The organism is Marinobacter sp. S0848L (assembly GCF_023016065.1).
In the GTDB taxonomy this organism is placed as follows: Bacteria; Pseudomonadota; Gammaproteobacteria; order Pseudomonadales; family Oleiphilaceae; genus Marinobacter.
In genome coordinates, this window is sequence record NZ_JALKAQ010000001.1 from 1 (window position 1) to 57,671 (window position 57,671).

General features: G+C 55.2%; 46 protein-coding genes (1 of these 46 running past the window's edge). 20 read left to right on the forward strand and 26 right to left on the reverse strand.

The features are described from left to right. Positions 1–193: 193 nt before the first annotated feature. A complete protein-coding gene (gene rsgA, locus MWU64_RS00005) occupies positions 194–1,249 on the forward strand; it encodes a small ribosomal subunit biogenesis GTPase RsgA (RefSeq protein ID WP_247058977.1) in 1,056 nt (351 codons plus the stop codon). Between the two features lie 26 nt (positions 1,250–1,275). On the opposite strand, the gene motB is transcribed toward rsgA, so the two are convergent. Next, positions 1,276–2,235 (reverse strand): flagellar motor protein MotB, encoded by a 960-nt coding sequence (gene motB / locus MWU64_RS00010; protein ID WP_247058979.1) that lies wholly within the window; start codon positions 2,233–2,235, stop codon positions 1,276–1,278. A 28-nt stretch (positions 2,236–2,263) separates the two neighbouring features. Beyond that, positions 2,264–3,115, reverse strand: a complete 852-nt coding sequence (motA, locus tag MWU64_RS00015; RefSeq protein WP_247058981.1) for a flagellar motor stator protein MotA — start codon at positions 3,113–3,115, stop codon at positions 2,264–2,266. A gap of 150 nt (positions 3,116–3,265) precedes the next feature. Between motA and asd the strand changes: the two genes are divergently transcribed. Further along, entirely contained in the window at positions 3,266–4,135 is an 870-nt protein-coding gene (gene asd / locus MWU64_RS00020; protein WP_247058983.1) for an archaetidylserine decarboxylase, read from the forward strand. A gap of 5 nt (positions 4,136–4,140) precedes the next feature. On the opposite strand, the gene epmA is transcribed toward asd, so the two are convergent. After that, entirely contained in the window at positions 4,141–5,109 is a 969-nt protein-coding gene (gene epmA, locus MWU64_RS00025; RefSeq protein WP_247058985.1) for an EF-P lysine aminoacylase EpmA, read from the reverse strand. Between the two features lie 6 nt (positions 5,110–5,115). After that, on the reverse strand, positions 5,116–5,691 hold the full coding sequence (gene efp, locus MWU64_RS00030; protein ID WP_114334174.1) for an elongation factor P: 576 nt from the start codon (positions 5,689–5,691) through the stop codon (positions 5,116–5,118). Between the two features lie 45 nt (positions 5,692–5,736). Here efp and epmB point away from each other — a divergent pair, with 45 nt between their 5' ends. From epmB to MWU64_RS00045, 3 genes are all read left to right on the forward strand, one after another. Further along, the gene (gene epmB / locus MWU64_RS00035; RefSeq protein WP_247058987.1) at positions 5,737–6,801 is read left to right on the forward strand and encodes an EF-P beta-lysylation protein EpmB; all 1,065 of its coding nucleotides are present in this window, start codon (positions 5,737–5,739) and stop codon (positions 6,799–6,801) included. 178 nt (positions 6,802–6,979) lie between these two features. Beyond that, complete coding sequence (locus tag MWU64_RS00040) at positions 6,980–8,776, forward strand: GTPase (protein ID WP_247060695.1); 1,797 nt, start codon at positions 6,980–6,982, stop codon at positions 8,774–8,776. A gap of 175 nt (positions 8,777–8,951) precedes the next feature. Beyond that, positions 8,952–11,039 (forward strand): EAL domain-containing protein, encoded by a 2,088-nt coding sequence (locus MWU64_RS00045; protein ID WP_247058989.1) that lies wholly within the window; start codon positions 8,952–8,954, stop codon positions 11,037–11,039. A gap of 77 nt (positions 11,040–11,116) precedes the next feature. On the opposite strand, the gene serB is transcribed toward MWU64_RS00045, so the two are convergent. From serB to MWU64_RS00065, 4 genes are all read right to left on the reverse strand, one after another. Then, positions 11,117–12,334, reverse strand: coding sequence for a phosphoserine phosphatase SerB (gene serB / locus MWU64_RS00050; protein WP_247058991.1), 1,218 nt, complete (start codon positions 12,332–12,334; stop codon positions 11,117–11,119). After that, positions 12,327–14,621 (reverse strand): DNA topoisomerase IV subunit A, encoded by a 2,295-nt coding sequence (gene parC, locus MWU64_RS00055; RefSeq protein WP_247058993.1) that lies wholly within the window; start codon positions 14,619–14,621, stop codon positions 12,327–12,329. Before parC ends, serB begins: the two co-directional genes overlap by 8 nt. A gap of 530 nt (positions 14,622–15,151) precedes the next feature. Continuing rightward, a complete protein-coding gene (locus MWU64_RS00060; RefSeq protein ID WP_247058994.1) occupies positions 15,152–15,733 on the reverse strand; it encodes a YceI family protein in 582 nt (193 codons plus the stop codon). A 51-nt stretch (positions 15,734–15,784) separates the two neighbouring features. Beyond that, positions 15,785–16,333: a cytochrome b gene (locus MWU64_RS00065; RefSeq protein WP_114334182.1), complete on the reverse strand. Its 549-nt coding sequence runs from the start codon at positions 16,331–16,333 to the stop codon at positions 15,785–15,787. Positions 16,334–16,910: 577 nt separating this feature from the next. On the opposite strand from MWU64_RS00065, the gene MWU64_RS00070 reads away from it, so the two are divergent. Continuing rightward, the gene (locus MWU64_RS00070; RefSeq protein WP_247058996.1) at positions 16,911–18,194 is read left to right on the forward strand and encodes an EAL domain-containing protein; all 1,284 of its coding nucleotides are present in this window, start codon (positions 16,911–16,913) and stop codon (positions 18,192–18,194) included. On the opposite strand, the gene MWU64_RS00075 is transcribed toward MWU64_RS00070, so the two are convergent. The 8 genes from MWU64_RS00075 to MWU64_RS00110 all read right to left on the reverse strand — a co-directional run bounded on the left by MWU64_RS00075 (position 18,182) and on the right by MWU64_RS00110 (position 30,362). Further along, the gene (locus tag MWU64_RS00075) at positions 18,182–19,948 is read right to left on the reverse strand and encodes an SLC13 family permease (protein WP_247058998.1); all 1,767 of its coding nucleotides are present in this window, start codon (positions 19,946–19,948) and stop codon (positions 18,182–18,184) included. The genes MWU64_RS00070 and MWU64_RS00075 overlap by 13 nt on opposite strands. 96 nt (positions 19,949–20,044) lie before the next feature. Continuing rightward, the gene (parE, locus tag MWU64_RS00080) at positions 20,045–21,940 is read right to left on the reverse strand and encodes a DNA topoisomerase IV subunit B (RefSeq protein WP_247059000.1); all 1,896 of its coding nucleotides are present in this window, start codon (positions 21,938–21,940) and stop codon (positions 20,045–20,047) included. 94 nt (positions 21,941–22,034) lie between these two features. After that, positions 22,035–22,532, reverse strand: coding sequence for a protease complex subunit PrcB family protein (locus MWU64_RS00085; protein WP_247059002.1), 498 nt, complete (start codon positions 22,530–22,532; stop codon positions 22,035–22,037). Next, complete coding sequence (locus MWU64_RS00090) at positions 22,529–25,117, reverse strand: S8 family serine peptidase (protein ID WP_247059004.1); 2,589 nt, start codon at positions 25,115–25,117, stop codon at positions 22,529–22,531. The genes MWU64_RS00085 and MWU64_RS00090 overlap by 4 nt, the downstream gene beginning before the upstream one ends. Positions 25,118–25,204: 87 nt before the next feature. After that, the gene (locus MWU64_RS00095; protein WP_247059006.1) at positions 25,205–27,259 is read right to left on the reverse strand and encodes a TRAP transporter large permease subunit; all 2,055 of its coding nucleotides are present in this window, start codon (positions 27,257–27,259) and stop codon (positions 25,205–25,207) included. Positions 27,260–27,274: 15 nt separating this feature from the next. Further along, positions 27,275–28,285 (reverse strand): putative solute-binding protein, encoded by a 1,011-nt coding sequence (locus MWU64_RS00100; protein WP_247059008.1) that lies wholly within the window; start codon positions 28,283–28,285, stop codon positions 27,275–27,277. Positions 28,286–28,351: 66 nt separating this feature from the next. Next, positions 28,352–29,416 carry a hypothetical protein gene (locus tag MWU64_RS00105; protein ID WP_247059011.1) on the reverse strand — a complete coding sequence of 355 codons (1,065 nt, stop codon included), beginning with the start codon at positions 29,414–29,416 and terminating at the stop codon, positions 28,352–28,354. Between the two features lie 277 nt (positions 29,417–29,693). Then, a complete protein-coding gene (locus MWU64_RS00110; RefSeq protein WP_247059013.1) occupies positions 29,694–30,362 on the reverse strand; it encodes a TetR/AcrR family transcriptional regulator in 669 nt (222 codons plus the stop codon). Between the two features lie 106 nt (positions 30,363–30,468). Between MWU64_RS00110 and MWU64_RS00115 the strand changes: the two genes are divergently transcribed. The 7 genes from MWU64_RS00115 to MWU64_RS00145 all read left to right on the forward strand — a co-directional run bounded on the left by MWU64_RS00115 (position 30,469) and on the right by MWU64_RS00145 (position 41,170). Beyond that, positions 30,469–32,265, forward strand: coding sequence for an acyclic terpene utilization AtuA family protein (locus MWU64_RS00115; RefSeq protein ID WP_247059015.1), 1,797 nt, complete (start codon positions 30,469–30,471; stop codon positions 32,263–32,265). A gap of 173 nt (positions 32,266–32,438) precedes the next feature. After that, on the forward strand, positions 32,439–33,305 hold the full coding sequence (locus MWU64_RS00120) for an SDR family oxidoreductase (protein WP_247059017.1): 867 nt from the start codon (positions 32,439–32,441) through the stop codon (positions 33,303–33,305). Between the two features lie 10 nt (positions 33,306–33,315). Next, complete coding sequence (locus MWU64_RS00125) at positions 33,316–34,932, forward strand: acyl-CoA carboxylase subunit beta (protein WP_247059019.1); 1,617 nt, start codon at positions 33,316–33,318, stop codon at positions 34,930–34,932. A 49-nt stretch (positions 34,933–34,981) separates the two neighbouring features. Next, a complete protein-coding gene (locus MWU64_RS00130; protein ID WP_247059021.1) occupies positions 34,982–36,142 on the forward strand; it encodes an acyl-CoA dehydrogenase family protein in 1,161 nt (386 codons plus the stop codon). A 156-nt stretch (positions 36,143–36,298) separates the two neighbouring features. Then, entirely contained in the window at positions 36,299–37,117 is an 819-nt protein-coding gene (locus MWU64_RS00135; protein WP_247059023.1) for an enoyl-CoA hydratase-related protein, read from the forward strand. 214 nt (positions 37,118–37,331) lie between these two features. Next, positions 37,332–39,281, forward strand: a complete 1,950-nt coding sequence (locus tag MWU64_RS00140; protein WP_247059025.1) for an acetyl/propionyl/methylcrotonyl-CoA carboxylase subunit alpha — start codon at positions 37,332–37,334, stop codon at positions 39,279–39,281. A gap of 59 nt (positions 39,282–39,340) precedes the next feature. After that, positions 39,341–41,170, forward strand: coding sequence for a long-chain-acyl-CoA synthetase (locus tag MWU64_RS00145; protein ID WP_247059027.1), 1,830 nt, complete (start codon positions 39,341–39,343; stop codon positions 41,168–41,170). 386 nt (positions 41,171–41,556) lie between these two features. Here the strand turns inward: MWU64_RS00145 and MWU64_RS00150 are convergent, their stop codons facing one another. After that, positions 41,557–42,537, reverse strand: a complete 981-nt coding sequence (locus MWU64_RS00150) for an NADPH:quinone oxidoreductase family protein (protein ID WP_247059028.1) — start codon at positions 42,535–42,537, stop codon at positions 41,557–41,559. A gap of 236 nt (positions 42,538–42,773) precedes the next feature. Here MWU64_RS00150 and MWU64_RS00155 point away from each other — a divergent pair, with 236 nt between their 5' ends. The 5 genes from MWU64_RS00155 (at position 42,774) to MWU64_RS00175 (ending at position 47,435) form a co-directional block, all read left to right on the forward strand. After that, positions 42,774–43,391, forward strand: a complete 618-nt coding sequence (locus tag MWU64_RS00155) for a trimeric intracellular cation channel family protein (RefSeq protein ID WP_247059030.1) — start codon at positions 42,774–42,776, stop codon at positions 43,389–43,391. Positions 43,392–43,526: 135 nt separating this feature from the next. Beyond that, positions 43,527–44,825 carry an NCS2 family permease gene (locus MWU64_RS00160; protein ID WP_247059032.1) on the forward strand — a complete coding sequence of 433 codons (1,299 nt, stop codon included), beginning with the start codon at positions 43,527–43,529 and terminating at the stop codon, positions 44,823–44,825. Between the two features lie 23 nt (positions 44,826–44,848). Continuing rightward, on the forward strand, positions 44,849–45,391 hold the full coding sequence (locus MWU64_RS00165; protein WP_247059034.1) for an adenine phosphoribosyltransferase: 543 nt from the start codon (positions 44,849–44,851) through the stop codon (positions 45,389–45,391). Positions 45,392–45,411: 20 nt separating this feature from the next. Next, complete coding sequence (locus tag MWU64_RS00170) at positions 45,412–46,074, forward strand: fumarylacetoacetate hydrolase family protein (RefSeq protein WP_247059036.1); 663 nt, start codon at positions 45,412–45,414, stop codon at positions 46,072–46,074. Positions 46,075–46,130: 56 nt separating this feature from the next. Then, positions 46,131–47,435 carry an AarF/ABC1/UbiB kinase family protein gene (locus tag MWU64_RS00175; RefSeq protein ID WP_247059038.1) on the forward strand — a complete coding sequence of 435 codons (1,305 nt, stop codon included), beginning with the start codon at positions 46,131–46,133 and terminating at the stop codon, positions 47,433–47,435. Between the two features lie 146 nt (positions 47,436–47,581). Here MWU64_RS00175 and MWU64_RS00180 read toward each other — a convergent pair whose 3' ends face one another. Both MWU64_RS00180 and MWU64_RS00185 read right to left on the reverse strand, forming a co-directional pair. Then, positions 47,582–48,268, reverse strand: coding sequence for an NAD-dependent deacylase (locus tag MWU64_RS00180; protein ID WP_247059041.1), 687 nt, complete (start codon positions 48,266–48,268; stop codon positions 47,582–47,584). After that, positions 48,268–49,671: an FAD-binding oxidoreductase gene (locus tag MWU64_RS00185; protein WP_247059043.1), complete on the reverse strand. Its 1,404-nt coding sequence runs from the start codon at positions 49,669–49,671 to the stop codon at positions 48,268–48,270. Before MWU64_RS00185 ends, MWU64_RS00180 begins: the two co-directional genes overlap by 1 nt. Positions 49,672–49,859: 188 nt before the next feature. Between MWU64_RS00185 and serA the strand changes: the two genes are divergently transcribed. Further along, the gene (gene serA, locus MWU64_RS00190) at positions 49,860–51,089 is read left to right on the forward strand and encodes a phosphoglycerate dehydrogenase (protein WP_247059045.1); all 1,230 of its coding nucleotides are present in this window, start codon (positions 49,860–49,862) and stop codon (positions 51,087–51,089) included. Between the two features lie 72 nt (positions 51,090–51,161). Here serA and MWU64_RS15390 read toward each other — a convergent pair whose 3' ends face one another. The 3 genes from MWU64_RS15390 to MWU64_RS00205 form a co-directional block, all read right to left on the reverse strand. Beyond that, the gene (locus tag MWU64_RS15390) at positions 51,162–51,398 is read right to left on the reverse strand and encodes a S8 family serine peptidase (RefSeq protein WP_281496190.1); all 237 of its coding nucleotides are present in this window, start codon (positions 51,396–51,398) and stop codon (positions 51,162–51,164) included. Positions 51,399–51,821: 423 nt separating this feature from the next. Then, entirely contained in the window at positions 51,822–52,478 is a 657-nt protein-coding gene (locus MWU64_RS00200; protein WP_247059046.1) for an OmpA family protein, read from the reverse strand. A gap of 49 nt (positions 52,479–52,527) precedes the next feature. Then, entirely contained in the window at positions 52,528–53,517 is a 990-nt protein-coding gene (locus tag MWU64_RS00205) for an alpha/beta hydrolase (RefSeq protein WP_247059048.1), read from the reverse strand. Between the two features lie 70 nt (positions 53,518–53,587). On the opposite strand from MWU64_RS00205, the gene MWU64_RS00210 reads away from it, so the two are divergent. Continuing rightward, positions 53,588–54,481 carry an alpha/beta hydrolase gene (locus tag MWU64_RS00210; RefSeq protein WP_247059050.1) on the forward strand — a complete coding sequence of 298 codons (894 nt, stop codon included), beginning with the start codon at positions 53,588–53,590 and terminating at the stop codon, positions 54,479–54,481. On the opposite strand, the gene MWU64_RS00215 is transcribed toward MWU64_RS00210, so the two are convergent. The 4 genes in view from MWU64_RS00215 to MWU64_RS00230 are tightly spaced (each overlapping or abutting the next) and all read right to left on the reverse strand, a layout consistent with a single transcriptional unit that may run on beyond the window. After that, positions 54,459–54,737: a GIY-YIG nuclease family protein gene (locus MWU64_RS00215; protein ID WP_247059052.1), complete on the reverse strand. Its 279-nt coding sequence runs from the start codon at positions 54,735–54,737 to the stop codon at positions 54,459–54,461. The two genes, MWU64_RS00210 and MWU64_RS00215, sit on opposite strands and share 23 nt — an antisense overlap. Continuing rightward, positions 54,730–55,635, reverse strand: a complete 906-nt coding sequence (locus tag MWU64_RS00220) for a DMT family transporter (protein WP_247059054.1) — start codon at positions 55,633–55,635, stop codon at positions 54,730–54,732. Before MWU64_RS00220 ends, MWU64_RS00215 begins: the two co-directional genes overlap by 8 nt. Then, complete coding sequence (locus MWU64_RS00225) at positions 55,635–57,014, reverse strand: sigma-54 dependent transcriptional regulator (protein ID WP_247060701.1); 1,380 nt, start codon at positions 57,012–57,014, stop codon at positions 55,635–55,637. Before MWU64_RS00225 ends, MWU64_RS00220 begins: the two co-directional genes overlap by 1 nt. Next, positions 57,014–57,671: the end of an ATP-binding protein gene (locus MWU64_RS00230; protein ID WP_247059056.1), read on the reverse strand. It continues 812 nt past the right edge of the window; 658 of the gene's 1,470 nt are visible here — the last part of the coding sequence; its start codon lies beyond the right edge, outside the window; the stop codon is at positions 57,014–57,016. Before MWU64_RS00230 ends, MWU64_RS00225 begins: the two co-directional genes overlap by 1 nt.

Genomic DNA, 57,671 nt, shown 5'->3' on the forward strand with positions numbered 1-57,671 from the left:
GCCATGGATGGCTTCAGCTAAGCGCACAGGGATGTGCTCGTAGCGTCTCCCGAAAAGGCATTCCCGACCCGGCGCTTGCACCAAACCCGGAAGCCCCGAAAAATCAGATGTAGCTTGTTTTTCAAAACTCTGCCTATTGTCCATGATTCACGTATCATGTGGTACACCACTTCCCCAGAATACTAGAGAGCAGATGGCAAAACGCAAACTGAACAAACGCCAGCAATGGCGCATCGAGAAGATCCAGAAAGAGCGCACCACCCGAATGGCCCGCAAGGAAAAGGCCGTAGAAGCTCAGGCTGAAGCCGGTGAACTGGGGCCCGAACAAGAAGGCCTGATCATCGCACATTACGGCCAGCAACTGGACGTTGAAGCCTTGCAAGGTGATGACGCGGGGCAAGTATTTCGATGCTTTGTTCGAGCTAACATCAGCAGCCTCGTGACCGGCGACAAAGTCGTTTGGCGACCCGGTAAGAGTGAAACCGGAGTGATTGTTGCTCGTTGCGACAGGGAGAACCTGCTGCAGCGGCCCGACAACTTTGGTGCCCTGAAGCCTGTCGCTGCCAACATCGACCATATCATTCTGGTAATCGCACCAGAACCGGAGCCTCACGATAGCCTGATTGACCGGTATCTTGTGGCGTCTGAAAGCTCCGACATTCCCGCCGTACTACTGCTCAACAAAACGGATTTGATTAACGACCAGAACCGACCGCAGATCGAAGCTCTGCTCGCCCGTTATGAAGCTTTGGGCTATCAGGTTGAACAAACGTCGGCAGCCGCCTGCGAAGGCGAGCCCGCCCCCGAGGTTGAAGCACTGGTTCGCAACCAGACCAGTGTGTTCGTGGGCCAGTCAGGTGTCGGCAAATCGTCGATTATTCAAACCCTGCTGCCAGATGAGCAGCTTCGGGTAGGCGCAGTGTCAGAGAGTACCGGCAAAGGCGTACACACCACCACCACTGCCAAGCTGTTCCATCTCGCCAGCGGCGGCGATTTGATTGATTCGCCGGGCATCCGGGAGTTTGGTTTGTGGCACATGACGCCGCAAGAAGTGGAGTACGGCTTTCGGGAAATTCGGCCATTGATGGGGCTGTGCAAGTTCCGGAACTGTCGGCACATGGGCGATCCGGGGTGTGCACTGGATGCCGCGGCGGAGAACGGCGAAATTTCCCGGGAAAGGCTTAAAAGCTTTCACCGGATCCTTCAGGACATGGCCGAGCAGCAAGCTCGCGGGTTAAAGCTAAACTGAGCGATCCGTTCCGGTGCGCGAAAGCTTTACCAGTTGAGCTCCCCCGGCGCGGGTTCGGGGCGCTCTTCTCGCCAGCTGCCATCCTCCAGCTTATCCAATGCATCTTGCTCTTGCGCTTCGGTGGGGCGTGTCAAATCGATCAGCGGTTTGGGCGAAGATGCTGCTCTGGCGCGTGCATCCGCCACCGACTTGTTCTTCAGTACGATGATCGAGATTCGACGATTGATCGGTGCCGTCGGATTATCCGTATCGAACAACACCGAATCACTTAGCCCGACTACCCGGGCAATTTGTTCAGACCGGACACCACCTGCCACCAATGCCCGCCGGGCCGTGTTGGCGCGATCTGCCGACAATTCCCAATTGGTGTAGCCCGGACGACCGTTGAACGGTGTGGCATCGGTGTGGCCCGTAAGACTGAGTTTGTTGTTCACCGAGCCGAGTGTTTTCGCGAGTTCGAACAACAATTCCTGGGTGTAATACTTAAGCTCTGCCCGCCCCGAATCGAACATCGGGCGCCCCGACCGGTCAACAATCTGGATCCTCAAGCCTTCATCGGTGATATCAATCAGCAACTGATCTTTGAATTCTTGCAGGGTTTCGTTCTGCTCAATTCGTTCTTTCAACTCCTGAAACAACTGCTCCATTCGGCGCTGCTCGAGCGTGTCCGCCAGCTCATCCACGATTTCATCTTCAATTTGAATGGTGCTGGATTCGATATCCAAGGAACTTTCATCAATAACCGAGGCACTGCCGCCCAGATCGATCGGATTCGGCGAGCCGCCCTCGGTAAAACCAACCGGATCTTTGAAGTAACCTTCGACCGCTCGCTTTTGCTCAGGCGTAGCTGTCGCGGTTAACCAGAGCACCAGAAAGAACGCCATCATCGCAGTGGCAAAATCGGCAAACGCTACTTTCCAAGAGCCGCCGTGATGACCAGCGACGACTTTCTTCTTGCGTTTGATGATGATCGGCTGTTGTTCCACCCTTAACTCCGGCTATGGTTGAGCGGCATCACTTGGAGCGTACGTGATCGTTCAATTCCTGAAAGCCCGGCCGTTTCTCGGTTGGCAAGGCTTTGCGGCCAAATTCAATGGCCATTTGCGGAGCCTGGCCGGCAACCGTCGCCACGATGGCTGACTTTACACACTCGTAGGCTTTCAGCTCGTATTTCGCAGTGTGCTCAAGGGCGATTGAGGCCGGGCCGACAAAACCGTAGCCCATCCAAATGCCCAGAAACGTACCTACCAGCGCCGCCGCCACGCTCAAGCCGATCTTCTCCGGCCCTTCGCTCAGGAAGTTCATGGTGATAACAATGCCCAGAACTGCCGCTACGATCCCCAACCCCGGTAAGGCATCGGCGATCTTGTTAACCGCGTGAGCAGGCTCTTCCAGCTCATGCTGACGATTCTCGATTTCGTTTTCCATCATGCTTTCCAGCTCGTGGGGTGCCATGTTTCCGGAGCTGATGATGCGCAGGTAGTCGGTGATGAAATCCAGTAGATGCTTTGATTTCATAATGGCCGGGTAACGGGTAAAAATCGGACTTTCTTCCGGGTTGTCGACGTCCTCTTCAATGGCCATCACGCCCTGCTTGCGTGATTTATCGAAGATCTCGTAAAGCAGACTCAGAAGGTCCATATAATACGCTTTGTTGAACGGAGAGCCGGTGAGCAATCGCAGCAGTCCGCTAAACACCTCTTTCACGGTGTGCATCGGATTGGCGATCACAAACGAGCCCACCGCCGCCCCGCCAATGATCAGCACTTCCGTTGGCTGCCAAAGCACCGCCAAATTCCCGCCGTGCAGAGTGTAGCCACCGAGAACACTCGCAATAACAATCACTGCACCAATAATCAGCAGCATAAAGAAGTAGTCGTCCGTTTGGATTCTGTTGAAAATCAGCGTTTGATGATAGCAAGCTCACGGCAGAACAGCGAAGGGGAGAAACAATTTCTATACACTGCGCCCAGTTTGCTAAACTGCCCCGCTTTATAGAACCGAGAGATGTCTCAAATGCTTGATAAACTGTTCGTCTTGAGTCAATACGTCACGCCGCAGCTAACGCTATCACGATTGGCTGGCCGTCTTGCTGACTATGACCGGAGTCCAGCTCTTAAAAACCGCGTCATCCGCTGGTTTATCGGCCGTTACGGGGTAAACATGAGTGAGGCCGCCGAATCTGACCCCACCGCTTACGACAGTTTCAACGCATTTTTTACCCGCGCTCTCAAGCCCGGTGCCCGTACCGTTGATCAGAGCGCGGGCGTATTTGTCAGCCCGGTTGATGGTGCTATCAGCCAATTAGGTCAAGTCACGGCAGACGACCGGGTATTTCAGGCCAAAGGGCAGTCTTTCAGCCTGACCGAACTGCTCGGTGGTGACGAAAAGCGCGCAGACGCCTTTCGTGAAGGTGAATTCGCCACCATTTATCTGTCCCCTAAAGACTACCACCGAATTCACATGCCGGTGGCCGGCACACTGAAAGAAATGGTGTACGTTCCCGGCAAGCTGTTTTCTGTTAATCCGGTCACGGCCGAAAACGTTCCGAATCTGTTCGCGCGAAATGAGCGCGTAGCCTGCATTTTCGAGACCGAAGCCGGCCCCATGGCGCTGGTTTTGGTGGGCGCGATGATCGTCGGCAGTGTCGAAACCACCTGGGCCGGTGTGGTTGCGCCCAAGCCGAGCAAGGTAACCGAGTGGCAGTACTCAGGTGACCAAGCGGTTCGCTTCGAGAAAGGCGACGAGATGGGACGCTTCCGCCTGGGCTCGACCGTTGTGCTGGTCATGCCCAAAGGCGCGGTGAACTGGAACGCAGACCAAGTCGCAAGCAAAACGGTAAAAATGGGCGAGGCCTTTGGCCAGTTGAAGCCAGCGAAAGCCTGACGCGGTCAGGCTCTCTCGATCGGAAAGGCCAGAACTTCCTCGATCGTTTTCGCAGCCATTTTCAGCATCAACAGCCGATCTAGCCCCAAGGCAACACCCGAGCATTCGGGCAGGCCGGCCTCCAACGCCGCCATAAAGGCACTATCCAAAGCCATTTCAGGCTTGCCAGCCAGCCGGCGCTGCTGGTTGTCGGCCTCGAAACGCTGTCGCTGCTCCTCCGGGTCCGTCAGTTCCCAATACCCGTTGCAGAGCTCCAAGCCGTTGATGTAAAGCTCGAACCGATGCGCGACCGGGTGCCCCTGCTGTTGTGACACCCTTGCCAGGGCAGCCTGCGCCGCCGGATAGCCGGTAATAAACACTGGCCGCTCGAAGCCCAAACCTGGCTCCACCGCAAAACTCATGACCAAATCCAGGCAATCGTTGCGGCTCAGCTCCGCAAGTTGTTCCGGCCCCAGCCATTGGGCGCAATAACGTTTCAGGTCGTCATCGGAGATTTCCATGGGGTCGAAGCCGGCGCTTTCGAACACTGCCTGCCGATAGTTCAGTTGAGCCGGCCGCTCACACCCGAGCCAACCGCACACCAGATCGGCCACTTCCGTCATGAGCGCCTGATCATCCATTCCGACCCGATACCATTCCAGCATCGAAAATTCCGGGTTGTGACGTCGCCCTCGCTCGCCATTCCGAAACACACGGGCGATCTGGTAGATACAACCAGAACCTGCAGCCAAAAGCCGTTTCATGGGGTATTCAGGCGAGGTTTGAAGCCACCCCCCCTGGACTCTCCCGGCCCTTATATCTGCCGGGATACCGTCGAGATTCAAATCGGTAACGCCGTGGCGGCCAAGTACTGGCGTTTCCACTTCCAGCACATTCCGCTCACAAAAAAAGCCGCGCACGTAAGCAAGCTGCTGTGCACGGCTTTTTAGAGCGTCCCGCGAGGCAGTCGGCTGCCAGACAGGAGATTCAATCATCGGTCATTAACTGCTTTTGACGCGGTTTACGTATTCGCCAGTGCGAGTATCCACTTTCAGCACTTCACCGATGACGATGAACAACGGCACGTTGACAACCGCCCCCGTGGACAAGGTCGCAGGCTTGGAGCCGCCTTGTGCGGTATCGCCCTTCATGCCCGGGTCCGTGTCTACAACCTCGAGTTCAACAAAGTTCGGCGGCGTAACCGACAAAGGCGCACCGTTGTACAGCGTTACGGTGTAAACGTCTTGCTCTTTCAGCCACTTAACAGTGTCGCCGACTGCTTTAGCGTCTGCGGCATACTGCTCGAAAGAACCGTCCGTCAGCATGAAATGCCAGAACTCCCCATCGGAGTACAGGTATTCCATGTCTTGTTCCATTACGTCCGCCGCCTCGAGACTCTCGCCCGATTTGAAAGTACGCTCCCAAACCCGGTTGGTCATCAGGTTGCGAAGCTTTACACGGTTAAAAGCCTGCCCTTTACCGGGCTTAACGAATTCGTTTTCCAGCATGATACAAGGGTCGCCATCCAGCAAAACCTTGAGCCCGCCACGAAATTCGTTGGTAGAATATGAAGCCATGAAATGTCCACCTGACATACTGTCGTTAAAAATTCAAAGGCCGCTATGATACAGCGAACTCCGGTCCGTATAGAAGCCCGTAACACCAGTCATCTTCCAGAGCACGGAACCTGCACTGCCGAAAACCAAAGCTGGCAAACGATTCTGAGCCAATCACTGAGCAACCCTGAGCAGTTACTGGAACGCCTCAACCTGCCTGCAGAACGATGGCTGGAGGGCGCAAAGAGCGGCCACAAACTGTTTCAGATCCGCGTGCCCGAACCGTTCATCAGGCGCATGGAGCCCGGCAACCCGAACGATCCGCTGCTGCGCCAGGTACTGCCAATAGCCGACGAAACCGTAGAGCAGCCCGGTTTTGTCCGGGACCCCCTGGAGGAAAATACCGCGATTCAGACCACCGGCCTGATCAGAAAATACCACAGCCGTGCTCTGTTAATGGTCACCGGCCAATGTGCAATCAACTGTCGCTACTGCTTCCGGCGGCACTTCCCTTATGGAGAGCATAAACTCAGCCGCGATGACCGCCACCAGATTGTTACGGCACTGAACGCCAGCCCCGAGATCAACGAAGTCATTCTCAGCGGTGGCGACCCATTGGCCGTCAATGACCGTCTGCTCTCGCAGTGGGTGGATTTGCTCGATGCGGTACCCCACCTGAAGCGATTGCGCATTCATTCACGACTGCCGGTCGTTATCCCTCAGCGGGTGTGTGACGACATGTTATCGTGGCTGGACCGTACCCGCTTGCAGAAAGTGCTGGTGGTTCACGTAAACCACCCCGCTGAAATTGATCAGGCCACTCGTGAGGCATTCGCACGCTTAAAACAAGCCGGTGTTACGCTTCTAAATCAGAGTGTTATTCTCAAAGGAGTGAACGATAACGCCGACACGCTGTCAGCGTTGAGCGAGGCACTGTTTGATGCGGGTGTAATGCCGTACTATCTACACGCCTTTGATCCGGTGGCCGGAGCGCATCATTTCGATGTCAGTGATGCCGCTGCAGCCCTGCTCGTTCGGCAAATGCTGGAAAGGCTCCCGGGATTTCTGGTTCCGAAACTCGTACGTGAAGTTCCGGGCGAAACCAGCAAAACCCCAATACCAGTAAATTAGTGAGGCATGTCGCAAAATTAAGCGGTTTCTGACTTGTCAAAGATTGTTAACTAATGACTTTCTCGCTTTTTGTCATCGCTTTGCTACTTTAAAGTCTAGTACCGGGAAACAATAAAGAGCTGTATTTTCGGTAATTTCACTTAAACACTCACCGTAATTTAGCCACTGGCGCGAGATCATAGTAGGCATGACTCTGAAACCCGAACTTAAGGTCCCTGAGCAAAAAACAGCGAGCTTGTCGTTTTGCGACACTTCGCCCAAAGCGTTCCGTGCCTGGACCCGCCAGCTGCCTATGGCGAATATCGGTGAAACCTCGCGCCAGCTCTATCACGCGATCATAGAAGTGAATCAGTTGTTCCTTCCGCCCCAACAACGCATGCAGTTTCTGGAGTTAGCCAGGGACAAAATTCACTTTGTCTGCAACGAACTGTCCCGGCACTTCCTCGGTCTGGCCATTGCCCTGCCGGAGAAGCAGCGCAAAATCGCCAACCTCACACAAGCACTCCAGCTTCATTTAGCCAGCGGCTACAAGCTGTGTGTACTTGAATTTATTGACAACGGCGGCCTAGACAAAAACAAGCGTCAGATCAGCATAGCCATGCATCGCGCTATCTCCGAACTGGGCGCCACCATTCTCCGCGCTCACCAGTTGTATTGCCCCAGCCCGGCCAACAGCTGGCTGGAGTGCCACCGCCTGTTCCGGTTCGCCAAGCGCCATAAGCTGGATGCACACGATGTTGACGACCAACTGCTCAAACATCGCCGTTCCAGCACCGTGGCGGACAGCTACAAGCGTGTCTTGCTGTTAGGTTGTGCTCGGCCGAATCAACTGCGCCAAACCGAGCTGACACTGATCTACGATCTGTTCGAAACCTGGACCGTGTATTGCGAATGCGGCCCAGAGCTTGGCGACGACAGCCTGTTCGTGGTTAATCTGGAAAAAGACTCGTCACCCATCTACCGCAGCTTGCTTGAGCAGGTTCCAGGCGAAAACAATGTCGGTTTCGATACCCGTGAACTGTCAACGCACTTGGCCGAAGCCGTTCAGGCGCGTCACGAAAAATCCGCGAGCGCGACGAAGCTGGATATCCCGGCAACCATCAGCGATAACTTGCTGACACACCTCAGCCAGGCATTGGGCATTTTAGCCAAGCGCAATTTCAATCGAATTGCCAGCCAGGGAACTCTGGAGATTTGCGTCGGCCTAACCGCCGCCCATTATTTTATTGCCGGAGAGAAAACCTTTCCGGAGTTCGTTGACGGCAACGATGAACAGCATGAAGAAGAAAATTTCTTTATTCGCAACTCCACACCAAAACCTGACGCCTGGTCTGGAGCGCACGATGCGGCTGCTCAGGAACGCAGTTTGCCACCATCAGACGCTCCCATTAATTTCCGGAACAGTTCGGGCACCAAACCAAGCAAAACCAGGCCGGTTGCCCACAAAGCCTCGCTGATCAACACCAGTCCGGGCGGTTATTGCGTGGGCTGGGAAAGCAACATCCCGGCATCTTTGCAGGCCGGAGAAGTGCTCGGTGTCAGGGAACAAAGCTCGCATCCCTGGAGTCTGGCGGTGGTCCGTTGGCTTCGACAGGTTCGCAACCAAGGCACTCAAGTGGGCATCGAACTGCTCGCCCCCAGTGCCGCACCCTGCGCAGTACGCCTCATTCAGAAAGTGGGCAACAGCAGCGAATACCTTCGCGGGCTCATGCTGCCGGAGATCAGCGTGGTTAACCAGCCTGCAACCCTTATTACTCCTCGCTTGCCGTTCCAGAGTGGCAGCCGTATCTCGCTGCTGCACGATGGCTGCGAAGACCAGGGCCAATTGCTGAAAAAGGTTTCCGCAACAGGCAGTGTCAGTCAGTTCGAGCTTAAATTGCATACAGCCGCAACCTCCTCGCACACCAAGGGGCCCCGGGGTTCTGGCTCAGGCACAACAGAAGACGAATTCGACTCTTTGTGGCCGTCGCTTTAAACGACCTGTTAACAGTCCATTGACGTCAGGGTTGTTATTAATCAACAACCCCTTCATCATTCTATTGCAATGATACGCCGGTTATTTGCCGAAAATCCGGAAGAATTTTACCTTCCGCATTACTGACGGCAAATCGCTTCGGCACCATCAAACGGCATGATGAGATATCGTACGAATGCAGAAAAAAAACTCCACGGTTCAGCTGCTGATCCTAGACCCATCCCAAAATGATGCCGAGTCATTGGTCAGTTTGCTCCGCAACGCCGGCAAAGCAACCCGAGCCCATCGCATCACCTCGGAAGAAGATCTCGAAGAAGCATTGAAAGCTTCACACTGGGATTTTCTGCTGGCCAGGGACCTAGAGGAACTGGAATTCGGGCCAGAGGCGGCGCTCGCTATGGTTAAACGGATGGACAAAGATATCCCGTTCATCCTGTTAACCAATGAGCCAAACCGGGAACGGGACCTCGCGATCATGCGCCTTGGTGCTCAAGACGCAGTGCCCTTTGAGCATACCGAAATGCTGGTACTGGCGATCAAACGCGAACTCGCGGCTCTGAACGAGCGCCGCAAACGCCGGGTTCTGGAATCTCACCTGCGCGAGGCCGAACAACGCTGCCAGCTTCTGCTCGAGAGCTCCAAAGATGCGATTGCCTACATCAACGATGGCATGCACATCTACGCCAACCAATCGTACATGGAGTTCCTCGGCTACGACGGCATTGACGATCTGATCTGCGTCCCGGTTCTGGACACGCTAACACCAGAATGCCAGGAGCAGTACAAAGAATTCATGAAAGCATTTGAGGAAGCCGGTACCAACGGCATGACCTTCAACTGCACCGCACGTCGCAGCGACGACAACGAACTCAACGTCACCATGTCTGTCTCCGCCGCGACATATGACGGCGAAGCCTGTACTCAGGTGGTGCTGCAACCGGAGCACAGTGATGCGGAACTCGAAGAAAAACTCCGGAAAATAAGCAGCCAGGATTTGTTGACTGGCCTGTATAACCGTCAATATCTGATGGAGCGGCTGGCCGAGACTCTGGCCACTTCTGCCAAGACCAATGAAACCGGTGCCCTGGCCTACATTGGGATCGACAACTTTTTGAGCATGAAGAGCGACGTGGGCATTGCCGGTGCCGATTTATTGCTGGGTGATCTGGCGTCACTCCTGAAAGAACAAGCGCCTGAAGACATGACGCTCGCGCGTCTCAGCGATGATGCGTTCTGCATCATGTGCCTTCCGTGCAACGACAAAGGTCTGGCTGAGCTGGGCGAAACCATTCGGAAAGCTGTGGATGACCACTTGTTCGAAATCAACGGTCGCACGGTCTCCCTGACCGTTTCCATTGGCGTTTCAGCCATTACCGAGAACTCCCCCAAGGCCGAAGAGCTCCTCAGCCGGGTTCATTTGGCATCAGCCGAAGTCAAGAAACAGCCGGGGCATGAAAACGGCAATGGCGTTGTTATATACAACCCGGTTGATTTTGAGGCGCCCGATGAGTCAAACGCCCTCGAAATGGTCACCAAAGCCATGGATGAAGACCGGCTTTACCTGCTGTTCCAGCCCATCATCAACTTGCGCGGTGAGGGCGAAGAGCACTATGAAACGCTGGCCCGAATGACCAACAGCGACAACCAAGAGGTGACCCCCTACGACCTGTTGCCGGCCATTTGCCCTCCGGAAACCGCCATAAAGATCGACCGCTGGGTGATTCTGCAAGCGATCAAACAGCTCTCCAGCCATCGCTCCCGCGGTCATGACACCAAGCTGTTTGTGAACCTGAGCGCTGAAACCCTTCAGGATGTCACCTTTACCCCTTGGTTAAGCGTAGCCCTCAAGGCTGCGCGACTGTCTGGCGACGCACTGATCCTCCAAATTAGCGAACACAACGCCAACAACTTCACCAAACAAGCAAAAGAATTCACGAAGGCAGTACACGAGCTCAACTGCAAAGTGTCGATCAAGCATTTTGGCGGTGCCATTAACCCTTTCAATGTACTGAAACACATTGATACGGATTACGTGAAATTTGACGGCTCGTTCACTGAGAGCATCCAGAAAGACGAAAAAATCAAAGATCAAGTGAAAGAAATGGCCAGTTCGCTGCAACAATCCGGCAAGCTGACTATCGTGCCGCAAGTGGAAAGCGCCAGCGTTCTGGCGACCCTCTGGCAAGCAGGCGTTAACTACATTCAGGGTTATTACCTGCAAGCTCCGGGACCGGAAATGAACTACGATTTTGGCGATCACTGATTGTCGCGAATTACGGCATAAAAAAAGAGGTGAAGACCATGTGTCTTCACCTCTTTTTTACAACTGCAGCCGTTGTTTTACAGCGTCTGATTGGTTTCACTCTCACGAAACCCGATCAGATACAGAATGGCGTCCAAGCCTAGCGTGGAGATGGAGTGCTTAGCCGACTCCTTAACCAAAGGCTTGGCCCGGAACGCTACCCCCAGCCCCGCCTGGCTCAGCATAGGCAGGTCGTTCGCGCCGTCGCCCACCGCGATTACTTGCTCTCTGGCGATATGCTCTTTCTCGGCGATCTCCAGCAACAATTCCGCTTTGCGCTGACCATCGACAATCTGCCCCTTCACTTCGCCGGTCACTTTCCCATTTACGATTTCCAGTTCATTGGCGTAAACGTAGTCAATGCCCAACTTACTCTGCAAATGACGTGCGAAGTACGTAAAACCGCCCGAGAGAATGGCTGTACGATAGCCCAGCGCCTTTAAACTTCGAATCAGGTGTTCGGCCCCTTCCGTCATGCGAAGGCGGTTGGCGATACCCTCAAGCACCGATTCGTCTAACCCTTTCAGCAGCGACAGCCGTTCCGCAAAACTCTGACTGAAATCCAGCTCGCCCTGCATGGCACGCTCGGTAATCTCTGCAACCCGATCACCCACACCGGCTTCCAGCGCCAACTCATCAATCACTTCCGCTTCAATCAGTGTCGAGTCCATATCGAACACCACCAAGCGGCGGTTACGACGGAAAATCGAATCGGCCTGGAAAGCGATGTCTACGTTCATCTCGCCCGCAATGTGCAGGAAGTCCGAGCGCAGCTGTTCCAGATCCAGCGGTGTTCCGCGAACCGAAAATTCGACACAAGCAATCCGGTTCTCGGAGGCATTCAGGGATGGCCGGGCAGACAAGCGGGTGATGTTGTCGATGTTCAGGCCGTGACGTGCGGTTATTTCAGACACACGGGCAATCTGTTCCGCTTTAATATCCCGAGACAATAAGGTCACAATGTAACAGGCTCGGTTACGCCCCTCGGCCCAGGACTGGTATTCCTCAACCGTGATCGGTGCAAACCGAACCTGCAGATCCAGCGCGTGCAGACGAAACAGAATATCGCGGATGACCGGCGAAGACTGGGACTCGTCCGGAATCTCAATCAAAATACCCCAGGTCAAGTAATCGTGAATCACCGCCTGACCGATATCGAGAATGCGCACATCGTATCGACCCATAATCCCCGTTATTTCCGAGGTCAGCCCGGGCTTATCGCGCCCGGATACGTTTACCAGCACCAGCTCACTCACTGTCTACACTCTCCTCTTCCTCTGCTCTGGCGGCAGAGGGAATGACATCGATACCGTCCACGCGCTGCAGCCCGCGGGGCAATTTGTGGCCACGGCGGCCACGCTCTCCGAGATAGTGCTCAAGATCACTGAACCTCAAACCAAGCTTGCGCTTTCCGGCTCGCACTTCCAGCTGATCTTCTTCGCCAAACACGGCGACAGCTACCACAAACTCCTCGCGGTTCTGCACTCGCGCGGAGGGAATGCTGATGATCTTATTGCCCTTGCCTTTCGCCAGTTCCGGCAATTCGTTAAGCGGGAAAACCAGCATTCGTCCTTCATTGGAAATCGCCGCAAGATACAGGGTTGACGCGGTTTCCGGCACCGTCACCGGCGGCATGATTTTGGCCCCTTTCGGAACAGTCACCACGGCCTTCCCGGCCCGGTTTTTACTGATCATGTCACCCAGCGACGTGACAAAGCCATAGCCGGCATCCGTCACTAACAACGCCTTACGCTCTGGTTTACCCATGAGCAAGCCCGAGAAGGTGGCACCAGACGGCGGGTTTATCCGGCCAGTCAGCGGGTCACCCTGGCCTCGTGCAGACGGCAGCGAATGGGCCATCAACGCGTATGCCCGACCGGTAGAATCGAGGAAGATCGCTTGCTGATTGTTGCGGCCTTTGGCGGCCAGAGAAAACCGGTCGCCGGATTTATAACTCAGGCCAGACGGATCAATATCGTGCCCTTTCGCGGCCCGCACCCAGCCTTTTTCCGACAACACCACCGTTACCGGGTCGTTGGACACCAGATCGGTTTCACTGAAGGCTTTGGCTTCTTCACGCTCGACAATAGGTGAGCGACGGTCGTCACCGTAGGTTTCCGCATCCTGTTGAAGCTCGGTTTTTATCAACTCCCGCATACGTTCTTCAGAGCCCAGAATGGCCTGAAGCTCATCACGTTCCAGGGCAAGTTCATCCTGCTCGCCACGGATTTTCATCTCTTCCAGTTTGGCCAAATGACGCAATTTCAGTTCAAGAATTGCCTCCGCCTGTTCCGGCGACAAGCCAAAACGGGCCATCAGCTCCACCTTCGGCTTATCCTCTGTGCGGATAATTTCGATTACCTCATCAATATTGAGGTAGGCAATCAACAAACCTTCCAGCAAATGCAGGCGGGCCAGCACTTTGTCCAAACGGTGCTGCAATCGGCGCGTTACCGTGGTTTTCCGGAAGGCGAGCCATTCCGTCAACATCTGATGCAGACCTTTAACTCCGGGACGACCGTCGTTGCCGATCACGTTAATGTTCACCCGGTAGGTTTTCTCAAGGTCGGTACTGGCAAACAAATGCGCCATCAGACCTTCCAGATCCACGCGATTCGAGCGCGGCACAATCACCAGCCGAGTCGGGTTTTCGTGGTCTGACTCATCCCGCAAATCCGCCACCATCGGCAGCTTCTTGGTTTGCATCTGCTGGGCTATTTGCTCAAGAACTCGATTACCTGATACCTGGTGCGGCAAATCAGTAACCACGATCTCGCCACTTTCTTTGACCCAACGCGCCCTCATTCTCAACGAGCCGCGGCCCGTTTCGTACATCTTGCGAAGATCGTTGCGCGGGGTAATGACCTCGGCACGGGTTGGGAAATCCGGGCCTTTGACATGTTCGCAGACCTGGTCAACGGTGGCTTCTGGCTCATCCAGCAGACGGATACAGGCTGCGGTGACCTCCCGTACGTTGTGGGGCGGGATGTCTGTGGCCATGCCCACCGCGATGCCGGTTGTGCCATTCAGCAACACATGCGGCAAACGTGCCGGAAGAACCGAGGGTTCCTCCATGGTGCCATCAAAGTTGGGCACCCAATCTACCGTGCCTTGGCCCAGTTCACTCAACAACACATCGGAGAATCGCGCCAGCCGGGATTCGGTATAACGCATGGCGGCGAAGGATTTGGGATCGTCCGGTGACCCCCAGTTGCCCTGCCCGTCGACCAGAGGGTAACGGTATGAGAAGGGTTGGGCCATCAGCACCATGGCTTCGTAGCAGGCACTGTCGCCATGAGGGTGGAACTTACCCAGAACGTCACCCACGGTTCGAGCCGACTTCTTGTACTTGGAGGTGGACTTCAGGCCCAACTCGGACATCGCGTACACAATCCGCCGCTGCACCGGCTTAAGCCCGTCGCCCACATTGGGCAAGGCCCTATCCAGGATCACGTACATGGAATAGTCGAGGTAGGCCTTCTCGGTATAATCGCGTAGCGCTACCCGCTCGAACCCTTCATCGGTCGTCTGAAACTCTGGCATGAACGCCCCTTTGCCTTAACTGCCTGATTTGGAATGTCGATTCGTTACCCGAAAGAGACACCGGGAAATGTGGCCCACATTATATGGACGCCAGCCACGATACACCAATTTCCAATAGCGGAATTCCCGCATGGAGAGTCTGTAAGGTGCGCCGTATTCTCGCTGATCTAGTTAGATTGCCGTCTTATCTCTGAGCAAGCGGAAACCTATGATTCCCAATCTGAAAGCCTGCGGGCACGCTATGATAACGGCTCTGGTAAATGCCACTCTTGCAGTTGTTCTGATGCTGTTGGTGGAGTTTGCCATCAGTGGCACGTTTCAACTACCAGCCCCGTATCTCTGGGCTGGACTGGTGATTTGGGTTGTTATTTTTGTGGCCCAGTTTCTACGTCAACGCCATCTTTGCAGAGCAAACGAGCAACCAGAGAATCACTAACACCCTGTCTTCATGGAGTATTGGCGATGCAATCGCCGAAGGGAACTTAGCCTGGGGGCCCAGCATTCCGGCCCCAGGCTACGTATTGCAGACTTTACTGACGAATACCTTCTACAGAAATTTCGATCTCAACGGTTTCAGAGGCCTTGCCCAGATCCATCGGGATACCGAAATCCTTCAGTTTGATTTCCGTTTCAGCTTCAAAGCCCATCCGGTAACCACCCCAAGGGTCCGCGCCGTGCCCCAGCATTTCAGCCTCTAGCGTCACTTCACGGGTGACGCCCCGTAGCGTCAGATCACCGATGATATCGGCTTCGCCTTCGCCGTCCATAACAACTCGCTTGCTCTGGAAGGTGGCTTCACCAAACTCGCTCACGGACAGGAAATCATCACTGCGCAAGTGCTTGTCGCGCTCGGCATGGTTGCTGTCGATACTTGCGGTATCGATGGTCACAGACACGGAGCTGTTTTCCGGATTTTCAGCGTCATAAACAAATTGGCCATCAAAATCGTTAAAGCGGCCGTACAACCAGCTGTAACCGAGATGGGAGATCTTGAAGGTAATAAACTGATGAGCGCCTTGCGTGTCAAAAGCGTAAGTTCCGCTGCGCTCATCGGCATAGGCCGAGGTCATTACCGCCATGGAAACGGCTGAAGCCAGTATCAGTTTTTTCATAAAGTTCTCCTTAATTTACTTTGGTATTACTCAGTTCCTGAATTGAACCACTTACGATTTCCCGACCATTCGGCGCAAGGTCGCGTCTTTGTCGATAAAGTGGTGTTTTAGTGCTCCCAGAGCATGAACGGCTGCCAACGCAATCAGCGCCCAGGTACTCCAGTAATGCACAAGGCCGGCGGTGTCTTCCATACCTTTGATGCGACCGGTCACAGAAGGAACCTGGAACCACCCAAACACATCAATAGCGGAGCCATCGGCCGTAGAGATCAGGTAACCGCTGATCATGGCCACAAAAATCAACACGTAGAGCAAGGCGTGTGCGATGTGAGCCGATGCCACCTCCCAACGCTTATGCTCAGGCAACGGTTTGGGTGTCGGTGTCGCAAGTCGCCACAACACGCGGAACAACATGGCACCAAACAGCAATATGCCCACTGAACGGTGAATATCAGGGCCCCGACGATACCACTCGTCGTAATACGACAAATCAACCATCCAAAATCCCAGCCCAAACAGCCCGATCACAGCGGCCGCAACCAACCAGTGCAATAAAATGGAAAGCCAACCGTACCGGTCATCAGAATTTCGAACTGCCATGTTTACTCCAGCTTAATCATCTATCGTGCAGGGCCAACAGTATTCACCTTATATATGAGGACCTAGTCTAAAGCCCTTAGATAACCAATCAAATCGAAATATTCTGTCTTCATTGATCAGTTTCTTTGAATAATCTATACCACTAGGAGGGTAACGCCTCGGCCACTTTGGTCGTATAGGGATTTTACGGATTGTCGGAATTTATCGGTGCGATAGACTTTAACCAAACTTATGAACTGCCCCGTCCAGGGGTGTTAATGACAGAGGAAAGCGATATGGAACTCGATTTCGACGAAACCGTAGTCATCCCCAGCAATAACTAATGACGCTTGAATCCCGGCTCCACGCCGGGATTCTTCATTCTGCTCCCGCCTTTTTATTACTCCAATACAAACTGTTTCCCGCGATACTCATTAACCAGTGGTAATCAGCCTCATTTTTTGGCACTCTTCAGCTTGTAAGATATTGAAATAAAATGAACCGTGCCAAGGATATAGGCACTCTGGCGATTAGTTCAGCTGTAGCTCGTTATATGCTTAACAGCTGTTTAGATCTATTACACGGCCCAGACGCACCTATGTCCTACAGCCTTAACGAAATGCTAGCGGCTCCTGAAGCCGATCTACTGTCGCCTATGCTTAGCCAGCAGGACGATCTGTGGACCGCTACATTCCGAGGGCTAACGCTGCACACTGCCCTTCAGCCTATCTACAGCATCGCGCATAAACGCACGGTAGGCTATGAAGCTCTGATTCGCGCCTTCGATAACGACAATGCTGCGGTTCTGCCGCCGCACCTGTTTGATCTACCTTCTACCGATGCGGAAAACCTGCTTCTCGATCGGCTCTGCCGCTACCTGCATGTCCGCAACTACAGCAGCATCAAAGACCAGCTGAACTGGCTGTTTCTGAACGTGTCGCCGCGGGTCGTTACTCATGGCAACCAATCGGATTCGTTTTTCGGGCAAATTCTTGAGAAGACAGGGCTACCCGCCCATCGAATCGTTATGGAGATCGTCGAACAGCCTACCGACGATGCCGATAAGCTTAGAGAAACCGTCGCCTATTACCGGAAACTCGGTTGCCTCACAGCAATAGACGATTTTGGTGCGGGCCATTCTAACTTTGAACGTATCTGGAATCTGTCACCGGATATCGTGAAGCTCGACCGGTCACTATTGATGCGGGCGGTTGACGACCATCGCGCCCGGCAAATCCTGAACGGCATTGTATCGCTGCTGCGCCAATCGGGTTGCCTCGTCCTGCTGGAAGGTGTTGAGACTCGTGACCAGGTCATGATCGCCATTGATGCCGGGGTCGATTTTGTTCAGGGCTTTTACTTCCAGCGCCCCAGCATCGACCTGGAAGCAATGTCTCAGACGCCCACAGACCTGGACGCTTTACTGACGGAATACAAACTAAGAAAACAGGTCAAACAGGACCCGACGCGCCAACTGGTCAACTATTTCATGGCCCCTTTTATGCGTGCTACCGAGCAGCTCCGGAAGGGCGTTAACATCCGTCAGGCCTGTTCAGAACTCATCACCCACCCGGTTGTTTCCCGTTGTTACCTGGTGGATTCCGACGGCGTTCAGATAACCGAAACGCTCCTGCCCAATGACAGCCCGGCCGGACAAGACCCTCGCTTCAAGCCTCTCGAAGACACCGCCAGCGCGGATTGGTGCCGACAGCAGTATCTTAGCCAGGCGCTTGAACAACCCGGTAGCTTGCACGTGACAGCACCTTATCTTTGCGTCACCGGCGCCAATATGTGCGTCACCCTGTCTCTGGCCTACAACTCCGAAAGCAGCCTGCAAGTTCTGTGCTGCGACATCATGAGCGATTCAGATCAGATGTTATAAATCAGAGCGATAACACTCACCGCAACTATCCCCACGAAAATGTTCATTGGTAGACCCACCCGTAGAAAGTCGGCAAACCGATAGCCGCCGGGCCCGAACACCATCATATTCGTCTGGTAGCCTAAAGGCGTCGCGAAGCTGGCCGACGCCGCCATCATCACAGCAATGATAAACGGCTCTTCGGCGACCCCCATCGCCTGCGTCAGCGACAACACCACCGGCACAATCAGCACCGCGGCGGCATTATTGGTGATCACTTCCGTCAGCACCGACACCACCAGGTACACCAAAATCAGCGCCACCAACGGACTCCCCTGACTCAAGCCAAACACCGAGTCGGCCAAATACCGTGCTGCGCCGGTTTGCTCCAGCGCCCCGCCCAATGCAAAAGACGATGCAATGGTTAATACGACCGGCACATCGACCGCCTTCTGCGCCTGCCCCACTGTGCAACAGCCAGATACGATCATCAAAAACGCCCCCACCAGTGCGGCATTCAGCATGGTCATCACACCGCATGCGGCGAGGCCAACCAGCACCAGCAGAATTGCCCAGGATAACCAAGCCCGGTCGTGGCGAGGCGCTTCGGTTTCCAAATCGTTGATCAACAAAAAGTCTTTGTTGTAACGCTGCCGGCTCACAAACGCCGGACGGGCTTCCAGCAACAACACATCCCCGGGGCGCAGCCGTATATTTCCGAGGTTGCCGGGCACCCTTTCACCACCCCGGGCTACCGCTAACACCACGGCACCATAACGATCCCGCACACGGGCATCACGAATAGTCTGCCCGAGCACATCACACTGCGGTGAGAGCACCGCTTCCACAAGCCGTCGTTCAGCCCGATCTTGACTCAGCGCCGGCTCATCATCGTGAACCGATGGCACAATGCCATTGATGCGAAGCAAGTCGGATATCGCCTGGGTGTCACCGGCAAACACCAACCGATCGCCCCCTCGTAACCGTTCTTCTGAAGGCACGGCGGTAACCACGCTTCCGTCACGTTCGATCTCGACCAGATAGAGCCTCTCAAGCTCTCTCAGGCCAGCCTCTCCCACTGATTTACCCACCAGAGGCCCGTTGGCGGCAACCGCTACCTCAAGGGTGAATTCTTTGACCGAACCGAATTTTTGATAATCCTTCTTTTCAGGCAGGAATCGTGGCAGGAACACCAGCATCGCCAACACACCTATAGCGGCCACCGGCAACCCGACCTGGGTAATGGCAAAAATAGAAAAACCATCGCTGCCCGTTAGCTGTTGATACTGTCCGTTCACCACCAGGTTGGTACTGGTGCCAATCATGGTCAGCGTGCCGCCAAAAATAGCCGCATAACTTAAAGGAATCATCAGTTTGGAAGGAGCGACACCGATCTTGCGTGACCAGCCATGAACCGCAGGAATCATGGTGGCCACCACAGGGGTGTTATTCAGAAAGCCACTGAGCAGAGTAACCGGCAACGCGATGCGAGCCTGAGCTGCCCGCACGGTTTTGGGTTTACCGAGGATATAACGCACTAAAAGATCGACACCTCCGGAGTGGTGGACTCCCGAGGCAACAACAAACAAGGCAACAACGGTGATCAGACCCGGGTTACTAAACCCGATTAGCGCTTGCTCATGGCTGACAATACCCGTAGCGCTGAGCAACACCAGCACCGCCAGCATCACCAGATGCGGTGCAAATCGCCCAGATACCATCAAAGCCAGCGCAGCGCCTGCCAAAAATAGAGAAAACCAGCCTTCCCAGTCCATAAGCCTGTCTGTTCCACCCAGAAAACAGACAGGATAACGAGCCGGAGGCTAACTTAAAAAGAATAAGAAGAGATTTTAATAGCTCTTAAAGAAATATCAGCCTGCAACGTCCGCCATATTGCCGTATGCTTCCAGCCAGGCCTTACGGTCAGAAGCACGCTTCTTGCCCAACAGCATATCCATCGCTTCGTCGGTATCGTCGCCCTCTTCCAGCGTAAGCATTACCAAACGCCGCGTATCGGGTGCCATGGTGGTTTCGCGCAGCTGCAGCGGGTTCATTTCGCCCAGCCCTTTGAACCGGGTAACCTGAAGCTTGCCCCGACGGTTTTCGGCTGCCAACCGGTCCAGAATGCCCTGTTTCTCGTGTTCATCCAGTGCGTAGAACGTTTCCTTGCCCAGATCAACCCGATACAGCGGCGGCATGGCAACGAAAACGTGCCCGGCACTGACCAACGGCCGGAAGTGTTTCACAAACAACGCACACAACAAGGTCGCAATGTGCAGGCCGTCGGAGTCCGCGTCGGCGAGTATGCACACCTTATTGTACCGCAGGCCGGCTAAGTCATCAGAACCCGGGTCTACACCAATCGCTACCGCAATATCATGCACTTCCTGAGAGGCCAGAATCTCACCCGAGTCGACTTCCCAGGTATTCAATATCTTGCCTCGCAGCGGCATCACAGCCTGAAACTCCCGATCCCGGGCTTGTTTGGCCGAGCCGCCGGCCGAATCACCCTCGACCAGAAACAATTCAGCGCGATTGGAATCGGTGCCGGAACAATCTGCCAGCTTGCCCGGCAACGCCGGGCCAGAGGTAACCTTTTTCCGAGCCACTTTCTTGCTGGCCCGCAGCCGGCGCTGAGCGTTGCTGATGAAGAGTTCCGCCAGCACCTCGGCCACATCGGTATGTTGGTTCAACCAAAGGCTGAACGCATCTTTAACAACACCCGAAACGAAAGCCGCTGCTTCCCGTGAAGACAGGCGCTCTTTGGTCTGGCCGGAGAACTGAGGCTCCTGCATTTTGAACGACAAAACGTAGGCAACCCGCTCCCAGATATCTTCCGGTGACAATTTAACACCACGTGGCAGCAGGCTTCGGAACTCACAAAACTCGCGCATGGCTTCCAACATACCGGTGCGCAGCCCGTTCACGTGGGTCCCGCCTTGCGCCGTTGGTATCAGGTTCACGTAACTTTCCTGAACAGCGTCTCCACCTTCAGGTAGCCATTGAACGGCCCAGTCCACTGCCTCCTGATTACCCGAAAAGCTGCCGGTGAACGGGTTCAGGGGCACCGCTTCGATATCTGCCAATGCGGTGCGCAGATAATCCCGCAGACCGTCTTCGTACAGCCATTCGTCTTTCTCGCCGGTTTTTTCCTGTATGAATATGACCGTCAGGCCCGGGCACAACACCGCTTTAGCGCGCAGGTTATGGCGCAAGCGACTGACCGAGAAATTCGGGCTGTCAAAATATTTAGGATCTGGCGAAAACCTTAGCCGGGTACCGGTGTTGCGCTTGCCAACCGTGTCGATGACTTCAAGCTCGGTGGCTTTTTCACCGTTTTCGAAGGTCATCCTGTGGACCTGGCTATCCCGGCGTATCGTGACCTCCAGCAGAGTTGAAAGGGCGTTAACCACTGACACGCCGACACCGTGCAAGCCACCAGAAAAGTTATAATTGCCTTCCGAAAATTTGCCCCCCGCGTGCAAACGCGAAAGGATCAGCTCAACCCCCGGCACCCCTTCTTCTTTATGGATATCTACCGGCATGCCCCGGCCATCGTCTTCCACACTTAACGAATTGTCGCTGTGCAGGGTGACTTCTATCTTGCGGGCATGCCCAGCCAAGGCTTCATCAACACTGTTGTCGATGACCTCTTGCGCCAGATGGTTTGGCCTTGACGTATCCGTATACATTCCCGGGCGCTTTCGCACCGGATCAAGGCCGCTTAGAACTTCAATGGCATCGGCGTTGTATTGTTGCTGGCTCATAGAAAGGGCATAACTCCGAAAGTGATCGTTGCGCCATAGCTTATTGATTAAGGCTCAAAGATCAACGTTTGATTTTTTGGCACATCGGTACTGCTCAACGCTTCACACGCTCGACCAGCGGCTGATCGGTGACACCGGTCACTTCAACCCGCGCCCAGTCGCCCCCAGCGACGGCCAGCACGGCACACGGCGAGGTAATCACCTGCGCCACCATCATGCCGGGCGCCGGTGCCTTTAAATCCATCTGCAGATTAAGCGTGCCGTCTTCCTGGCTAAACTCGGCCAGTCCAAGGCTATAGCCCGCGGTGGGCTTTTGGCCCAAAGTCACGAAGATAAGTTGTTCTTGGGCCAAATCGACCTGCCGGATGACATCGGTGGACATATTCTGGCCACGCACGCCCAGAAACGAATCCAGTTTTTCTGCGGAATTCACATACGCGACACCAGGACCGGTCAAACCACAGTGAGCTGACTGGGTAACCTGGCGAACCTGCGCGCTCTGCGGAAGCGGAGTGTTCCCCGACGCAGCACAGCCGGTTAGAACCAATAAGAGTGCCGTTGCCGCAAATACTTTCATCGAAAAAGGGGTCATTGCAATGCCTTTCTGGTTGGATTCGTGGAAACCGCTCGGCCCCTGCTATCGATCAGCTGGTAGCCCTTAAACTTCGGCCGGGGCAGAATATCCGGGCTGGCGGCCGAAATGGTCGGACGACTAAAACCGGTGGTCATGCGAAGCCCACTTATGGACTGCCGCACCTTAACGGTTACCACTTCCCGCAAACCCGTGACCGGATACTCTGCGCACGCCTCCCCGGACTGGCAGATAAAGCCATCACCATCGATATCGGTTCCGGCAACCAAATAGTAGTCGCCGGGAGCCACCCCGCTCAGCTGCCGGGGCTCTTCGCCATCGTCGGCTTCAAATTGAAACGAATACTCGCCATCCTGCACCGTGGCTGTCACCTGAGCCTCGGCCAGATACACACCCTGCTCGTTTGGCTCGGTGCCCACCAGCAAGACAAAGTGTTTGCCGGCATTCCGGGCTTTTTCATCGGTAATTAGCTGACCAATAACCGGTATGTGCAGCTGTTTACTGCCATTGTAGCTCACCACAATATCACCTCTGGCGGCGACGTCGGGGGTCAACCGATCAGGCAATAAAATAACCTCAAGAGTAAATGGCTTCTGCGAGAAGTCTTCCGTCACGCGTAGCCAGGCTGGGTGTGAGTCTACCGAAGCACCGGTTACTGGCGCAGAGCCATAAACGTTAAGCTCAACCACCTGCGCCTCAACCCCTTCGTTACTCAACGACACCACAGCCGGTGACGCAGACAGGACCGGGCCTGCAAAGCCCTGACTGGCTGCCGACACCGCTTTGGCGGCATCCAGCACCCCAAACCCGACCTGATCCGAGCGCCGACCCGAATATTCCGTTAATTCACCACTCTCGAGCAGCGCCCGGATGTCGCCGTAATCGAGTTCAGGCTTCTCCGCTTTCATCATCGCCAGCACGCCGGAGACGTGAGGCGCCGCCATGGACGTGCCTTGAAGGCCCCGATAATCGGCTTCGTACTGACCGGATTTGAGCACCGCGCTGGTGCTCCAGATCAAATCTGCCTCACCATCGGTATTCGCATCACGACCCGCATCACCACCCGGCGCCGCCAAATCGATCCAACTGCCGAAATTGGAGTAAGAGGCCAGATTTCGGGCACCGTCTACCGCACTCACCGCAAGCACGTTCCGGGAGGCTGCCGGGTATGATTTTTCCGAACCGGCGGCATTGCCTGCCGCGGCAACAAACAGCATGCCCTTGTTCACGCCTGCCGCCATGACTGATTCTAACTGAGGTATCTCCGGCAGGCCTCCCAAGCTCATGTTGACCACTTGTGCCCTCGGCGGTTGCCCGCTGCTGCCATTTACCAGCCAGGCGATGGCATCAATCAAATCAGCAGAGGAGCCGGTACCGCCTTCGCCCAACACCCGCACGGGCAGCAAGTTAGTCCCGAAAGCTACGCCACCACTGCCCTTGTTATCAATAACAGATGCGACGGTTCCCGCCACGTGAGTACCGTGGTACACGTTGCCGCCCACACTGCTACCCGGATCTCTGGGGTCGCTGTCGTTGTCGACGAAGTCCCGGCCTGTTACCACATTCCGGTCCAGGTCCGGGTGCCACCCGGACGAGCCCGATGCCCGAAACAACCCCGTATCCAATACCGCCACATTAACACCAGCACCGCCACTTGGCTCGATCTGCCAGGCAACCGGCCCATTGATCATCCCGTAATGCCACTGCTTACCGTACAGGGGCTCACCAACCGGCGATTGGCTCCGCATCTGATAATTCGGAACGGCCGATTCAACTTCGGGTTGCTCTCTGAGTGAGCGTATCCAGGCCAGCGTATCCGGCGGCATCTGGCCACCAGCCATCGCGCGGGCAGTGTTAGTCATGGTGCGCAACCAGGTGCGTTCGCCGAGTTTGCGCACCCCGGCGGAGCGTTGCGCGCTCATGTTGAAGGCCGGTGCCGCTGCGGAAGCCGATTCCGTCAACGTGACTATCGCCTCGCCTTCCACATATCCGTGATCCGGCCATTCGTAGGCGGCATTCTGTTGTGCCGTCCCGGCAGTTTTCAACAGCACGTAACGCGACGGCAAATTACCCACGTTCCTGACCACCACCTGATAATCGCCAGCTTGTCCGGCATTGAGGCGAAACTGTGCGGTTTCGTCCCGACCGGATGTCCGTACTGCCGGATACCCTTCAACCTGCAGTTCGAGCGCCACATCTGCCCCACAGGTACCAAAACTCTTGAGTACCACTGTTTCACCAACGGCCAAAGGCACTGAAAACGTATCGAGGGGGTCTTGTTCATAATCCTGCGGCTGACAGGCCCGCGCGGGAGCCGGGTAAGTGCCCGCATTCGGGCTCACATACCCCGCGAGCACAAAGCTGGCGGGCAACTGTTGTTCGGCGGTGGCGGGAGAGGCACCCTCTCGGCGCAGTTGATCCATGGTGTCCTGATCAATACGGCTGTTCGCTTCGATAGCGATTGCCCCTGACAAAGGGCTGAAAAGACTTTCGGGCACGTCATCATCCGAGCCCCCGGAATCGCTGCAGCCGGCCAGCACCACCATCCATGGTGATAATACGATCAACGCAATTAAAGCTCTCACGAGTGCTCCATCAGTCAAGAGATTGCCGGACTTACAAAGAAAAAACCCGCGGAGCAGGACTCTCGCGGGTTTTCGAATCCGGTGCTTTTATAAAGCGTAAAACAGCATCGGAACAAAGGCTACTAATAACAGGGTCGGTAACATGACCGCCAAAGGCAGCAACAGTCGCTCGTACCGGTGCCAGAAAGAGCCAGTACGTTCCGCCGCCAACACTTCCGACTCACCGACCACTTGTCGGGTAAGCAGGTGGTTGAGCGCTACCGGCGGGCTCAGGTAACCAAGCTCGAAGGCCACCAGACACACAATCCAGAAGTGCAGCGGATCAATACCGATTTGGATTGCCGGCTGAGCAATGGTGGCCGACACCAGTATGACCGCTCCGAACGGATCCATAACCATGCCGATAAAGGTCAGCATGACCACGATCACCAACATCGCCAACCAAGGGCTGGTCAGGCTTTCCGGGAACAGGAAGTGCACGATATCCGACCGCTCCAGAATCCCGCCTAAACAGATAGAGAAGCCGATCAAAGCCAGCAGTGCACCAATGTGAACCGCGGAATCACTGGCCGCAGAACTGCTGCGGGTGAAGAACTCCTGAACTCGTGAAGGCACAGGAGAATCATCTTGCGTCTTACCCGAATCCAGCATCACGATCGCCAACATCACCAAAGGCAAGATCAGAGGCGCGCTGTATTCGTTGAACTGAAGCCCCAGTAGCCCCCAGATCGACAAGATCACCGCCGCAGCCACACCGACATAAGGAATCAGCGGTTTGGTAGCCTGCAAAGATTCGCGCAACGCACCCCGTGCCGGCCGCGGCTTCCAGTTGCCTTCCGTTTTGCACACGATGAATGAGAACAAGGTGGCCGACATAATGAACACCCAGAAGCCCCAGCCATACATTTCTGACGTGGTCACTTCCTTGTTCAGTGCGGCAACCACCACAATCAACAGGCAGGGGTTCAGAACCACACCCAAACTGCCCGACATCGCGGTTGTAGCCAGAGACAACTGACGACCCGCTCCGGCCCGGCGAAGTTCGTCATAAACCACCCCTCCAACGGCAAGGATAAAAATGCCCGAAGCTCCGGTGAATGCTGTCGGGAAAGCGGTGGCAAATATGATCACCGAGGCCAGCAAAGGTGCGGGCAAGTTGAATGGCTTTATCAGACCCAGCAACAGCTCGGGCACCCGGGTCTGCTTCAGCATCATACCGACTAACACGTACAGGCCGATGTTGATAAACATCGAGGACAGGTTAGACATCATGCCAAAATAGATCGCGAGGCCTGAAGAGTAGCCATCCACGAAAAAGAAATAGCTCATGGCAATCAGGCCCATGGTGCAGTACAACGGCACCACCAAACCTGAAGTCATATCCAGGCTCCCCGACTTGATCCGTTCAGGAATCGCAACGAAGCGCACCGCGTTGATGACCATAAACAAACCGAACACCATCACCCACGCATACTGAAGCGTCATGGCACTCGCTGAGTCAGGCGTGCGCTCCAAATTCCCGAGATAGGCATTAAGAGACAGCATCATCAAGCCGTTCACGATGAATTGTGAGCCTTGGCTCAAGCGCCACTCAGAACGATTTCGAGGCAGTCTTAAGGCAATATGATCGGCATCGAGTGCAGAGATAGCCGCCGCCATCGCAAACATGCCGATGAACAAGAACTTCGTCAGGTCGATATTGCCCAGGAGGAAATTAGCCAACCCTTGCTCAATGTCTTTAAAGACACTCAAACCCCAGGTGGCATGTTTTTGATTCTCAGCAAACTGTTGATGACGCTCCTCACACAATGCCAGATTACTTTCCAGAGATTGGCGAATCGCTTGTGCATTCGGCGGCGAACTGAAGAGGTCGTCCGGATCAGGCTTATAGGCCTGAATCCGACGCGCCACTTCTGCCTCCACATCCATCGTCAGGTTACAACTGGGCTCAACCGCATCCGGATTGAGCAGATAGTAATTCGGCCATACTTGCTCGCCTACCCAAAGCAGCCGGGAGTGAAGCGAATTACCCATCCCGAGCAACAAAGTCGCCAGGAGCAACAGCAGGAGAATCACCCCGTGCAGTCTGTGCACGGGATACAGAGTCCTTACACCTGTCGCAGTCATTGCACGCCAGTTCATGATCGGAATCCCCGTTTATTCGCGATTATCGGCGGTGCACTCTGACGCGCCCGGATTGCTGGAGCACCGAATCTTGCTCATCAAGCTGAGCATTTTCGGGCTGTACACAACCGGCGCGCCGTTAACACCATCGCGCATTTCCAGACGGTTTTCCCGGAACATTTCCTGGTAGCCAACGATGTCCTTCTCAGGGATACGAATCCACTTGTCCTCAGGAATCGCTTTTTCAAGACCGCCAATCATGTTCATTGCCTGCGGGAACATACCCCAAGCCACTTCACGAGCCTTTTGCGCCACACTGTCTTCCAGCACTTCATCACGGGCAATAATCTGAACCGTCAGCTGCGCAAGCGGGTAGTCTACGATACCGCCTTTGTCGCCAATACCTTTGTACAGCTCCAAGGCTTCATAGGCGAACGCCGGAGCGTAGGCAGTATCTACCGAACCGTTGTTGAACTTGCCCGCGAAATTCGTGATGTCTGAGGGAACAACGGTGGCTTTCACATAGTTAACCATGTGAATAGCGTCTTTCTGGTAGTCCAAAGTCGCGACACGCTTACCAGCCAGCTCAGCCGCCGTATCGATCTCTCTGTCGTTAACAAACAGATAGCCGGCACCAGCAGGAACAATGCCCAGCACCTCGTAACCATTTTCTTTCATAAGAGGGGCGGCTTTGGGCTGAGCGAGGGTCGCCAGCAGGGTTTCCAAATCCTTGTACGTCGGCAATGCACCGACCGCACTGATACTTCCGGTAAAGCGGTTGAAGGGACGAGTTCTCAGATCGGTAGCTGCGACCGCGTCACACTGACCAGAGTTGAAATCGCCAATGGCAACGCCTTCATCCGTGTAAGGCTTTAGGTCGAAGTCGATGCCGTGGGTTTTCAGCTCAAGCGTGAAATCTTTCACCATGTTATAGACATCGCCATTCGCACCAATTACGTCGAAGACACACATAGTAGCCGCTTGGGCGGACGATATAGGCGCAATGGCTGCAATGGAAAGGGCTGCAAGTGTTTTACGGATCACAATAACCTCCGGGTCATCATTGTTATGGTTGTTAACGCAAGGAAAGCTGGGTGATAGCGCTGCCGGTTAAAGCAGCCCATCCAGACTCATTGTTTCAATGTTGCTGGTATCACGCTCCGGGCTCATTTTCCCGAAAAAGCGGGTCGGCGTGCGATGGCCGTAATTCTTGGTCCAATGCTTGTCTGATGAGAAAGTGACAACCGTGCGAGCAACCTCATCGAGAAGTACATAATCCTCGAGAACTTCGAACCCTTCCTCAGCGGCAGCAAAGTCTGCAATTGCATCAGCAAGAACATCTGGGCGACCGAATGTTTCTGCAGCGACAATTTGCAGCGCGTGGGATGTTCTAAAGCCGGCTTTCACACCCAAGTCAGCACTATTCTCAAGCACTACCCATGGGTCTGGAGACAGGGCCGGGCGCGTATCCGGAAGCAGCAGCCACACCAAAGCCCGCACTGCATTCGGCAAGCCGCCCCACTTTTCGTTATCAACACACTGTGCCGCACGCTCAGCTTGTGGTGCGATATTGCGAGGAACACCGGCCATAGCGCCTGAGTTGGCATCATTCACGATAGCCTGCATACCGGTAAGCAACCCGGCCAGGAAGGTAATCTCATCCTGTTCAGTAAACAGGAACGGGCACTCCATCGGCTCTGCCGCGGGATCAAAGTCATAAGCGGCCATAGCGCGGCGGAAAGATTCGTATCGGCGGGTCGCTGTTTGCGCGTATAAACGCTTTGAAACTTCACGGGCATCTTTAGCAGCTGGCACGTTGCCGCTGTAATCGTGTCTTAGGTAATCCAACTCTGCATCCCAAGCTCTGTACTCCATGCAGTTACCAGCCAGCAGCATCAGCAAAGAACCAGTGGTATCAGGCGCGTCCACAACTCGGGAGAAAGAGTACAGCAACGGGTCGATCCCTTCGCCTAATGCACACGCCATCTGCGTGTCGGTCATCTGCATAACGTAAGGGGTAGCCTCGGATTCCGAGTAACTGGAAAGTACGACACCCGTCGTATGATAAATCGGGTTGACCGTACAACCGGCAAGGACCAGAACCAAGCCTGCGGCAATCATTTTGGGCATACGAGCCGAGAAACGGCATGCCTGAGAGAGCTTAGAGGAGATCATAATGCGACCTGTCTTTACTTTGTATGTTTGTTTTTTTAGACGTGATCATTGCTGCACGGGTTAGCACGCAAACTCACAACATTCCGTGAACCAGATCACCGAAAACACGGAGACTTTCATTCACAGAACGAAGGATGCGGGGAAAGCGCTCAAACAGAAATGGCTTGTTTGCCGAAATATAATGCCGATCAGGCCAATTACGTATAGAAACTTAAAAATTGGACCTTTCTACTATGGAAACCATCGAGAAAAACTGACCCCGCCCTAGCCAGTTTTTCTACTCCGGGGCACCTGCTGCACCGCCAAAACCCAGCAACGCCATGACCTGATCCGTAAGGCCGTCCAGGGTCAAACCACCACGTTCGGGCTTGTACCAGGTTACCGTCCAACTCAAGGCACCCGTTAACATCCGGCGGGCTATAAACACATCGGCATTCAACTGCCCCTCGTTTTTAAGCCGTTTCAACACGGTCAGCCATAACTCTTCGTACACATCCCGCAATGCCAGCACTTCCGTTTGAGAAACCTCCGATAAGCTGCGCCATTCGTAAACCAGAACCGCCATTGCCTCACCGGTTTTACCGTTGATCGATTCCAGCTCGGCACGAATCAACGCTCGCAGCTTCGCTTCCGACTCGGTCTCGCCCTCCACCGCTGCCTGCATGACCGCGGTATTCAGGCGAATGGTTTCAACCATTACGGCCTTCAAAATTTCTTCTTTCGTTCGGAAATGGTGAAACAAGCTTCCCGACTGAATGCCCACGGCGGCCGCCAGATCCCTCACGGTGGTGCGCTCATAACCTTTGTCTCGGAATAAAGTAGCGGCCTCAGCCAGCAGCCGGCCACGCGCACTGGCAGGGTCGGAAACCAATTGATCTTTAATAAGTGCCTGAAAAATATCGCTGTGCTTCACATGAATATCCAACTGCAGAGAAGGTTGACCCATTTTACCTGACTCTCGCCTATTTACAAACCAAGCGCTTGCTTGGTAATGTCGAGATTAATCGATCAAGAACCATCAATAAATCGCCAATGAAAACGGGGCTATCAACATGTCAGAAGCCAACAAAACCATCCGAATCGGCTGTTCTTCGGCATTCTGGGGTGACACCGAAACCGCGGCCGCCCAACTGGTCCATCAGGGCAACATCGATTATCTGGTCGCCGACTATCTGGCCGAAGTCACCATGTCGATCATGGCGGGCCAAAAGATGAAAGACCCATCGCAAGGGTATGCACGGGATTTCGTGCAAACCGTCATGGGCCCGCTGCTTGTCGACATCAAAGCAAAAGGAATCCGGGTTCTGGCCAACGCCGGTGGCGTTAACCCCATCGCTTGCCGTGATGCGCTCCAGGCACTTTGTGAGAAGGCCGGAGTGGATCTAAAGATCGCTCTGGTATTGGGTGATGACTTGATCACCAAGAAGCAGAAGCTGGCGGATGATGGCATCACCGAAATGACAACGGGCCAGCCGTTCCCGGCCATGATGGTCAGCCTGAACGCCTACCTCGGCGCGCCTGGCCTGGCCGCCGCACTGGACCAAGGCGCGGACATTGTTCTCACCGGGCGCGTTGCCGACAGCGCTTTGGTTCTGGCGCCGCTGGTGCATGAATTTGGCTGGCAGTGGGACGATTACGACAAACTGGCCCAAGGCAGTCTTGCCGGGCATTTGCTGGAATGCGGTGCTCAGTCTACTGGTGGCAACTTTACCGATTGGGAAGCCGTTGCAGACGGGTTTACCAATATGGGTTTCCCGATTGCAGAAGTCAGCGCCGATGGCGATTTTGTTATGACCAAACCCGACAATACCGGTGGTTTGGTTAGCCGTGGCACGGTTGGCGAGCAATTGGTGTACGAGATCGGTGATCCAAGAGCGTATCTGCTGCCCGATGTGACCTGCGATTTTACGCAAGTTAAGCTGGATGAAATTGCGCCGAACCGGGTTCACGTGTCCGGTGCGACAGGATTGGAGCCCACCGACAGCTACAAGGTGTCTGGCACCTGGCCCGATGGCTTCAAATGTACTGCGTCTTTCCTGCTAGGGGGTATCGACGCGCCAGCCAAAGCCCAGAAGGTTGCGGACGCTATTCTGGCCAAAACATCGGCGATGTTTGCGGACAAAGGCTTGCCAGGCTATTCCGAAACCAGCATTGAGCTGCTGGGTACCGAAGCGACTTACGGCCCTCATGGCCGTCGCAGCGACACACGGGAAGTAATCGTCAAAATTTCTGCAGCCCATCCCAAAAAGGAAGCCTTGGTGCTGTTTTCGAGGGAGATTGCACAAGCCGCAACCGGTATGGCGCCAGGTCTGACCGGCATTGTCGGCGGTCGCCCTTCCGTGTTCCCGAAGATTCGTCTTTATTCGTGTTTGGTTCCGAAATCCGAGGTGGCTGTGTCGGTGGATATCGGCGGCGAAGCTGTGCCTGTCGACGTTGCCTGTGATGGCAGCTTTGATCCCGCTCAGCTGGCGCCCGAACCGCAGGGCAATATTGAGGTTACAACGGATACGACGGTTCCTCTGGTTCGGTTGGCGTGGGCGCGCTCCGGGGACAAGGGCGATCACAGCAATATTGGTGTGATTGCGCGGGAAGCGGAGTTCGTGCCGTACATTCAGGCCGCGCTTACAGAGAAGGCAGTTGCCGAGTGGATGGCGCATACGCTGAATCCGGAGTCCGGCAAGGTGACTCGTTGGGCTTTGCCGGGGCTGAATGCGTTTAACTTCTTGCTGGAGCACAGTCTGGGTGGTGGCGGTATCGCCAGCTTGCGGATTGACCCACAAGGTAAGGCGTTTGCGCAGCAGCTTCTGGAGTTTCCAGTGCCGGTGCCATCGCAACTTTCTGAGTCTTAATTCGGTGCAAGCACCCCGCCGGAGGAGGACTGTTCAAAAAACGCTCCTTCGGCACATCCATGTGGCGCTTGGGCTCCGCCATCCATGGCTCCGCACATTTTTGCACAGTCCTCCTCCGGCGAGGCGCCCAAACGCTGTATATGGATTCATCAGGTTTAAACAGGAAATTGCTTATGAGCTACCAATCCGTTTTACGACCCGGGCTATTTGAAGGCCGGGTTTACATCGTCACCGGTGGCGGCTCCGGTATAGGTCGGTGCACCGCTCACGAACTGGCTGCCCTGGGCGCACAGGTTGCACTGGTTGGCCGCAAACAGGAAAAGGTCGATGCCGTCAAAACAGAGATCGAAGAGGATGGTGGCACGGCCAGCGCTCACTCCTGCGACATTCGCGAGGAAGAGTCTGTGCAGGCCACGGTTAAAGCCATTATTGCCGAACACGGCCGGTTGGACGGGTTGGTGAATAACGCCGGTGGTCAGTTTGCTTCGCCACTGACCGGAATTAATCAGAAGGGCTGGGAAACGGTGGTGCGTACCAATCTGACTGGCGGATTTCTGATGGCACGCGAAGCCTACACTCAGGCGCTCAGCAAAACCGGCGGCTCGATCGTCAATATTGTTGCTGATATGTGGGGCGGAATGCCCGGCATGGGGCATTCAGGGGCTGCACGAGCCGGGATGGTGAATTTCACACAGACCGCTGCCGTGGAATGGGCTCCGTCGGGCGTCCGGGTGAATGCGGTTGCGCCGGGCTGGATTGCTTCCAGCGGCATGGATAACTATCCCGCGCACATGAAGTCATGGATTCGCAGCCTGGCCGATGCGGTTCCCATTAAACGGATGGGTACGGAGTCGGAGGTCAGTTCGGTGATTTGTTTCTTACTGAGCGAAGGCGCGGCATTTATCAGTGGTGACTGCTGGCGCATCGACGGAGGGGGCTCTCAGGGCAGCCGCATTTGGCCCATGCCGAACGCCAAGAATAATGAGCCGTACAACGGCTTCCACCGAGCGACGACCCCCAAAGTATTGTCGGAAGACTGAGGATCATTACATGCAGGTACTAGAGTCAACCATTACCCCCCAGTCCAGCGAGTTTCAGGCGAACGCGGAAGCCATGGAAGCCCATATCAAAACCTTTCGTGATGTCGAGCAAAAGGTTTTGGATCTGGCAGAAGCTGCTCGGGAAAAGCTCACCAAGCGGGGCAAACTTCTCCCCCGGGACCGCATTAACCGGTTGCTGGACCGTGGCAGTGAGTTTTTAGAGCTTTGTTCTCTGGCTGGCTATCAGATGCACGACGACAAAGACGGTTCCATGGCCGGCGGTGGCATTATTGCCGGTATTGGCCGGGTGGCGGGTATCCGGTGCTTGGTGGTCGCCAGCAACAGCGCCATCAAGGGCGGCACCATTACGCCTGCCGGTCTGGATAAAACTCTTCGGCTGCATGAGATTGCCAAGGAAAACAAACTGCCCATCGTGTCACTGTCCGAATCTGGCGGTGCCAACCTGAATTACGCCACGGATATTTTCGTGCCCGGCGCCCGGGGCTTTGCCAATCAGGCGCGGTTGTCAGCAGCGGGTATTCCGCAGGTTACGGTTGTCCACGGTAACGCCACAGCGGGGGGTGCCTATCAGCCCGGCCTGTCGGATTACGTCATCACCGTGCGTGATAAAGCAAAAATGTTCCTTGCTGGTCCTCCGCTGCTGAAAGCGGCCACCGGTGAAATCGCCAACGACGAGGAGCTCGGCGGTGCGGAAATGCACGCGACGGTTGCCGGAACGGCTGAGTATCTTGCTGAAGACGATGCTGACGGTATTCGCCAGGCCCGGGAGATTATGGGCGCCCTACCCTGGAACGATCAGCTCCCTGTACAGCGGGAGGTTAGCTGGGACGAGCCGCTGTACCCGGCGGATGAACTGATTGGCGTGATTCCGGCCGATGCCAAGAAGCCTTATGACGTGCGCGAAATCATCGCCCGAATCAGCGATGGCTCTCGCTTCCTCGACTTCAAGAACGAATACGACAACCAAACTGTGTGCGGCACCATCCGTATTAAAGGCCACAGTGTCGGCATCATCGGTAACAACGGCCCGATTACCACTGCCGGAGCGACGAAAGCAGCCCAATTTATCCAGTTGTGTGATCAGGCCGGCACGCCGATCGTATTTCTGCATAACACCACTGGCTTCATGGTGGGCACCCACTCCGAGCAGAACGGCATTATCAAACACGGTTCGAAAATGCTGCAGGCCGTCGCCAACTGTCGTGTACCCAAGATTGCCGTGGTGGTGGGCGGTTCCTACGGGGCCGGCAACTACGCCATGTGCGGCCGAGGCCTGGACCCACGATTCATTTTCGCCTGGCCCAACAGCCGAACCGCCGTTATGGGCCCTGCCCAAGCTGGCAAGGTACTGCGCATTGTGGCTGAAGAGAAACAGCGCAAAAGCGGCAAAGAGCCCGATGAAAAGACCCTCGACTTTCTGGAGCAGGCAACCGCTAAAAAGCTCGAAGACGGCTCAACCGCTTTGTTTGGTACGGCGCGTTTGTGGGACGACGGTTTGATAGACCCCCGGGACACTCGCCGGGTGCTGGCAACCGCTTTGTCGGTATGCCGCGAAGCCGAGCAGCGTCCGTTGCGACCGAATGTCTATGGCGTGGCACGTTTTTAATTCGAACAACACAAACAGAACAACCGTGAATTAGAGCAGGAGAGTACCCATGAATTTCACATCAGAGCACGATGCCCTTAGAAAAACCGTAAGAGATTTCGTCGAAAAAGAAATCAACCCATACGTTGATGAATGGGAAGAAGCCGGCGAATACCCGATTCGCGATGTGTTCAAAAAACTCGGCAACCTGGGCCTGCTGGGCATTCAAAAGCCCGAAGAATACGGCGGCATGGGTTTGGACTACAGCTACAACCTGGTTGCAGCGGAAGAGCTGGGCATGGCCAAGTGCGGCGGTGTTCCTCTGTCCATCGGCGTGCAAACCGACATGTGTACACCGGCGATTGCCCGCTTTGGCTCCGACGAACTGAAGCGCAACTTTTTGACTCCGGCTATTACGGGTGAGCTGATCGGCTCTATCGGTGTCAGTGAAGTGGGCGCCGGGTCTGATGTTGCCGGCCTTAAAACCACAGCCAAGAAAGACGGCGATGACTACATCATCAATGGCTCCAAGATGTGGATCACCAACTCCCCGAAAGCTGACTTTATCTGCTTGCTGGCCAACACCAGCGACGACAAGCCGCACAAGAACAAAACCCTGATTGTGGTGCCCATGAACTCCCCCGGCATCACGCTCAGCCCGCACCTGAACAAGCTGGGCATGCGCTCCTCGGAAACCGCACAGGTATTCTTCGACGACGTGCGCGTACCGCAGCGCAATCGCATTGGTGCGGAAGGCACTGGCTTCATGTGCCAGATGATCCAGTTCCAGGAAGAACGCATGTGGGGCGCGGCAAACGTCATCAAAGCGCTGGAAAGCTGCATCGAGCAAACCATCGAGTACTGTCAGGAACGCAAAACCTTCGGGCAGCCCTTGATCAACAATCAGTACATCCATTTCCGTTTGGCAGAGCTGCAAACCGAAGTGGAGGCGTTGCGCGCCCTCACCTACAAAGCCTGTGAGCTGCACATTGCCGGCAAAGACGTCACCCAACTGGCGTCTATGGCCAAGCTCAAAGCCGGCCGCTTAGGCCGTGAAGTCACAGACACCTGCCTGCAATACTGGGGTGGTAACGGTTACATGTGGGAAAACCCGCTCGCCCGCGCTTACCGGGACGTACGCCTGGTTTCCATTGGCGGCGGAGCCGACGAAATCATGCTCGGCATTATCTGCAAGACCATGGGCATCTTGCCGGGCAAACAAAAAGGCTAAGGCATCTTACCGGTGGAAGGCCAGCCACGGGGCGGTGCTTTCCGGGACACGCTACAAGTACGTCCCTGTAGGCTCGTTTCGGGCCGTCCTTGGCCCTCAACGGTCCCGGAAAGCACCACCCCGCGGCTGCCCCCAGACAAAATGCGTGGAGTCCTTATGGAACAGTTATTACCAACATGCGAAACGCTTGCCCTAGAGCAAAGCGGCTCGGCGTTAATGGTCACCATTAACCGACCTGAAGTTCGGAACGCCATGAGCTTGAAAATGGTCGAAGAACTCTCTGCCATTTTCACCCAGGTGGAAAACAACGACACCATCAGAGCCGTTGTCATCCGTGGAGCCGGTGGCCACTTCTGTGCCGGCGGCGACATCAAAGACATGGCCGGCGCTAAGAATCAGGAAGGCGAAGGCCGCGACAACCCGTTCTTCAAACTGAACCGAGCCTTCGGCGAAATGATTCAACAGGTCAACGAATCCTCCAAGATCGTCATCGCCATCACCGAAGGCGCTGTCATGGGCGGCGGCTTCGGGTTGGCCTGCGTTTCTGACCTCGCCATTGCGGGCCCAACCGCAAAGTTCGGCATGCCCGAAACCACACTGGGCATCATCCCCGCCCAGATCGCACCCTTTGTGGTTGCCCGAACCGGCCTGACACAGGCCCGCCGATTGGCCCTGCTCGGCCTGCGCGTGAGTGCTCAAGAAGCACAGCGCCTGGGCATCGTGCACGAGGTTGCCGAAAACGAAGAGCAAATCGAGACGCTGTTAGCCGCTGCACTTGAGCGAGCCCGCCTCTGCGCCCCGAACGCAACCGCTCAAACCAAAGCCCTCCTGCACAGAGTCGGCCACGAAAACATGAGCGACTTGCTAGACGATGCCGCAGAGATGTTTTCCTCCGCCGTGCGCGGTCCGGAAGGTGCAGAGGGAACCATGGCGTTCGTGCAGAAGCGCGAGCCGAAGTGGGCCAGCACACAGTAAATACAGAAACTAATTTCCGCTACCACCATTGAGCGGATAAACAACATAGATAGCGGGAGCGCTGCTGGCGGGGAGTTCCTCCGGAAAATTTCGGAGGCCATGGATGGCCGGAGAGAAGCGCACATGGATGTGCTCGTAGCGGTTTTCCGGAGGAACTCCCCGCCAGTGGTGCGGACAGGCACGATGCTGACATCGCAACAAGGTAGGTAATGCCATGCTAAAAAAACTACTCATCGCAAACCGTGGCGAAATCGCCTGCAGAGTTATTCAAACCGCCAAAGCGCTCGGATACCGGACCGTCGCCGTCTACTCCGAAGCCGACGCCAACGCCCTGCACGTAGAACAAGCCGACGAAGCCGTCTGCATTGGCCCGGCACAAGTCTCCGCGTCTTACCTGAACGCAGAAGCAATCCTCGATGCCGCCAAGAAAACCGGCGCCGACTGCATCCACCCCGGCTACGGCTTCCTGTCCGAAAACGCAGGCTTTGCCAAAGCCATCAAACAAGCCGGCCTGACCTTCGTAGGCCCACCGGAAAACGCCATCGAACTGATGGGCAGCAAGCGCCGCTCCAAAATCGCCATGCAAGAAGCCGGCGTCCCCGTCGTCCCGGGCTTTGAAGGTAACAACGCCAGCGATGAAGAACTCATCGCAGCCGCCAAAGACATCGGCGTACCCCTCATGCTCAAAGCCTCTGCCGGCGGCGGTGGCCGCGGTATGCGACTGGTCGAAGACCAAAACCAACTGGCCGACAGCATCAAACGCGCGCGCTCCGAAGCCAAACAAGCCTTCGGCGACGACGAAATGATCATCGAAAAAGCCGTGATCGAACCTCGCCACGTCGAAATCCAGGTCTTCGCGGACCACCACGGTAACGCCGTCTACCTCGGAGAACGCGACTGCTCCGTGCAGCGCCGGCACCAAAAAGTCGTCGAAGAAGCGCCCTCGCCTTTCGTCACCCCGGAACTCCGCCAAGCCATGGGCGAAGCCGCGGTGAAAGCAGCCTTGGCCTGCGGCTACGAAGGCGCCGGCACGGTCGAATTCCTCGTCGATAAAGACCGTAACTTCTATTTCCTGGAAATGAACACCCGTCTGCAGGTAGAGCACCCGGTTACCGAACTGATCACCGGCCAAGACCTTGTCGCCTGGCAGCTGATGGTCGCCGAAGGCCAGACTCTGCCGCTGGCACAGGAAGAGATCCAGCTAAACGGCCATGCCATCGAAGTGCGGCTGTACGCGGAAGATCCCGCAACCGACTTCACGCCGCAAACCGGCACCCTGCACCAGTTCTCGCCAGCCAAAGGTGAAGGCCTGCGTTTCGATACCGGCGTACGTTCCGGTGATGTGGTCAGCCCTCACTACGACCCCATGCTGGCAAAAGTGATCGCCTGGGGCCAAAACCGCGACGAAGCGCGTCGCAGGTTGATTCGTGCACTGGAAGACACCACCGTATTCGGTGTCACCACTAACCGCCACTTCCTGAGCCGCATCATCGCCGATGAAACCTTTGGTGCCGGAGAAGCCACAACCGCCTTCCTCCAGCAGTCGTTCAAAGACGACCCGTCACTCGCGCCACAAGCGCTCAGCATTCGCGAACTGGCGCTCAGCGCCTGCGCACTCAGCCTTGGCACTTCCGGCCAAAATGGCTGGAGCAACGCCCCTGCAACCGTGATGCCCATGAGCCTTGAAGTACAGGACGAAACCGTCGAACTGCTCGTTCGTCGATCCGGTCAAAAGCTCATTGTCTCCCACGAAGAGGCGCAATATGAGCTGCAACTCCAAAGCCACCAGCCGGGGCTGCTGTGCATTATCGACAATGGCGTTCGTCACCGGTGCCAATATCACCAGACCGGTGATTCCCTATATTTACAAGCTTTCGGACGCTCGTGGGCTATTGTTGACCGCACACATCAACCAGCAGCAGGTGCCCAAGGAGCCGGCAGTGGCCGCATACAAGCCGCGATGGACGGTGCCATCATCGACGTACTCGTCAATGAAGGTGAAACCGTTACCCAAGGCCAGACTCTGGTGGTGCTGGAAGCAATGAAAATGGAGCACCCCGTCAAAGCAGACCGGGACGGTGTCGTGGCTGGCCTGCACACCAATACCGGGGATCAGGTAAAGCGCAGCCAACTGTTGGTTGAACTGGCGCCCGAAGACGCTTAACACACAACATAATTCGTGAGCACAACGTAGGCTCTCGTGACGAAGGGAATGGAATAATAATGAGTCAAGACATAATCTCCACCCGCGACATGATGCGCAGCATCCCCCCGGTGCTCGGCCGTTTTCCTTCAATTGCACGAGGGCTTTACTATTACCTCGCCAAAGACAATGAAAAAGACCTGAACCTGAACAAACTGATTGCCCGGAACGCTCGGAAATATCCGAACCGGCCAGCAATCCTCTGTGACGATCTGACGGTGACCTGGCAAGAGTTTGATGCCTGGAGCAATCGCATTGCGCACTACCTTAAAAATCAGGGGCTGGTAAAAGGCGATGCCATTGCCGTGCTGCTGGAAAACCGCCCGGAACTGCTGGCGGTCGTGGCGGGTGCAGCAAAAATCGGCGTTGCCTGCGCCATGCTGAACACGTCCCAGAAAGGCAAGGTGCTGACGCACAGCATTAACCTGATTGAACCGAAAATGTTCGTGGTCGGTGAAGAGCTACTCGAGCAAGCTGAAGGGGTTCGCTCTGACATCAAACTCGATCACGCCAACCCGATGCTGTATCTGGCAGACACCAACACCCAGAACATCTTCGGCGACGCGCCCGAGGGTTACACCAACCTAGCTCTTGAAGTCAGCAAGTTTCCATCCACCCTGCCCGAACTCAACCAGCCCGTATTGATGGGCGACACTGCGGTATACCTGTACACCTCTGGCACCACCGGGCTACCGAAAGCTGCGCCGGGTTCACACCGTAAGTTCGTGCGCGCCTACGGTGGCTTCGGCATGTTGTCGCTGAACATGAAACCGGAAGACGTACTCTACTGCACACTCCCGCTTTACCACGGCACCGCGTTGCTGGTTTGCTGGGGTTCCGTGCTGGCCGGCGGTTCCGCCATCGCACTGCGCAGAAAATTCTCTGCCCGCGCCTTCTGGGACGACGTGCGCAAGTACAATGCCACCACCTTCGGCTATGTTGGCGAACTTTGCCGTTACCTGCTGAATCAGCCCGCAAGCACGCAAGACCGAAATCACCCGCTCACCAAGATGATCGGCAATGGTTTGCGCCCATCCATCTGGAAAGAATTCAAAGAGCGCTTCGGCATTGGAACCGTAGCCGAGCTTTATGCCTCTTCCGAAGGCAATATTGGCTTCTCGAACTTCTTCAACATGGACAACACCGTAGGGTTTTCGACCGCCCCTTACCGGTTGGTCAAATTCCACGACGGTACCCGCGACCCCATCCGCAATGAGAAAGGGAAGTTCGAGGAAGTCGAAAAAGGCGAGCCCGGCCTCCTGCTAGGTGAGATCACCAAGAAGTGGGCATTTGAGGGTTACACGCAAAAAGAAGCGACCGAAAAGTCGATCCTGCGGGATGGTTTCAAGAAAGGTGATTCCTGGTTCAACACCGGCGATGTTCTTCGGGAAATCGGCTTCCGACACCTGCAGTTTGTGGATCGTATGGGCGACACCTTCCGCTGGAAAGGCGAAAACGTGTCCACCAACGAAGTTGAAAACATCATCGACGGCTCCGGCATGGTCGAAGAGGCCATCGTGTACGGCGTGGAAATTCCCCACACCAACGGCAAAGCAGGCATGGTGACGTTGGTTCCCCAAAAAGCCGGTGATCACTTTAATCCCGACAAGCTGCTGGCTTACCTGCAAGAAAACCTGCCGGCTTACGCGGTTCCGGTATTCATTCGGGTCACTCAAGCCATCGAGAAAACCGGTACCTTCAAATACCGCAAGGTGGATATTCAGAAACTGGGTTATTCACTGGACCGCCCGGATGACGAGGTTTACGTTTGGCTTCCGAAAGCGTCTGGCTATACCAAGGTCACTCCAGAGCTGATTGCAGATATTGAGGCGGGTGACGTTCGATTCTGATTGGTGGTGGGGTCGTTCTTCGGCCCCAGCCTGTTGGTTTTGGGGGTGGCTGGGTTGGCTTGGGCTTCCAAAAAACCGCTACGAGCACATCCATGTGCGCTTCTTTCGGGCCATCCTTGGCCCTCAACATTTTTTGGAAGCCCAAGCCAACCCAGCTCTTCTAACTCCGCACAAGGTCTAAACCAAACAACTAACTCCGGCGTTCGCTGTACCTTTGCGAACACCACTCCGCATATGGTTGCGCGAGTGGGTGGTCCCTCCCAAAAATCTCGGAGGCCATGGATGGCCGGAGCGAAGCGCACATGGATGTGCTCGTAGCGTTTTTTGGGAGGGACCACCCACTTGTGCATAACACCGAACTTAGCGGCTAGGTGCCCAAACCCAAATCAGGCACCGACGTTAAGCACAATCTTTCCGGTAGCCCGCCGCCCCGACAACGCCCCCAATGCCTCAGCGTACTGTTCAAACTCGAACACTTCGCTGACTTTAGGATCGATTTTGCCTTCGGCGTAGAGCTTAAGAAGCTCCATCATGTTCTGAGCGCTGACCTCTGGCTCACGTTGGGTAAAGCTGCCCCAGAACACGCCGACGATCGAACAGCCCTTCAGCAACGCCAGATTCGCTGGAACCTTCGGAATATCACCCGCCGCGAAACCGATGATCAAATGACGACCGTTCCAGGCCATCGAACGCAAGGCCTGCTCGGTGAAATCACCACCAACTGGGTCGTAAACAACATCGACACCTTTACCCTTGGTCAGTTTTTTAACCGCATCCTTTACCGACTCTTCGGAATAGTTGATCAGCTCATCTGCGCCCGCGTTTTTGGCTACAGCCAGCTTCTCAGCCGTGCTGGCAGCGGCAATCACTTTCGCGCCCATTGCCTTGCCTAGCTCAATTGCTGCCAGCCCTACACCACCGCTCGCACCCAGCACCAACAACGTTTCACCCGGCTGAATATTGGCGCGCTGCTTTAGAGCGTAGTAAGAGGTGCCGTAAACCATCATGAAGCCTGCCGCCTTTTCGTACGGCATGCCTTCAGGCAAAGGTAACAAGTTGGATTCCGGTGCCACGACCTCTTCGGCAAAAGCGCCCCAGCCGGTCAACGCAGCTACCCGATCACCCGCTTTAAAACGAGTTACTTTGTCGCCAACTTCGATAACTTCACCGGCAAGCTCGCCACCGGGTGAAAACGGCATCGGCGGTTGCAGTTGATACTTACCTTCAATAATCAACGTATCCGGGAAGTTCAATCCCGCAGCCTTAACCCGAACCTTCACGCCTCGCCCCTTAACCTCCGGGCTGGGTACGTCTTCGATTACCAGGTTTTCAGCGGAGCCGTATTCTTTGCACAGTATTGCTTTCATGATCTCTCCAAGGCCGTAAGAGGCTTATTATTGATGAAACTCAAGCTAAACAGAGTTGCCCCATGAAGCAAATCAAGTTCGCTTATCCGAGCCAATAAACCTAGCTAATATAGCTCGGCCCTGTATTAGGTGCCGAATGTCGTCAATCTGGATGAATTTTGACGCTATTTCGGCTATTCTTCGCGCAGCTCGTTCCGAACTTTTCCAACCCTGACCGTTTCAGCCCAGAGCTCACCATGTTCGACATTATCTACGCGCTTGAAATGATTGGCATCGTGGCGTTTGCCATTTCCGGGATGATCGTTGCGCGCTCGAAAAACATGGACCCTGTCGGGGTGTTTGCCATCGGTTTCATCACCGCGCTTGGCGGCGGTACGCTGCGGGATTTGATGATGGATAACCATCCGTTGTATTGGATCAAGCATCAGGAACAGCCCATTTTGATTTTGGGCATGGCCGTTATTTTCAGTTACTGGAGTCGCGCCCACAGCCTGAAAGAATCTCGAATCGTTTTCCCGGACGCCATCGGGCTGGGCATTTTCTCTATTCTTGGTGCTCAATTGGCATTGGATTTGGGGCATTCGTGGTTTATCGCCTCTATGCTCGGGGTGATGACCGGCACTTTCGGGGGCGCTCTGCGCGATACGTTGTGTAACGAAGTGCCTTATATATTCCGAAAAGACCAGATTTACGCCTCCATCTCATTCGCAGGCTGCTGGCTGTATTTCGTTTGCCAATGGCTGCTCGAAAGCGAAACCACGGCGTTGACCATTGGTTTGCTGTTTATTGTTTTGGTGAGAATGCTCGCCGTGCGCTTTGATATTCGCCTGCAACGTGATCAGGCTCATAACTGAGCACGAAACCATCACTTGGCGCCGGGCTTTCTAGCCGGTAACATTGCTTTTTTTTCACACTAATCGCTTTTTTCCGCATTTAATCAGATTTTTCACACCCTCAACCCCAGGCACCCCGAGAGGCAGACCGACGTCATGCTTGAACGACTGTTCCAACTAAAAGCCCACGGCACCAATGTTCGTAAAGAAGTCATCGCAGGAATCACCACCTTCCTGACCATGGCTTACATCATTGTGGTCAACCCCAGCATGCTGTCAGCAACCGGCATGGACTTCGGCGCCGTGTTCGTTGCAACGTGTCTGGCGGCCGTCATTGGCACTCTGATCATGGGCTTGTGGGCCAATTATCCCATCGCCCTGGCCCCTGGCATGGGCTTGAACGCTTTTTTTGCCTTCACCGTTGTAGGCAGCATGGGTTACAGCTGGCAAGTCGCGCTGGGCGCGGTGTTCATTTCCGGCTTCCTGTTCTTCATGTTGAGCATTTTCAAGGTTCGGGAATGGATCATTAACAGCATCCCACTGTCCTTGCGCTTTGGCATCTCCGCCGGTATCGGCTTCTTCCTGGCGCTGATTGCCCTGAAGAATGCCGGCATCGTGGTGGACCACCCGGCCACGCTGGTCAGCCTCGGCGATGTTACTGCGGCAGAAAGCCTGCTGTTCTTTGGTGGTTTTATTCTGATTTGCGCACTGGCTTACCGTCAGGTTACAGGTGCTGTGATGATCGGCATCATCGCCGTCACGGCCGTTGCCATGATGCTTGGCATGGTTGAGTACAACGGTTTCATGTCTGCTCCCCCCAGCCTCGCGCCTACCTTTATGCAACTGGATCTGGCGGGTGCCCTGAACATTGGCATGATCAGCGTTATTTTTGCTTTCCTGTTTGTAGACCTGTTCGATACCTCGGGCACACTAGTCGGTGCCGCTCAGCGCGGCGGCCTATTGGACAAAGACGGCAAGCTTCCTCGCCTTGGCCGTGCCCTGATGTCTGATTCTGTTGCCACCATGTCTGGCGCAGCTTTGGGTACCTCAACCACCACCAGTTACGTGGAGTCCACCGCCGGTATCGCTGCGGGTGGCCGCACCGGTTTGACCGCCGTTGTGGTAGCGGGCCTGTTCCTGGCTTGCCTGCTGTTTGCGCCAATCGCGAGCATCATTCCTGCCTATGCAACCGCTCCGGCCCTGGTTTACGTTGCCTGTCTGATGGCCAGCGGCCTGAAACTGATCGACTGGGATGACATCACAGATACCGCGCCGGCCATCGTGACCGCGTTGATGATGCCCCTGACCTTCTCCATTGCTCACGGCATTGCACTGGGTTTCATCACCTACGTGACGGTTAAGGCTCTGGCTGGCAAGTGGTCGGATCTGAACTGGAGCGTGGCCGTTATTGCGATCGTTTTCGTACTGAAATTTATTTTCCTGGATGTGGCGTAAGCCGCATCCAGAACAGGTGAGTTATGGATTATTTTTCCCAGAGCATTAAACAGGCCATCCGCACCGTTCCAAACTGGCCGAAAGAAGGCGTGTCGTTCCGTGACATCACCACGGTTCTGCAAGACAAAACCGCCTTCCGTAAGCTGATCGATGCCTTCGTACATCGCTACCACGGCCAGCACATTGATGCCGTCGCTGCGGTAGACGCTCGCGGCTTCATCATCGGTTCTGCGCTGGCTTATGAGCTGAACGCGTCGCTCGTGCTGGTGCGCAAGAAAGGCAAACTGCCGTTCGATACCCTGGTCGAAGACTACGAACTGGAATACGGCACCGCGTCTGTAGAACTGCACAAAGATGCCTTTCACGCCGGCGACAAAGTCGTGTTGGTTGACGACCTGATCGCCACCGGCGGCACCATGCTGGCTGCTAGCCGGCTGATCCGCCGCATTGGCGCGGAGATTGTGGAAGTCGCTGCGATGATCGACCTGCCGGATCTCGGCGGTTCCGCTAAGCTGCAGAAAGAAGGCTTACCGGTTTATACTGTGTGTTCGTTCGACGGAGAATAACTCACAGTCAGGAGGCGACCATGCCCGATTATCAACACCTCTGGAAAGACGGCACACCGGTCCATCTACCCTTAGGTAAGATCGTGTGCGTTGGTCGTAACTACGCCGAACACGCCCGGGAACTGAACAATCCGGTACCCAGCGAGCCGCTGCTGTTCATCAAACCGTCCACCGCAGCGACTCACATCACCCGGCCAATTGAACTGCCTCGCGATCAAGGTCAGGTGCATTTCGAAACCGAACTGGCCGTTCTTATCGGCCGACCGCTGACCAACGCCTCCGCCAGCGAAGCCGAACTGTCGATCCTCGGATACGGTCTGGCGCTAGATCTGACCCTTCGCGACCTGCAAACAAAACTCAAAGAGAAAGGCCATCCGTGGGAACGCGCCAAAGCCTTCGACGGCGCCTGCCCGCTGTCGCCTTTTGTGCCAGCCGACAAACTGCCCAGAGACAACATTCACTTCACGCTGGATGTTAATGGTCACAGGCAACAGACCGGCGACACCCGTGATATGCTCAACACCATAGTGCCGCTCATTGCCCATATGAGCAGCCAATTCTCTTTGCTCCCGGGGGACGTGGTTTTGACCGGCACCCCCAAAGGCGTTGGTCCTCTGGAATCCGGACAAACCTTGTCATTAGAGCTGGAGGATGTACTGTTTGTGGAAACCAAAGTGCTCTGACCCAAAACTCTGAGGGCTTTGGTACAACTTCTGCGCTAGGGAACTCGCACATCACTATGGCTAAGAAACCTGTCACTTCACGTTCTGGCCGTTTTCTTAAACTGGCCGGCATGACCGCTTCCGTGGCCAGCGAATACGCCGGCCAGAAAGCCCGCGGCCTGTTTCGTACCGTCGACGACGAAGGGGCCAAAAGCGAAAGCTACACCCGCATGGCCGGACAGATTGCCGACACACTCGGCGAGATGAAAGGCGCGGTCATGAAAGTCGGCCAGATCGCCTCCCAGACCCAGGACTTTCTGCCTAAAGAGTTTTCAGACGCCTTAGAAAAGCTGCAAAAAGAAGCGCCTCCTATGCCGTTCGAGGTCATTCTGAAGCAGGTGGAAAGCGAACTGGGCAAACCCGTCAGCGAACTCTTCGAATACCTGCAGGAAAGCCCTTACGCCTCGGCCTCTATTGGCCAAGTTCACCGCGCCCGCATGCACGATGGCACAGATGTGATCGTCAAAGTGCAGTACCCCGGCGTTGATGAATCCTGCGACTCGGATCTGAAACAGCTGCGCATGGCGCTAAAACTTGGCGGCCTGCTGAAGATGCCGAAAAAAAGCGTCGATCTGTTGTTCGGAGAAATCCGGGAGCGCCTGAAGGAAGAACTGGACTACGAGAACGAGGCCCAAAACCTCAAAATCTTCGGCGAATTCCACAAAGATCAACCTTGGGTGATCATCCCAAGGGTCATCGATAGCCACTCGACTCGGCGGGTTCTAACACTAGAGTTGGTGGAAGGCGATCACATCAGCAAGGTCACACCTGACCGCTACTCTCAGGAAACCTTGAACCTCATCGGCCACCGCATCTTCTCCATCATGGCCGACCAGTTGTTCCGGTTCCAATGCATTCACGGTGATCCACACGCAGGCAACTTTGCCTACCGGCCGGACGGCACCATCGTGATGTACGATTTTGGTTGTGTGAAGAAACTGAAGCCGGAAATTGTGGAGGCTTACCGGAACGCTCTCATCTCGGCACTGGAAGAAGACTACAGCAGCCTCGATCAACACCTGATCGATTTAGGCGCTCGCGTAGGCAGCCAACCGGCCATCGATGAAGCCTACTACGCCATGTGGCGCGATATTTTGATAGTACCTTTCGTGGGTGACGAGCCTTACGATTTTGCGGAAGCCGATATCCACATGCAGGTAGCAGCAAAAACCAGCACGGTTTTTAAATACTTGGACTCCTTTAAGCCGCCGGTCGAAAGCATTTTTATAGACAGGATGATTGCAGGGCATTACTGGATGTTGAAGCGACTAGGTGTGCAAGCTGCGTTCAAGAGCGAACTGGAGAAATACCTGCAGGCTTGAGGCATATGTCATCAGGTGCAAACCCTGTCGGGGGGCGCTGTCCAAAAACCGCTCCTTCGGCACGTCCATGTGACGCTTCTGCTCCGCCATCCATGGCTGCGCACATTTTTGGACAGCGCCCCCCGACAGGGCCCAAGCTCTTTAGTCTATCCGCTAAAACCTAACGCATTCACCCACTCAGCCAAGCCTTCACTCGCCCCTTTTCGGATTACTCGGGCCCGGGAAACTGTTGCTGGCTCGCCGGGGTCGATAACTGTAATCGGCACATCAATATCCACTTCATGAACCAATCCAGCTGCCGGATAAACCTGCAAAGAGGTCCCGACAATCAACAACCGATCCGCCGTGCTCACCAACTCAGCAGCCGCGTCCAGCATTGGCACTTCCTCACCGAACCAGACAATATGCGGGCGCAACTGGGCGCCACGGTCACAGGTGTCACCGGGCTGGATGTCGCGGTAACCGATGTCGTAGACCAGCTGGGGATCAACCGCGCTTCGCGCTTTGGTCAACTCACCGTGCAAGTGGACCACATTGGTTGAACCACCCCGCTCGTGGAGGTTATCAACATTCTGGGTAACCACCGTAACCCGGTATTGGCTTTCCAGTTCCGCCAACAGGCGGTGGGCCCGGTTGGGCTCGACTTCCTGAAGCTGCCGGCGCCGTTCGTTATAGAACCGGAGCACCAAGTCCCGGTTCCGTTCGAAGGCTTCCGGCGTGGCTACGTCGTACACACTGTGTTTTTCCCATAACCCATCGTTATCCCGAAAGGTGGAAAGCCCGCTTTCGGCGCTTATACCAGCGCCGGTGAGTACAACGATATGCTCTTTCATCAGTCGAATATCTTACCTGGGTTCATAATGCCGCTTGGATCGAATGCCAGCTTTATACCTTTAAGGTAGGCTATTTCAGCTTCACTGCGGGTGTACTGTAGGTAGGGCTTTTTGGTCATGCCTACGCCGTGCTCCGCAGACACACTGCCCTGATAGCGCTCAACAATTTCGAACACCCACTTATTCACCTGCTGGCACTTCTCAAAGAAGTCTTCTTTGGCCATGTCTTCAGGTTTCAGAATGTTCAGGTGCAGGTTGCCGTCGCCGATGTGGCCGAACCAGATGATTTCAAAGTCCGGGTAGTGCTCGGTCACCACGCTGTCGATTTCCTGCAGGAAGCCCGGAACCTTGGACACCACTACAGAAATATCGTTCTTGTAGGGTATGCGCGGCGCGATGGACTCGGAGATACGCTCCCGTAGCTGCCACAAGCTGTTGGCCTGGGTTTCGCTCTGGCTGATGACGCCATCCAGCACCCAGCCTTTTTCCACACACTCTTCGAACAGCGCCATGGCATCGTCCATCACCTGATCGGACACAGCCTCGAATTCCAGAAGCGCATAGTACGGTGCTTCGGTTTCAAACGGCGCTTGTACCTGCCCGTGGGCCAATACGTGCTGCATTGCTTGGTGGGAGAAAAATTCGTAAGCGGTCAGGTCCAGCTTGCTCTGGAACGACTGCAGCACATCCATGGTGTTGACCAGGTCGTTCAAACCCAGCACCAGCACGGTCAGGTTGTCCGGCGTGCGGGTCAGTTTCATGGTGGCTTCGGTGATAAAGCCCAAGGTGCCTTCTGCGCCGATAAACAGATGGCGCAAATCGTAGCCGGTGTTGTTCTTGGCCAGATCTTTGTTCAGGTCAAGAATGTCACCCTTACCGGTGACGACCTTCAGGCCAGCAACCCAATCACGGCTCATGCCGTAGCGAATCACCTTAATGCCACCGGCGTTGGTGGACAGGTTGCCACCCAACTGGCTGGAACCGGCAGACGCGAAGTCCACGGGGTAATACAGGCCATTTTCTTCCGCGAAGTTTTGCAGTTGCTCGGTAACAACCCCGGCCTGGCAGCGCACAGTGCGGTCACTGGCGTTAAAATCCAACACCTGATTCATGTTATCGAACGCCACCACGATCTCGCCGTTGGCAGCCACTGCACCCGCGCTCAAACCCGTACGCCCGCCCGACGGCACCAAGCCGATCTTATTCTCGTTGGCAAACTTGACCACTGCCTGCACCTGCTCGGTGGTTTTCGGCAGCACAATAGCCAGCGGCTTGGGCGGATAGATTTTGGTCCAGTCCTTACCGTAGGTGTCCAGATCGGAAGGGTCAGTCAATACTTTGCCCGGGTTTTCAGCGGTCGTAACCAGTTCTTCAAGGGCGGCAATGATCTGTTCGGAACTCATGAGCGTGTCGGTCTCGTCAGGTTTGGGCTCTGGTTTGATCAAAATCAACACAAAAAGAATTGATCCAGGCAAACCGGCGCACTGTGAAAATCGATCTTTATGGTATCATACCGCCCCTGTTCTGTGAGCTAGGCCGACGATCCTGGCCGCAGGTCATTTCACGTGACGAAAGGTTCGGAAGCACGCCCATGTCAAATACGTCTCTCGAAAAGAGCAAAATCCGGATCCTGCTGCTGGAAGGCGTCCATCAATCTGCCATTGATACCCTGAACGCTGCGGGCTACACCAATATTGAGTACCTGACCCACTCACTCGCTGAAGAAGAGCTGATTGAAAAAATCGCCGATGCGCATTTTGTTGGCATTCGCTCTCGCACTCAGTTGACTGAGAAAGTATTTGAGTCCGCTAAAAAGCTGGTCGCTGTGGGCTGCTTCTGCATCGGAACCAATCAGGTCGACCTGAAAGCTGCAACCCGTCGTGGTATCGCCGTATTCAACGCGCCTTTCTCCAACACCCGCTCTGTTGCAGAACTGGTTCTGGCACAGGCTATTCTGCTGTTGCGTGGCGTGCCCGAAAAGAGTGCCAAAGCGCACCGCGGTGAGTGGCAGAAGTCTGCCAAAGACAGCTACGAAATTCGCGGCAAGAAGCTGGGCATCATCGGTTACGGTAACATCGGTACTCAATTCAGTGTTCTGGCGGAAAGTCTGGGCATGGACGTGTACTTCTACGATGTGGTTTCCAAACTGCCGATTGGTAACGCCACTCAGGTTGGCTCACTGAACGAACTGCTGAACATTGCGGATGTGGTTTCTCTGCACGTGCCGGAAACACCGTCCACTAAGTACATGTTCAAAGCGGAACAGCTGGCACAGATGAAGCCTGGCTCCATCTTGATGAATGCTTCCCGCGGAACCGTTGTGGATATTGACGCTCTGGCCGAGACGCTTCGTTCCGGCAAACTGCTGGGCGCTGCGATCGACGTGTTCCCGGTTGAGCCGAAATCCAACGATGAAGAATTTGTGTCTCCGCTGCGCGAATTCGACAACGTGATCCTGACCCCGCACGTGGGCGGCTCAACCATCGAAGCCCAGGAAAACATTGGTCGCGAAGTGGCTGAAAAGCTCGCCATGTACAGCGACAATGGCACCTCCGTTTCTTCCGTAAACTTCCCGGAAGTTGCACTGCCGTCGCACCCGGATCAGCACCGTTTGTTGCACATTCACGAGAACGTGCCGGGTGTTATGTCCGAGATCAACCAGGTGTTCTCGGAGAACAACATCAACATCTGCGGGCAGTACCTGCAAACCAAAGAAGATATTGGTTACGTGGTTGTGGATGTCGACAAAGCCTACGGTGAGCTGGCACTTGAAAAGCTGCGTCAGGTTAAGGGCACTATTCGTACCCGCGTACTGTTCTGAGATAAGCCAATTCGGCACATTCAGAACACAAAAAAACCGGACGATGTCCGGTTTTTTTGTGTCTGCCATTAATTACTGCGGTGCGCGCAGCAACAAATTCGGCGAACCGGCTTTGATGCCGCTAAGCACATTGCCTGTGCCCAAATTAACTACCGCGTCTGCCACCTGAGCAGGCGTCAGGCCCGGCTGTTCGGCCAGAATCAACGCCGAAACCCCGGCCACGTGAGGCGATGCCATCGAGGTACCACTGATGGTATTGGTTTGACTATCGGCTTCGTACCAGGCAGCGGTGATTTCCGATTCCGGCAATCACATCGGCGTTGCTGCCAGCCCCCGAGCAATCCAACACCCGCACTGGCGCCACGGACGCTTGTTTGGCAACACCATAAGACGTGCTGGCTACGTGGGTACCGTGGCCGTTACAGTCTGTGGTATCGGTGGCATCTGTTGATCCGCCCAGATTAAGAAGCGGCCCGATCAACGGCAACGCGCCCAGCCCCAGTAAGTCCGTAAGCGGTGATTAGTGCGTACTTTTTCATAGGATACTGCTCTCTTGTTATCGTTAGTTGAACAAGTGAACTTGACACAATGTGAACTGCTTCACAGTATCCAATCAGGCCAACTCTGAAACCGCCTGCCATAACGTAAAAAGCTTCGCGACCCAACGGCGGCGAAGCTTCCAGAAACCCGGCATTACCGGGATTCAAACGCTCTATGTTAAACGCATAACACTTATTGCATGGGCACCAGCGTCAGCTCAACACGGCGGTTCTGTTCACGTCCCGCTGCCGTTTCATTAGAGGCAATGGGCGAACGCTCACCGTAACCGGTGGCGCGAGTCCGTCTGGGCTCGATGCCTTGGTTCATCAAGAAGTCACGCACCGAAGACGCACGACGCTCACTCAACAGCTGATTGTAGCTGTCACGACCGGTGCTGTCGGTATGACCATCAATCTGAATGATGGTTTTATCAAATTCTTTCAATACAAGCGCCACCGATTCCAGAGTACCGGTGAATCCCGAGCGAATGCTGGATTGGTCTGTGTTGAATGTGATGTTACCCGGCATAACCAATTCAATCTGGTCGCCATTACGAACCACACGCACGCCCGTGCCTTCCAGTCTTTGACGGAGTTGCGCTTCCTGACGGTCCATGTAGTAACCAATGCCTCCGCCCACTGCAGCACCGCCTGCGGCGCCAATCAAAGCGCCCTTACCACGATCGCTCTTACTGGAAGTGGCAGCGCCAATAGCCGCGCCACCCAAGGCGCCGATGATGCTACCTTTCGTTGCGTTCGATGTTTTCTCTTCCCCGGTGTACGGGTCGTAGGTCATACAACCACTCAGACCAACCGTCGCAACGGTAAAGGCAAGGATTGTCTTCTTCATCACAAACTCCTGATGCTATTAATGTTGTATCCGGCCATTCCAGACCACATTACTGCGAGAATGTATCAATAATGGTATTGAATACCGTCGCCTGCAAATCTTTGGCCTCATTAACCAAGTGATGGCGCCCATCCGGAATGGTGCGTTCATTCACTGACGAAAACTTGTTTCGAATAATCCGCAAATTGTGTTGCCAATCAACGGTCAGGTCTTTTTCACCCTGAACAACCGTGACCGGGAAATCCACCGGCCGAGCCGACTCGATGTGTGGTACCCACTGCCGTAGCGCCGTTACCCAGTCCACATGCACAGCCCGAGCCTGTAAAGGATCATGTTCCCGTAGAAACTTCAGGAACCGGGTGTTACTGCTGTTTTGGCCAAACGCTCTGCGCCATCGGCTCAGGAAGGGGCGCGCGACACTGTGCAGCATCTTGGCCCCTAACCAACCCATCGGCCGAACCAAAGGGGCCAACAACACCACTTTCCGGAACGCTGAGGTTTCCTGGTTATGGTGGTTAGACAACAGATAGTCGATCAATATCGCTCCACCTGTGCTCTGACCAACCGCGAACCACGGCCCCCGAATTTTATCGTCCACCTGCGCCATCACCTCCGACAGAACCGCCTGATACTCCAGGAAGCTGCCAATAGCGGCTGGTGTCCCACTGGACAGACCATGGCCCGGTTGGTCATAGGCAAGCACATCAAAGCCGGCACCCAGACACCGGTCAATAAGCTGGGTATACAGCCCAACGTGATCGAAGTAGCCGTGTAAAATAAATACGGTACCTTTGGACTCAACGGAATCTGGCAACCGGAAATAGTGCACCATGACTTCATGATGCTGAGCTTTGATGTAGCCTTGGTGATACGCCACCTCCGGGTGTTCTACCCAAAGGTCCAGACCGTAAAACCGACAATAGGCTTCCATCTCGGAGCTCAGTTCCCGGGGCTGCTGAGGATTAAACGGCTCAAGCCTTTCAAGCAACGAGTGCCTGTCCCAGTTCGGTATTTCTATGGTATCTGTTTTCCAGTACACGTAGAGTTAAACGCCTGTCATGTGTCAATAATTGACGATCATCCTAACGCATTCACCGGGGAGAACACAGATGTTCCAACCGCTTCTTGAAGCCGGCTTGCGCCAGACTATGTATCGACTCGTACGCCCTTTGCTGTCAAACGGTGTTTCGTTAAAGCTGCAGCGCAATCTGATTCGACAAGCCTACAGAACGTCAGTGCCTCCCCGCAGCGTACAGTTCACCCAAGGCACACTGGGGCAGGTACCGGTGTTGCGCACCCGGATGAACAACCACTCCACGGGCACCGTCGTTTACCTGCACGGCGGCGGTTACATTCTAGGTTCTGCAGCCACCCACAAAGGTATTGCCGGCCATTTGGCAAAACTGACGGGGTGTGAAGTCATCATTCCGGATTACCGACTGGCCCCGGAACACCCCTACCCCGCTGCACCCGAGGATGCCGAAGCGGTATTTCGGGCCTTAATAAAAGAAGGGAAGCCAGCGGAAAAGATAGCCATTGCCGGAGATTCAGCTGGCGGTGGTCTGTCGTTGGTGCTGGCGATGCGGCTTCGGGATCACGGACACCCGTTACCATCTTCTATTACATGTTTTTCACCTTGGACCGATCTGACGAGTCAGCAGCTTTACTCGCCCGAATGCGAACCGGTTCTTCATGCAAGCTGGGTTTTCAAAGCCGCGAAAATGTATGCGGGTGAAGGCGCGCTCACCAATCCTATGATTTCGCCCGTCTTTGGTGATCTGAAAGGGCTACCCCCGACGCTGATCCAAGTGGGCGGTCAGGAAATTTTACTGAATGACGCCACTCGTCTGGCGGACGCCGCTAAAGCGGCACAGGTCGATGCAACACTCGAAATCTACAACGGCCTGTGGCACGTGTTTCAGACCCACAGCGCCCAGCTAACGCGTGCGTCCGACGCCCTTGTCGTCGCGGCCAAGCACATCAGGCGTCACCTGGCAGAGTAACCTCGCCTCGCAGCAGGGCCTCTTTCCGCGCTCTCGGCCAACGTTTAACTTGCCACTCCAACCGGGATGCCCGGCTCCGGTCACCCGCCAGCGCGTGAAATTCCAACGTCAGCGGACCTTTACCCCGCAAGCTGCGGGCGCCCTTTGGGGCGCCCGCCTGGTGCTCGGAAAAACGTCGGGGTACGTCAGTGGTTATCCCCGTGTACAAACTGCCCGCTGCCGTGCGCACCAGGTACAGATGCCACAGCTCAGCCATGCTCCAAGCCTTGGGTCCGGGCCTGAACTTTCTTTTGCTGCAACCACAAACCAGCGATGATCAACACCAGCCCAACGTAGGTGGACGGCAGAATCACTTCCCCCAAAATGAAGTAAATAAACACCAGCGACAAGAACGGCGCAATGAAAATCAAATTACTGACTTTTGCCGTATTTTCTGCCTTTTTCATGGCTTGGGACCACAAAATAAACGCAATCCCCATTTCAAAGACACCGATGTAAACCGCGGCCGAGAGCGATTGCAGCCCTGAAAACTCAAACCCGACGGTGTACCCGCACACCAAGACAATCACTGGCAAACCAAACAAAAAGTTCAGGAAAAGCCCGACGACAGGGTCACGCGTGTCTCGGGTCGCGATGATCCAGTAAGACGCCCAAACGACGGTGCTTCCCAGCGCGAGGGCGACCCCTAGCGGGTCTGAAAAATTCAACGATGTCACCGCGCCCCGGGTCGCTATCACCACAACACCGGCATAACACACCAACCCCGCCAAAATATCGATACGACGCAACTTCTGCCCTAAAAACGGAACCGACAAGTAAGCCAGCACTAATGCCCAGGTGTAATTCAGCGGCTGAGCTTCCTGCGCGGGCAGTCGGTCAAACGCGCCAAATAACAGAAAGTAGTACAGGCACGGGTTGATCAGGCCCATCCCTATCGATTGCAGGTACTGGGTTTTGCTGAGCTGAAAAACCTGCTGCCACCGCCCCATAATTACCAACGCCACCGCCATCACCACGATGGAAGCCGAGCTCGCCACCAACAACATCTGTACGGGCGCCAGATCCGCTAACGCCAATTTGAACGCGGTCGCTACCGTTGACCACAGCAACACGGTAGCCAGGCCGTACAACATGGCCTGCTTCTGATTTTTCATCACTTCTGCTCCAGAGTGGATTCCAGCCAACGGTAAAGCGTTCGCCTGTTAATACCCAGAATTTGTGCGGCGCGGCGCTTGTTGCCCTCTACCGCGTTCATGACCTGGCGTACGTAATTTTGCTGCAGAGTCTCCAAGGTGGGCCATTCTGGGATATTTGAGCCCTCCGGGTCTATCGTGCTGGTTTGAAAGCTTCCTTGCCGCTTACGAATGCGCTCCGGCAAATGTTCGGGCTGGATGGTGCCCCCGTCACAAAACGTCACCGCCCGCTCGATAGCGCTGGAAAGCTCCCGCACATTACCGGGGAACGGGTAATCCCGGAGCACCCGCAGCGTTACCTCACTAAACTTGAGAAAACCGCGCCCATGTCTCAGGCACGCTTCTTTGAGGAAATGCATGGCCAGCAGTTCTACGTCTTCGTCCCGTTCCCGCAACGGCGGTACAGAAAGCGACAGGGTTTCAAGCCGGTAGTAGAGGTCTTCCCGGAAAGTACCTTCCTCAACTGCCTTCATCAGATTAACGTGAGTGGACGCCAGTATGCGCACATCGACTGCCTCTTCGTGGTCTGCGCCAACGGGTTTGATGGCTCCTTCCTGCAACACCCGCAGCAGCTTGGCCTGAAGTGCCATGGGCATTTCGCCAATCTCATCCAGCAATAAGGTGCCGCCGCTGGCTTCGGCAAACAACCCTTTGCGTGCCTGCCGTGCACCGGTAAATGCACCGGCTTCATGGCCGAAAAACTCGCTTTCCATCAAGTCCGGCGGAATGCCCGCACAGTTAACCGCCAAGAAAGCCTTATCCGAGCGCTCACTCTGGTTATGGATAGCGTGGGCAACCAACTCTTTCCCGGTGCCACTTTCGCCATGAATAAGAACGGCCGCCTGACTGAACGCAACCTGCCGTATCTCACTTCGCAAACGCTCCATCGCTGAACTGTCGCCCACCAACCCCATATTCAACTCGCCGTATTGGCGGGACTGAATCTCGGCCAGTTGCCGGTTAATATCGGCCTGAGTCAGCAGTCTTTTTATTTTCAGACGCAGATGATCCGTGGACAACGGCTTGGTCAGAAAATCATCCGCTCCCGCCTGCAACGCTTCTACGGCTTGGTCAACCGTGCCGAAGGCGGTGATAACAATAAACGGAATTCCGGGGTGTTCCGCCTGCTGGAACGCCAACACCTGCATACCATCGCCATCGGGCAACCGAAGGTCTGAAACAATCAACGCCGGGCGCTGCTCTTTCAAAGCTTTGCGTGCATCCTGAACCGTTGCCGCACCGACAACGGCATAACCATCCGCTTCCAGCTCCTCGGTTAGCAGCTGCCCAAGACTCGGGTCATCTTCTACCAGCAAAACCAGCGGTGCATTTGCCGACATCATGTCGCCTCCTTCGGAAAATAAAGACTCATTCGGCAGCCTCCCAGATCACCGTCCGCCACCGTTACCCGGCCGCCATGTTCTTTCAGAACACTGCTGACCACCGCAAGACCAAGGCCCGTTCCCTCGCCTGCGGCGCGTGTACTGTAAAAGGGTTCGAACACCCGTGCGCGTTGCTCTTCCGGTATGCCCGGGCCATCATCGTCTACCCGCACCTCCCAGCAATCACCGGCGTCGTGGGCCGAAACTTTCAGCTGGCTACGGGCCGACTGGCAAGCATTGCGGATCACGTTCAGGCATGCCAGCCCTGCCCGCAATGGCTCGGCTCGCACAGCCATAGCCTGATCAAGTCCTTCCGTAACCAGCTCGGGCGTATGGCAACGGCTGTCTTCTGCAACCCATGTCATAACGTCCGCAAGCACCGATGACAGGTCCAGTGAACGGCGTGAATCGGGTACGTGGCGAAAACAATCCAGTAGCTGCTGAATAATCGTGGTCATACGTGTGACCTGATGCTCTATGTCGGTGAGGTGGCGCTGCTGTGCTTCCGGTAACCCGGAGCGGGCAAGAATGCGGGCACGCCCCTGTATAACGTTCAAAGGGGCGCCGAGTTCATGCGCCACACCGCCAGCTACCCGACCAATCATTGCCACCTTT

What these genes read in the sequence shown, in the direction of transcription:
- MWU64_RS00065 (WP_114334182.1), bottom strand. Translation starts at nt 16,333, where the DNA reads ATGGCAGTTCGAAATTCTGATGACCGGTACGGTTGGCTTTCCATTTTA.
- rsgA (WP_247058977.1), top strand. Translation starts at nt 194, where the DNA reads ATGGCAAAACGCAAACTGAACAAACGCCAGCAATGGCGCATCGAGAAG.
- MWU64_RS00095 (WP_247059006.1), bottom strand. Translation starts at nt 27,259, where the DNA reads ATGAACTGGCGTGCAATGACTGCGACAGGTGTAAGGACTCTGTATCCC.
- efp (WP_114334174.1), bottom strand. Translation starts at nt 5,691, where the DNA reads ATGGCTTCATATTCTACCAACGAATTTCGTGGCGGGCTCAAGGTTTTG.
- MWU64_RS00165 (WP_247059034.1), top strand. Translation starts at nt 44,849, where the DNA reads ATGGATTATTTTTCCCAGAGCATTAAACAGGCCATCCGCACCGTTCCA.
- MWU64_RS00145 (WP_247059027.1), top strand. Translation starts at nt 39,341, where the DNA reads ATGAGTCAAGACATAATCTCCACCCGCGACATGATGCGCAGCATCCCC.
- MWU64_RS00170 (WP_247059036.1), top strand. Translation starts at nt 45,412, where the DNA reads ATGCCCGATTATCAACACCTCTGGAAAGACGGCACACCGGTCCATCTA.
- MWU64_RS00175 (WP_247059038.1), top strand. Translation starts at nt 46,131, where the DNA reads ATGGCTAAGAAACCTGTCACTTCACGTTCTGGCCGTTTTCTTAAACTG.
- MWU64_RS00210 (WP_247059050.1), top strand. Translation starts at nt 53,588, where the DNA reads ATGTTCCAACCGCTTCTTGAAGCCGGCTTGCGCCAGACTATGTATCGA.
- MWU64_RS00115 (WP_247059015.1), top strand. Translation starts at nt 30,469, where the DNA reads ATGTCAGAAGCCAACAAAACCATCCGAATCGGCTGTTCTTCGGCATTC.
- MWU64_RS00140 (WP_247059025.1), top strand. Translation starts at nt 37,332, where the DNA reads ATGCTAAAAAAACTACTCATCGCAAACCGTGGCGAAATCGCCTGCAGA.
- MWU64_RS00180 (WP_247059041.1), bottom strand. Translation starts at nt 48,268, where the DNA reads ATGAAAGAGCATATCGTTGTACTCACCGGCGCTGGTATAAGCGCCGAA.
- motA (WP_247058981.1), bottom strand. Translation starts at nt 3,115, where the DNA reads ATGCTGCTGATTATTGGTGCAGTGATTGTTATTGCGAGTGTTCTCGGT.
- MWU64_RS00060 (WP_247058994.1), bottom strand. Translation starts at nt 15,733, where the DNA reads ATGAAAAAACTGATACTGGCTTCAGCCGTTTCCATGGCGGTAATGACC.
- MWU64_RS00160 (WP_247059032.1), top strand. Translation starts at nt 43,527, where the DNA reads ATGCTTGAACGACTGTTCCAACTAAAAGCCCACGGCACCAATGTTCGT.
- MWU64_RS00070 (WP_247058996.1), top strand. Translation starts at nt 16,911, where the DNA reads ATGTCCTACAGCCTTAACGAAATGCTAGCGGCTCCTGAAGCCGATCTA.
- MWU64_RS00185 (WP_247059043.1), bottom strand. Translation starts at nt 49,671, where the DNA reads ATGAGTTCCGAACAGATCATTGCCGCCCTTGAAGAACTGGTTACGACC.
- parE (WP_247059000.1), bottom strand. Translation starts at nt 21,940, where the DNA reads ATGAGCCAGCAACAATACAACGCCGATGCCATTGAAGTTCTAAGCGGC.
- serA (WP_247059045.1), top strand. Translation starts at nt 49,860, where the DNA reads ATGTCAAATACGTCTCTCGAAAAGAGCAAAATCCGGATCCTGCTGCTG.
- MWU64_RS00220 (WP_247059054.1), bottom strand. Translation starts at nt 55,635, where the DNA reads ATGAAAAATCAGAAGCAGGCCATGTTGTACGGCCTGGCTACCGTGTTG.
- MWU64_RS00075 (WP_247058998.1), bottom strand. Translation starts at nt 19,948, where the DNA reads ATGGACTGGGAAGGCTGGTTTTCTCTATTTTTGGCAGGCGCTGCGCTG.
- MWU64_RS00225 (WP_247060701.1), bottom strand. Translation starts at nt 57,014, where the DNA reads ATGTCGGCAAATGCACCGCTGGTTTTGCTGGTAGAAGATGACCCGAGT.
- MWU64_RS00125 (WP_247059019.1), top strand. Translation starts at nt 33,316, where the DNA reads ATGCAGGTACTAGAGTCAACCATTACCCCCCAGTCCAGCGAGTTTCAG.
- parC (WP_247058993.1), bottom strand. Translation starts at nt 14,621, where the DNA reads ATGCCAGAGTTTCAGACGACCGATGAAGGGTTCGAGCGGGTAGCGCTA.
- MWU64_RS00130 (WP_247059021.1), top strand. Translation starts at nt 34,982, where the DNA reads ATGAATTTCACATCAGAGCACGATGCCCTTAGAAAAACCGTAAGAGAT.
- MWU64_RS00155 (WP_247059030.1), top strand. Translation starts at nt 42,774, where the DNA reads ATGTTCGACATTATCTACGCGCTTGAAATGATTGGCATCGTGGCGTTT.
- MWU64_RS00110 (WP_247059013.1), bottom strand. Translation starts at nt 30,362, where the DNA reads ATGGGTCAACCTTCTCTGCAGTTGGATATTCATGTGAAGCACAGCGAT.
- MWU64_RS00150 (WP_247059028.1), bottom strand. Translation starts at nt 42,537, where the DNA reads ATGAAAGCAATACTGTGCAAAGAATACGGCTCCGCTGAAAACCTGGTA.
- MWU64_RS00085 (WP_247059002.1), bottom strand. Translation starts at nt 22,532, where the DNA reads ATGACCCCTTTTTCGATGAAAGTATTTGCGGCAACGGCACTCTTATTG.
- epmA (WP_247058985.1), bottom strand. Translation starts at nt 5,109, where the DNA reads ATGATTGAATCTCCTGTCTGGCAGCCGACTGCCTCGCGGGACGCTCTA.
- asd (WP_247058983.1), top strand. Translation starts at nt 3,266, where the DNA reads ATGCTTGATAAACTGTTCGTCTTGAGTCAATACGTCACGCCGCAGCTA.
- MWU64_RS00045 (WP_247058989.1), top strand. Translation starts at nt 8,952, where the DNA reads ATGCAGAAAAAAAACTCCACGGTTCAGCTGCTGATCCTAGACCCATCC.
- MWU64_RS00105 (WP_247059011.1), bottom strand. Translation starts at nt 29,416, where the DNA reads ATGATCTCCTCTAAGCTCTCTCAGGCATGCCGTTTCTCGGCTCGTATG.
- MWU64_RS00120 (WP_247059017.1), top strand. Translation starts at nt 32,439, where the DNA reads ATGAGCTACCAATCCGTTTTACGACCCGGGCTATTTGAAGGCCGGGTT.
- MWU64_RS00215 (WP_247059052.1), bottom strand. Translation starts at nt 54,737, where the DNA reads ATGGCTGAGCTGTGGCATCTGTACCTGGTGCGCACGGCAGCGGGCAGT.
- MWU64_RS00200 (WP_247059046.1), bottom strand. Translation starts at nt 52,478, where the DNA reads ATGAAGAAGACAATCCTTGCCTTTACCGTTGCGACGGTTGGTCTGAGT.
- epmB (WP_247058987.1), top strand. Translation starts at nt 5,737, where the DNA reads ATGATACAGCGAACTCCGGTCCGTATAGAAGCCCGTAACACCAGTCAT.
- MWU64_RS00135 (WP_247059023.1), top strand. Translation starts at nt 36,299, where the DNA reads ATGGAACAGTTATTACCAACATGCGAAACGCTTGCCCTAGAGCAAAGC.